At 68.1% G+C, this 57,671-nt stretch carries 43 protein-coding genes, 3 tRNA genes and 1 pseudogene (1 of these 47 running past the window's edge); 23 read left to right on the top strand and 24 right to left on the bottom strand.

All coding sequences use genetic code 11. The features are described 5' to 3' along the window. Positions 1-227 precede the first annotated feature (227 nt). Together B4E96_RS00370 and B4E96_RS00375 are read left to right on the top strand one after the other, a co-directional pair. On the top strand, positions 228-1,100 hold the full coding sequence (locus B4E96_RS00370) for an FAS1-like dehydratase domain-containing protein (protein ID WP_259797956.1): 873 nt from the start codon (positions 228-230) through the stop codon (positions 1,098-1,100). A gap of 42 nt (positions 1,101-1,142) precedes the next feature. Next, positions 1,143-2,576 (top strand): amidase, encoded by a 1,434-nt coding sequence (locus B4E96_RS00375; protein WP_286955898.1) that lies wholly within the window; start codon positions 1,143-1,145, stop codon positions 2,574-2,576. A 5-nt stretch (positions 2,577-2,581) separates the two neighbouring features. Here B4E96_RS00375 and B4E96_RS00380 read toward each other — a convergent pair whose 3' ends face one another. Then, positions 2,582-3,256 (bottom strand): TetR/AcrR family transcriptional regulator, encoded by a 675-nt coding sequence (locus B4E96_RS00380; RefSeq protein WP_286955899.1) that lies wholly within the window; start codon positions 3,254-3,256, stop codon positions 2,582-2,584. A 193-nt stretch (positions 3,257-3,449) separates the two neighbouring features. Between B4E96_RS00380 and B4E96_RS00385 the strand changes: the two genes are divergently transcribed. Beyond that, positions 3,450-6,236, top strand: coding sequence for an MMPL family transporter (locus tag B4E96_RS00385; RefSeq protein ID WP_259797944.1), 2,787 nt, complete (start codon positions 3,450-3,452; stop codon positions 6,234-6,236). Then, positions 6,214-8,664, top strand: coding sequence for a YhgE/Pip domain-containing protein (locus B4E96_RS00390; RefSeq protein WP_286955902.1), 2,451 nt, complete (start codon positions 6,214-6,216; stop codon positions 8,662-8,664). Before B4E96_RS00385 ends, B4E96_RS00390 begins: the two co-directional genes overlap by 23 nt. Positions 8,665-8,681: 17 nt before the next feature. On the opposite strand, the gene B4E96_RS00395 is transcribed toward B4E96_RS00390, so the two are convergent. After that, on the bottom strand, positions 8,682-10,688 hold the full coding sequence (locus tag B4E96_RS00395) for an FAD/NAD(P)-binding protein (protein ID WP_286955904.1): 2,007 nt from the start codon (positions 10,686-10,688) through the stop codon (positions 8,682-8,684). Then, positions 10,685-12,754: an LCP family protein gene (locus B4E96_RS00400; RefSeq protein WP_286955906.1), complete on the bottom strand. Its 2,070-nt coding sequence runs from the start codon at positions 12,752-12,754 to the stop codon at positions 10,685-10,687. Before B4E96_RS00400 ends, B4E96_RS00395 begins: the two co-directional genes overlap by 4 nt. Positions 12,755-12,996: 242 nt before the next feature. Between B4E96_RS00400 and B4E96_RS00405 the strand changes: the two genes are divergently transcribed. Together B4E96_RS00405 and B4E96_RS00410 are read left to right on the top strand one after the other, a co-directional pair. Further along, positions 12,997-13,085: transfer RNA gene (locus B4E96_RS00405), tRNA-Ser, on the top strand. 125 nt (positions 13,086-13,210) lie between these two features. Then, positions 13,211-14,683 carry a polysaccharide pyruvyl transferase family protein gene (locus B4E96_RS00410; protein ID WP_286955908.1) on the top strand — a complete coding sequence of 491 codons (1,473 nt, stop codon included), beginning with the start codon at positions 13,211-13,213 and terminating at the stop codon, positions 14,681-14,683. On the opposite strand, the gene B4E96_RS00415 is transcribed toward B4E96_RS00410, so the two are convergent. Beyond that, positions 14,652-15,095, bottom strand: a complete 444-nt coding sequence (locus B4E96_RS00415) for a hypothetical protein (protein ID WP_286955910.1) — start codon at positions 15,093-15,095, stop codon at positions 14,652-14,654. The two genes, B4E96_RS00410 and B4E96_RS00415, sit on opposite strands and share 32 nt — an antisense overlap. A gap of 151 nt (positions 15,096-15,246) precedes the next feature. Between B4E96_RS00415 and B4E96_RS00420 the strand changes: the two genes are divergently transcribed. Next, positions 15,247-16,443: an inorganic phosphate transporter gene (locus tag B4E96_RS00420; protein ID WP_286955912.1), complete on the top strand. Its 1,197-nt coding sequence runs from the start codon at positions 15,247-15,249 to the stop codon at positions 16,441-16,443. Further along, positions 16,443-16,673: a hypothetical protein gene (locus B4E96_RS00425; protein ID WP_259797925.1), complete on the top strand. Its 231-nt coding sequence runs from the start codon at positions 16,443-16,445 to the stop codon at positions 16,671-16,673. The genes B4E96_RS00420 and B4E96_RS00425 overlap by 1 nt, the downstream gene beginning before the upstream one ends. A 6-nt stretch (positions 16,674-16,679) precedes the next feature. On the opposite strand, the gene B4E96_RS00430 is transcribed toward B4E96_RS00425, so the two are convergent. Next, on the bottom strand, positions 16,680-17,456 hold the full coding sequence (locus B4E96_RS00430) for a thioesterase family protein (RefSeq protein ID WP_286955914.1): 777 nt from the start codon (positions 17,454-17,456) through the stop codon (positions 16,680-16,682). Between the two features lie 107 nt (positions 17,457-17,563). Beyond that, positions 17,564-19,396, bottom strand: a complete 1,833-nt coding sequence (locus B4E96_RS00435; protein WP_286955916.1) for a phosphoenolpyruvate carboxykinase (GTP) — start codon at positions 19,394-19,396, stop codon at positions 17,564-17,566. Positions 19,397-19,728: 332 nt separating this feature from the next. Here B4E96_RS00435 and B4E96_RS00440 point away from each other — a divergent pair. After that, positions 19,729-19,804, top strand: a tRNA-Arg gene (locus tag B4E96_RS00440). A gap of 73 nt (positions 19,805-19,877) precedes the next feature. Here B4E96_RS00440 and B4E96_RS00445 read toward each other — a convergent pair. From B4E96_RS00445 to B4E96_RS00465, 5 genes and pseudogenes are all read right to left on the bottom strand, one after another. Next, a pseudogene (locus B4E96_RS00445) lies at positions 19,878-21,510 on the bottom strand (solute symporter family protein). Next, positions 21,507-21,923 carry a DUF485 domain-containing protein gene (locus tag B4E96_RS00450; protein ID WP_259797911.1) on the bottom strand — a complete coding sequence of 139 codons (417 nt, stop codon included), beginning with the start codon at positions 21,921-21,923 and terminating at the stop codon, positions 21,507-21,509. The pseudogene B4E96_RS00445 and the gene B4E96_RS00450 overlap by 4 nt, the downstream one beginning before the upstream one ends. 188 nt (positions 21,924-22,111) lie before the next feature. Continuing rightward, positions 22,112-24,892 (bottom strand): ExeM/NucH family extracellular endonuclease, encoded by a 2,781-nt coding sequence (locus tag B4E96_RS00455; RefSeq protein WP_286955918.1) that lies wholly within the window; start codon positions 24,890-24,892, stop codon positions 22,112-22,114. A 146-nt stretch (positions 24,893-25,038) separates the two neighbouring features. Then, positions 25,039-25,341: a cupin domain-containing protein gene (locus B4E96_RS00460; RefSeq protein WP_102161076.1), complete on the bottom strand. Its 303-nt coding sequence runs from the start codon at positions 25,339-25,341 to the stop codon at positions 25,039-25,041. 66 nt (positions 25,342-25,407) lie between these two features. Beyond that, positions 25,408-28,878, bottom strand: a complete 3,471-nt coding sequence (locus B4E96_RS00465) for a bifunctional proline dehydrogenase/L-glutamate gamma-semialdehyde dehydrogenase (RefSeq protein WP_286955920.1) — start codon at positions 28,876-28,878, stop codon at positions 25,408-25,410. A gap of 146 nt (positions 28,879-29,024) precedes the next feature. On the opposite strand from B4E96_RS00465, the gene B4E96_RS00470 reads away from it, so the two are divergent. Together B4E96_RS00470 and B4E96_RS00475 are read left to right on the top strand one after the other, a co-directional pair. After that, complete coding sequence (locus tag B4E96_RS00470; RefSeq protein ID WP_286955921.1) at positions 29,025-30,689, top strand: GntR family transcriptional regulator; 1,665 nt, start codon at positions 29,025-29,027, stop codon at positions 30,687-30,689. A 35-nt stretch (positions 30,690-30,724) separates the two neighbouring features. After that, positions 30,725-32,776 (top strand): acetoacetate--CoA ligase, encoded by a 2,052-nt coding sequence (locus tag B4E96_RS00475; RefSeq protein ID WP_286955923.1) that lies wholly within the window; start codon positions 30,725-30,727, stop codon positions 32,774-32,776. A gap of 2 nt (positions 32,777-32,778) precedes the next feature. Here the strand turns inward: B4E96_RS00475 and B4E96_RS00480 are convergent, their stop codons facing one another. Then, complete coding sequence (locus tag B4E96_RS00480; protein ID WP_286955925.1) at positions 32,779-34,284, bottom strand: hypothetical protein; 1,506 nt, start codon at positions 34,282-34,284, stop codon at positions 32,779-32,781. A gap of 212 nt (positions 34,285-34,496) precedes the next feature. Here B4E96_RS00480 and B4E96_RS00485 point away from each other — a divergent pair, with 212 nt between their 5' ends. From B4E96_RS00485 to B4E96_RS00495, 3 genes are all read left to right on the top strand, one after another. Continuing rightward, positions 34,497-35,996, top strand: a complete 1,500-nt coding sequence (locus tag B4E96_RS00485) for a malate:quinone oxidoreductase (protein ID WP_286955926.1) — start codon at positions 34,497-34,499, stop codon at positions 35,994-35,996. A gap of 228 nt (positions 35,997-36,224) precedes the next feature. Continuing rightward, positions 36,225-37,814 carry a PrsW family glutamic-type intramembrane protease gene (locus tag B4E96_RS00490; RefSeq protein WP_286955928.1) on the top strand — a complete coding sequence of 530 codons (1,590 nt, stop codon included), beginning with the start codon at positions 36,225-36,227 and terminating at the stop codon, positions 37,812-37,814. Positions 37,815-37,822: 8 nt separating this feature from the next. Continuing rightward, on the top strand, positions 37,823-39,049 hold the full coding sequence (locus B4E96_RS00495; RefSeq protein WP_259854764.1) for a MarP family serine protease: 1,227 nt from the start codon (positions 37,823-37,825) through the stop codon (positions 39,047-39,049). 4 nt (positions 39,050-39,053) lie between these two features. On the opposite strand, the gene B4E96_RS00500 is transcribed toward B4E96_RS00495, so the two are convergent. The 3 genes from B4E96_RS00500 to upp all read right to left on the bottom strand — a co-directional run bounded on the left by B4E96_RS00500 (position 39,054) and on the right by upp (position 42,043). Further along, entirely contained in the window at positions 39,054-39,983 is a 930-nt protein-coding gene (locus tag B4E96_RS00500) for an endonuclease/exonuclease/phosphatase family protein (RefSeq protein WP_286955932.1), read from the bottom strand. Positions 39,984-40,127: 144 nt separating this feature from the next. Then, positions 40,128-40,844 carry a winged helix family transcriptional regulator gene (locus B4E96_RS00505; RefSeq protein WP_257995035.1) on the bottom strand — a complete coding sequence of 239 codons (717 nt, stop codon included), beginning with the start codon at positions 40,842-40,844 and terminating at the stop codon, positions 40,128-40,130. Between the two features lie 563 nt (positions 40,845-41,407). After that, on the bottom strand, positions 41,408-42,043 hold the full coding sequence (gene upp, locus B4E96_RS00510; RefSeq protein ID WP_102161094.1) for a uracil phosphoribosyltransferase: 636 nt from the start codon (positions 42,041-42,043) through the stop codon (positions 41,408-41,410). A 110-nt stretch (positions 42,044-42,153) separates the two neighbouring features. Between upp and B4E96_RS00515 the strand changes: the two genes are divergently transcribed. The 3 genes from B4E96_RS00515 to B4E96_RS00525 all read left to right on the top strand — a co-directional run bounded on the left by B4E96_RS00515 (position 42,154) and on the right by B4E96_RS00525 (position 43,297). Then, positions 42,154-42,699, top strand: coding sequence for a tRNA adenosine deaminase-associated protein (locus B4E96_RS00515; protein ID WP_102161095.1), 546 nt, complete (start codon positions 42,154-42,156; stop codon positions 42,697-42,699). 40 nt (positions 42,700-42,739) lie between these two features. Then, positions 42,740-43,171: a tRNA adenosine(34) deaminase TadA gene (gene tadA, locus B4E96_RS00520; RefSeq protein ID WP_102161756.1), complete on the top strand. Its 432-nt coding sequence runs from the start codon at positions 42,740-42,742 to the stop codon at positions 43,169-43,171. A gap of 38 nt (positions 43,172-43,209) precedes the next feature. Next, positions 43,210-43,297, top strand: a tRNA-Ser gene (locus B4E96_RS00525). Positions 43,298-43,380: 83 nt separating this feature from the next. On the opposite strand, the gene B4E96_RS00530 is transcribed toward B4E96_RS00525, so the two are convergent. The 5 genes from B4E96_RS00530 to B4E96_RS00550 all read right to left on the bottom strand — a co-directional run bounded on the left by B4E96_RS00530 (position 43,381) and on the right by B4E96_RS00550 (position 47,900). Next, on the bottom strand, positions 43,381-43,908 hold the full coding sequence (locus B4E96_RS00530; protein ID WP_286955935.1) for a dihydrofolate reductase family protein: 528 nt from the start codon (positions 43,906-43,908) through the stop codon (positions 43,381-43,383). A gap of 74 nt (positions 43,909-43,982) precedes the next feature. Next, positions 43,983-44,747, bottom strand: coding sequence for a glycosyltransferase family 2 protein (locus tag B4E96_RS00535; RefSeq protein ID WP_286955937.1), 765 nt, complete (start codon positions 44,745-44,747; stop codon positions 43,983-43,985). Further along, positions 44,744-45,730 (bottom strand): glycosyltransferase, encoded by a 987-nt coding sequence (locus tag B4E96_RS00540; RefSeq protein WP_286955940.1) that lies wholly within the window; start codon positions 45,728-45,730, stop codon positions 44,744-44,746. The genes B4E96_RS00535 and B4E96_RS00540 overlap by 4 nt, the downstream gene beginning before the upstream one ends. Further along, complete coding sequence (locus B4E96_RS00545) at positions 45,727-46,800, bottom strand: glycosyltransferase (protein WP_102161101.1); 1,074 nt, start codon at positions 46,798-46,800, stop codon at positions 45,727-45,729. The genes B4E96_RS00540 and B4E96_RS00545 overlap by 4 nt, the downstream gene beginning before the upstream one ends. Beyond that, positions 46,800-47,900 carry a glycosyltransferase gene (locus B4E96_RS00550; RefSeq protein WP_286955943.1) on the bottom strand — a complete coding sequence of 367 codons (1,101 nt, stop codon included), beginning with the start codon at positions 47,898-47,900 and terminating at the stop codon, positions 46,800-46,802. The genes B4E96_RS00545 and B4E96_RS00550 overlap by 1 nt, the downstream gene beginning before the upstream one ends. Before the next feature lie 196 nt (positions 47,901-48,096). Between B4E96_RS00550 and B4E96_RS00555 the strand changes: the two genes are divergently transcribed. Both B4E96_RS00555 and B4E96_RS00560 read left to right on the top strand, forming a co-directional pair. Further along, on the top strand, positions 48,097-49,083 hold the full coding sequence (locus tag B4E96_RS00555) for a hypothetical protein (RefSeq protein WP_286955945.1): 987 nt from the start codon (positions 48,097-48,099) through the stop codon (positions 49,081-49,083). Next, positions 49,080-50,453 (top strand): glycosyltransferase family 2 protein, encoded by a 1,374-nt coding sequence (locus tag B4E96_RS00560; RefSeq protein WP_286955946.1) that lies wholly within the window; start codon positions 49,080-49,082, stop codon positions 50,451-50,453. The genes B4E96_RS00555 and B4E96_RS00560 overlap by 4 nt, the downstream gene beginning before the upstream one ends. Here B4E96_RS00560 and B4E96_RS00565 read toward each other — a convergent pair. Both B4E96_RS00565 and B4E96_RS00570 read right to left on the bottom strand, forming a co-directional pair. Next, positions 50,385-50,858, bottom strand: coding sequence for a hypothetical protein (locus B4E96_RS00565; RefSeq protein ID WP_286955948.1), 474 nt, complete (start codon positions 50,856-50,858; stop codon positions 50,385-50,387). The genes B4E96_RS00560 and B4E96_RS00565 overlap by 69 nt on opposite strands. Before the next feature lie 60 nt (positions 50,859-50,918). Beyond that, entirely contained in the window at positions 50,919-51,128 is a 210-nt protein-coding gene (locus tag B4E96_RS00570) for a hypothetical protein (RefSeq protein ID WP_286955950.1), read from the bottom strand. A gap of 130 nt (positions 51,129-51,258) precedes the next feature. Between B4E96_RS00570 and B4E96_RS00575 the strand changes: the two genes are divergently transcribed. Continuing rightward, complete coding sequence (locus tag B4E96_RS00575) at positions 51,259-51,849, top strand: isochorismatase family protein (protein WP_259846366.1); 591 nt, start codon at positions 51,259-51,261, stop codon at positions 51,847-51,849. Between the two features lie 73 nt (positions 51,850-51,922). Here the strand turns inward: B4E96_RS00575 and B4E96_RS00580 are convergent, their stop codons facing one another. Next, entirely contained in the window at positions 51,923-53,134 is a 1,212-nt protein-coding gene (locus tag B4E96_RS00580) for a PLP-dependent aminotransferase family protein (RefSeq protein WP_259846368.1), read from the bottom strand. Positions 53,135-53,282: 148 nt separating this feature from the next. Then, positions 53,283-54,455: an alpha/beta hydrolase gene (locus B4E96_RS00585; RefSeq protein WP_286955953.1), complete on the bottom strand. Its 1,173-nt coding sequence runs from the start codon at positions 54,453-54,455 to the stop codon at positions 53,283-53,285. Between the two features lie 116 nt (positions 54,456-54,571). Here B4E96_RS00585 and hisC point away from each other — a divergent pair, with 116 nt between their 5' ends. The 3 genes in view from hisC to B4E96_RS00600 are tightly spaced (at most 16 nt apart) and all read left to right on the top strand, a layout consistent with a single transcriptional unit that may run on beyond the window. Continuing rightward, positions 54,572-55,699, top strand: a complete 1,128-nt coding sequence (gene hisC, locus B4E96_RS00590; RefSeq protein ID WP_286955955.1) for a histidinol-phosphate transaminase — start codon at positions 54,572-54,574, stop codon at positions 55,697-55,699. Next, positions 55,696-57,147 (top strand): FAD-binding oxidoreductase, encoded by a 1,452-nt coding sequence (locus B4E96_RS00595; RefSeq protein WP_286955957.1) that lies wholly within the window; start codon positions 55,696-55,698, stop codon positions 57,145-57,147. The genes hisC and B4E96_RS00595 overlap by 4 nt, the downstream gene beginning before the upstream one ends. Before the next feature lie 16 nt (positions 57,148-57,163). Continuing rightward, positions 57,164-57,671: the 5' portion of a hypothetical protein gene (locus tag B4E96_RS00600; protein ID WP_102161118.1), read on the top strand. The gene runs 107 nt beyond the window's last position; only the first 508 of its 615 coding nucleotides appear in the window; its start codon is at positions 57,164-57,166; its stop codon lies off the right edge, out of view.

Consider the following 57,671-nt stretch of genomic DNA (forward strand, 5'->3'; position numbering starts at 1 on the left):
GAAGCGACTTCTCGTCGTTTCTCTACCAGCGCTGCCTGCAGCACCACCGCAGTGACAGAACGATGTTTGACAACCACATAGTGTCCGGGCCCTGCTTGCCAGAACGTCGGCTGCAGAAAGGTCGTTCAGAACAGTCATTCTGCGGACGCACCTGCATCGGCATCACCGTGCCCGATAGGCTTCGAGCAGGAGATGCACTCCAGGTAGGCGAAGGGGGCTGAGAGCACATGGATGCACCGATCGACGTCTCGCGCCTGCGCGAGTGGGTCGGCCGCAGCCAGACCCTCGACGACATCGCCACTGAAGCGAAGTCGCGCACCCTGGCCGCTGCACTCGACTACGACGCAGACCCCTGGGGCGGGCAGCTCTTTCCGCTCGCGCACTGGGCCCACTTCAACCCAACCGAACCGCAGCACGCTCTCGACGTCGACGGGCACCCGCACCTCGGCGGCTTCCTGCCACCAGTGCCCCTGCCACGCCGCATGTGGGCCGGATCAGAACTGATCTTCCACCGGCCGATCGCCGTCGGGCAGCAGTTGCAGGACGTCCAGACCGTCACCGATGTCAGCGTCCGCACCGGCCGAACCGGTCAGCTCGTCTTCGTCACGGCCACCCATGAGATCTCGGCAGACGGCAGCCACGCCATCACCGACCGGCACACCATCGTCTTCCGCGAGGCCGCCGCACCGCAGCAGTCCACAGTACAAACGCCAGCCGAGCGCGCGGCACGAAAGCCAGCCGACACCTCGGCATGGGACTACGGCAGGATCACCCGGCCTGACGAGACGCTGCTCTTCCGGTACTCCGCGCTGACCTTCAACGCCCACCGCATCCACTACGATCGCGACTTCTGCATCAACGAAGAGGGCTACCCCGGCCTTGTCGTCCACGGCCCGCTGCTCGCCACGCTCATGCTCGACGCTTTCCTGCGCCACCGTCCAGGTGAGCAGATCGACTCCTTCTCCTTCACCGCCCGCCGGCCTGTCTTCGACGGCACCCCCGTCGCTGCCGTGGGCCGCCAGACGACCGCCTCGACCACCGAAGTCGCCATCCTCGACCCCGCAGGACACGCCTGCCTGACCGGAACCATCGACCACTGAACCACCGGCGGGCACCGTCGCCCGCTGTCGAAAGGAGCCCATATGTCTGAGCTGACCTGGCTGTCCACCCGCGAACTCGCCGCCGAAATCGCCGCTGGCCGGATTTCCGCCCGTGAGGCCCTCGCCGACCACCTCGCCCGGATCGACGAGGTCAACCCCGCCATCAATGCCATCGTGACCCTCGACGCCGAGGCCGCAGAACAGGCCGCCGCGGCGGCCGACGACGCACACGCCCGCGGGGAGAGCCTCGGCCTACTGCACGGGGTGCCGATGACGCACAAAGACACCCACGACACCGCCGGCATGCGATCGACGCACGGCAGTCCGCTGTGGGCCGACCGCGTGCCGGCAGCCGACTCCGTCATCATCGCCCGGCTCAAAGCCGCCGGCGTCATCACCACCGGCAAGTCCAACGTCCCGGAGTTCGCTGCCGGCTCTCACACCTTCAACCCGGTATTCGGCACCACCGTCAACCCCTACGACACGACGAAATCCGCTTCCGGCTCCTCCGGTGGCGTCGGTGCGGCACTGGCCGCCGGCATACAGGCCTCCGGCGACGGCTCCGACATGGGCGGATCCCTGCGCACGCCGGGATCCTTCAACAACGTCGTCGGCTTCCGACCCTCCCACGGCCGGATTCCCAAGCTCGCCCCGGACAACCCACACGCCTGGCTCAGCCAGTCCGGTTTCATGGCCCGTACCGTCAGCGACATCGCCCTGCTTATGCAGGCCGGCTGCGGGCCGGCCACCGGAGCCCCCTGGGAGATCGGCGAACCCGGCTCGGTCTTCGACCTGCCCGAATTCCGCCTCGGTACCGTCTACCAGCCGGAGCTCTCCGGCATCCGCGTGGGCTTCAGCCCCGACTTCGGCGGCCAGATCCCAGTCGAAGCAGAGGTGGCAGAGATCGTCGCAGCCGCCGCCGAGGTGTTCGCCGGCCTGGGTGCCGAGGTCGCCGAGGACGTGCCGAACCTGGAGGACGCCGACGAGGTGTTCCGCACCCAGCGGGCCTACGACTTCGCGATGGTGTTCGAGGAGATGGTCGAAGCCGGCGGACGGGAGCAGATGAAGAAGTCCCTGGTCGACAACATCCACGCGGGACTCGCGCTCACCGCCGCTGATGTGCGCTCGAAGGACGCCGCACGCGTGCGGCTCGGCGCCGAGCTGTGGAAGTACTTCGAGACCTGCGACGTGTTCGTCACCACGACCTCACAGGTCCTGCCCTTCGACGCCGAACTCGAATACCCGACGGAGATCAACGGCGAGCCGATGGCCGACTACCTGTCATGGATGCGTGCGGCCACGCTCATCTCGGCCACCGGGTGCCCGGCAGTCTCCGTGCCAGCCGGGTTCTCGGAGTCAGGCCTGCCGGTGGGCATCCAGATCGTGGCGGCCCCTGGCCGTGACGTCGAGCTCATGCGCATCGCCCACGCTTTCGAAGCCGTCACCGAACATCACCTGCGCCACCCGCAGCTCTGAACCGCTCAGCTGAAGTCGATGAGTCCGAGAATCACCTGAACAATCGGCTCGGGATCGACCGCCAGCGGTTCGTCATCAGGTACGACCTCATCGCCGGTGCATCCGCGGAAGCGCTCGGCGACGGCCTTGTTGCCGGCCGCCAGCGAGACCGCTGCGAGGATGTCGACGAATTGCGTCAGCGGCAGCGTCAGCCGACCGCCGGCGCGCTCGATCGCCACACCGATGACCGTGCTCATGTTCTCGAAGTGAGCGGCGATGAGTTCGTCATAGCGGTAGCGCAGCTCCGGGTTGCGCAGGGTGTAGAGCTCGATCTCGCGCCCAGCGAGGATCCATGCCGAGGTATTGTCGTGAAGCGCATGGAACTGCGTGACGATCGCGCGGATGAGGTCTTCCTGCTCGTCATGTGACTTCGCCGCCGTGTGCTGCAGATCCGCGTCCCGGTTCTCCACCAGCTCGGTGACGCTGTGCTGTGCGGTGTCGATCTCACGCTCCATGATCGCGAGCACGATCTCATCGCGGGAGGCGAAGTTCGAATAGAAGGCGCCGCGGGTGAAACCGCTCGCCTCGCAGATCTCCTCGATCGACGACGCCGCGACCCCGCGTGCGGCGAAGACTCGTCGCGCCCCATCGATGAGTGCCTCCCGGGTCTGTTTCCGGCGCCTGCTGACTGCCTCGCTCACAGGTCGAACTCCTTCTTTCGCGCGCCACGGGTCTGCCGACTTGTACGAACGCAGACTATACCACTACGATACACTTCTGTATCCGATACACTTGTGTGTCCTAGACAGGTCGCGGTGCGCACGGCGTAGCATAGGCGCAGGGCCACCGATTGACTCTCTGATCCGCTCATCTTTCATCTGTGAAGGGTTGCCTGTGTCGTCCTTTCTCTACGAGCTCGGCCGCACCGCGTTCCGCCGCCGCAAGACAGTGGTCGCCGTCTGGCTGGCGATCCTTGCCGTCCTCGGTGGTTTCGTCGCCGCATTCGGCGACTCCTTCAATGACGAGTTCCGTCTGCCCGGCAGTGAATCGCAGGACGCTCTCGATGCGCTTGAACTGACCTTCCCCGAGGTGGCTGGCGGCTCGGCGACGATGCTCGTCGTCAGCGCAGACGGCCAGCCGGTGGATGCCGATCCGTATCGGGCTCAGATCGAGGACGCAGTCGAGAAGATCGACGACCTGCCCCACGTCGACGGAGCGACCTCCCCCTTCGACGAGATGATCGACGGCGTCATCAACGCTGATGGGGATGCCGCCATCGTCAACGTCCAGTACGACCAGGCCTCGGATCTGCTGCCGGACTCGGCGAAGGATGATCTGCAGGCGGTCGCCGACGAACTTCAGGCCGAGCTGCCCGACGGCAGCATCGTCAGCCCCGGCGGTGACCTCTACACGGTCACGAGCGTGCACATCTCGATCATCGAGGCGATCGGCGTCGTCATCGCCTTCATCGTCCTCATCTTCACCCTCGGCTCGGCATGGGCGGCCGGCATGCCGCTTGTCACCGCGATCATCGGCGTAGGCATCGGTATGCTGCTCATCCTCGGCAGCACTGCTTTCGCCACCGTCAACTCGACGACCCCGATGCTCGCCCTCATGCTCGGCCTGGCCGTCGGCATCGACTACGCGCTGTTCATCGTCTCCCGTGCCCGGCAGACGATGTTCGACGGCTACGACCCCGAGGAGTCCGCCGCCCGCGCCGTTGCGACCGCCGGCTCGGCCGTCGTCTTCGCCGGCGTTACCGTCATCATCGCCCTCACCGGCCTGTCGGTGGCCGGCATCCCGTTCCTCACGGTCATGGGCATCGCCGCCGCCGCCACCGTCGCGATCGCCGTGGCAGTCGCGCTCACCATGACGCCGGCACTGCTCGGATTCCTCGGTTATCGGCTCGTGCCCAAGAAGCACCGGCCCGGCGGCAGCCGCCACGCGTCCACCGCCTCGGGCACGGAAGGCGAGGAGACCGAGAGCCGCCCGCGCAAGCCAGGGTTCGTCACCCGCTTCTACGACGCCTGGGTGGCGGCAGCGACGAAGATCCCGCTGCTGACCGTTATCATCGTCATCGTCGGTCTGGGCGCACTCGCCCTGCCGGCCAAGAACCTGCAGCTCGCCCTGCCCGACAACGGCGGGGCCGAAGAGGGCACCGCCCCGCGCATCTCGTACGACCTCATCTCCGAGCACTTCGGCGAGGGCTTCAACTCCCCGCTGGTCGTCACCGCGAACATCATCAGCTCGACCGACCCGCTTGGCGACCTGGACGACATGAAGGCCGACATCGAGAAGATCGACGGGGTGCACAAGGTCATCATGGCCGTGCCCAACCCCTCCGCCGACACCGGCCTCATCCAGATCATCCCCGAATACGGCCCCAGCGATGAGCGCACGACCGAAGTCGTGAAGAAGCTGCGCGACCTCAAGCCGCACTTCCAGGACGAATACGGTTTCGACACCTCGGTCACCGGCTCGAACGCCGTCGCCATCGACGTCTCCGACCAGCTCGGCGGGGCGTTGCTGCCCTTCGGCATCTTCGTCGTCGGACTCTCCCTCATCCTGCTCATGATGGTGTTCCGTTCCATCGCCGTGCCCATCAAAGCGACTCTGGGCTTCCTGCTCTCGGTCGGGGCGGCGTTCGGACTCGTCACCCTCGTGTTCGTACAGGGCCACGGAGCCGACATCTTCGGAGTCGAGAAGGTCGGCCCGGTCATCAGCTTCCTGCCGATCATCCTCATGGGCATCCTCTTCGGCCTGGCCATGGACTACGAGGTGTTCCTCGTCTCCGGCATGCGTGAGGCCTTCGCCCACGGCGCCTCGGCGAAGGACGCGATCCACCGCGGATTCCAGTCCTCAGCCCGCGTCGTCGTCGCCGCAGCGATCATCATGTTCGCCGTCTTCGCCGCCTTCGTCCCCGCCGGTGACGCGATCATCAAATCGATCGCCTTCGGCTTGGCCGTCGGCATCTTCATCGACGCGTTCGTCGTGCGCATGACCTTTGTGCCGGCCGTCATGGCGCTGCTGGGTGACAAGGCCTGGTGGCTGCCGCGCTGGCTGGAGCGGACGCTGCCGCACTTCGACGTCGAAGGCGAAGGGCTGTACCACCAGGTGCAGTACAAGGACTGGCCCGGCGACGGCAAGGACTACGCCGTCTACGGCGAAGGCCTCGGACTCGACGGATCCGGCCGGACGGTCTTCGACAAGGTCGACCTGGCTGTGCAGCCCGGTGAGGTCCTCGCCGTGTCCGGACAGGGCGCCACCGCGCTGCTGCTGACGGTCGCAGGACGCGCAACCCCCGACCGCGGCGAACTCAAGGTGCTGAACCGGGTGCTGCCCGAAGAAGCGCCGAAGGTGCGCAGCGCTATCCCGTACATGGTGCTCAACTCGGCTGAAGACGCCCTCATCACCAGTCCCGGCTACCTGCGCCGCACACGGAAGCAGATGCCGGACATCGTCCTCATCGACCGGGCCGACCAGGCCCGCGACCGCGACACCGCAGAGGCGGCCCAGGAGCTCATCTCCGCCGCCATCGCCGCCGGGTCGAGCGTGCTGCTCGGTCTCGGCAACCGGGACGCAGACTGGATGCTCCCGCCACAGACCCATTACCGACTGCTAGATCTCGATACCCACAATCGGGGGAAGGACACGGCTCATGACCTGGTTCGAACGAGCTGATACCGGACGTACGGCAAAGTGGTACTCCGTCCTCGGGCTCATCCTCGTGCCGATCGTCATTGCCGCCGGATTCGTCTTTGCGATCTGGAAGGCCACCGACCGGCTCGACAATGTCCAGGCCGCCATCGTCAACCTTGACGAGGGCGCAGAAATCGACGGTCAGACGGTACCGCTGGGCCGCCAGCTGGCGGCCGGGCTCGTCGACAGCGACGACGAGAACTTCGACTGGGTGCTCTCGGACGAAGAGGACTCGGATGACGGCTTGCGCAACGGCACGTACGCCGCTGTCATCACCATCCCCAAGGGCTTTTCCGAAGCGGTCACTTCGTCGAGCGACGATGACCCGATGATGGCCCGGCAGGCCACGATCAGCGTCAAGACCTCCCACGTCACCCCGCTGGCCGACTCCGCGATCGGACAGTCGATCGCCGAGGCCGCCCGGGCGAGCTTCAACTCCGAGTTCGCCAAGAAGTACCTCGACGGCATCTACCTCGGCTTCAACGACATCAGCAAGCAGTTCAAGACGGTGTCCGATGCTGCCAACGAGATCAACGACGGCGCCGGACAGCTCGCCGACGGCACCGGCGACGCAGCCGATGGCGCCGGCAAGCTCTCCGACGGGCTCGGCGAGCTGTCGGCCAGCAGCGGCCAGCTGCGCAGCGGTGCCGGCGACCTCGCCAGCGGCGCGCGTGACCTGTCAACAGGCGCCGGCGACCTCTCCGATGGTGCCGGGGAACTGGCCGACGGACTCGGCACGATGCGCGAGCAGACGAAGGACCTGCCCGACCAGACTCGGAAGCTCGCCGACGGTGCCGGCGACCTCTCCGACGGCGTTGACGAGTACACCCGCGGTGTCGACGACATGATCATCGGCCTGGGCGATTTCGCCGACGGGCTCGGTGACGGCAAAGACCTCGACTTCGAGGACAAGCTCGACGGGCTCGGGGAGGGTGCCCAAGACCTCAACGACGGCATCAACCGCATCAACGACGGTGTCGGCGATTACCAGAAGAAGCTGCGTGATCGCGCGGACTACCTGGACAAGCTCCAGCAGACGAAGCCACTGACGCTGCAACATCTCGTCGACGCCAAGCTGATGAAACAGGACGAAGCAGATCAGCTCAAGCAGGAGCTGTGCCCCGACGGTGACGATGACCAGTGCGAACGCACCCAGGACGCCTACGCCCGCGGAGTGCTCAAGACTGCTCAGTCCGCCCTCGAAGAGGCTGCTGATGGTCTCGATAAGAAGGGCGAGAACGGCCGCTCGATCAAGGACGGGCTCCAGGATCTCACCGACGGGGCCGATGAGCTCAACGACGGCATCCAGGACATGGTGAAGAACCTCGGTGATAAGCTGCCGAAGCTGCTCGACGACCTCAAGGGACTCGGAGGCAAAGCCGACGAGCTGCTCGACGCCTCGAAGGAGCTGCGCAACGGCGCTGGCCAGGTGGCCGACGGCACTGACAAGCTCGCTGACGGCATGGGACCCCTTGCCGACGGCGTCAAGCAGTCCGCCGACGGAGCCAACCAGCTCTCCGACGGAGCCAACCAGCTCTCCGACGGCGCTGGCACCCTGGCCGACGGCGCAGACGAGTACTCAGCCGGTGTGAACAAGTACACCGAGGGCGTCGACCAGTCGGCCACGGGAGCCAGCACGCTCTCCGACGGCCTCACCGACCTCGACGACGGGGCCGAACAGCTCGCCGACGGCACCGGAGAACTCGCCGAAGGCCTCGACGAGGGCAAGGACAAGATCCCGTCCTACACCGCACCCGAACGCGACAAGCTCTCCAACACGGTCATCGCACCGGTGGCCGAGAGCGGCAGCCTGCTCAACGACATCCCTCAGGCATCATCGATCGCGCTGCTGCTCATGATGGCGCTGTGGGTCGGGGCACTCGTGACCTACACGGTCGTGCGGGCCGTCTCCGCAACCGCCCTGACATCGCGCCGGTCATCCTTCTCAGTCATGCTCAAGGGAATGCTGCCCGGCCTCGTCATCGCCGCGATCCAGGCCGTGGTGCTGGCGATCATCGCGAACATCGTGTTGGAGCTCAACCTGTTCGACTTCGCTTCCGTGCTGCTGCTCGTGCTCTTCGCAGGGCTCGTGTTCATGACGCTGAACTATGCGCTCGTCGCATGGTTCGGTGGCACCGGCCGGTTCATCTCAGTGGTGCTCATCGTGCTGGCCGTCGCCGGCAGAGCGATCGGGGCGGTGCCGGAGTTCTTCCATACGATCACCCCGTTCCTGCCGATGACCCCGGCGATGGACGGCATCACCGCCGCAGCAACGGGCATGCCCGGACTGGGAGGGGCATGGGCCGCCCTGTTCGGCTGGCTGGTCATCGGTGTGGCCGGCAGCTTCGCCGCGGTCGTGCGCAAGCGCACACTTGGGGCCGGCCAGGTCGCCCGGCTCGCCCACATCTGAGCGGGCGGGCCGGTGCCCTAGCCGCCGAGGATCTGCTCGGCGATGCGGTGAGCGTCGCGCAGAGTGCGCGCCGACTTGTGCGGATTGGCCGCGATCGCCAGCCCGAACTGCACAGCCGAGAGCTGGATCGACAGGCAGTACCGGTGCGGGTGGTCATAGCCGCGTGCATCGCGGGTGCGCATCGTGTCCGGATCGACATCGAGACCGGACAGCGGCTGCGCAACACCCTCGCTGAGCGTGAGCTCAGCAACGGCGAGCTGTCCGCGGTCGAGCATCCCGGCCACCATCTCGTCCGCGGCATGCCGCACCTGGTTGGCAGGCGAGGCGGCGTCGACGAGTGCGCCAGCCTCGACAGGGTCCTCCACGGCCGGGGAAGAGGCGCGGAAGCAGGAGCGCTCACCGGCACGCGAGGTGGTGATGCGCACCTCGGGCCCGACGAACTCGACGAGCCCGGCCTCAGCCAGGGCGATGAGCTCGGCGAAGCGCTGCGGCGGCGGGCCGTCGCAGATGCCGGAGACGAAGCCCTCGAACCAGCCGCGCACCTCGGTGTGGAAGCTGATGTCATCGACCCGACCGTCAGCGATGAGCTCCTTGAGAAATGCCCGTGCCGCCCACAGCACCGCAAACAGCGCCTTCTGCGGCGCACGCTCAGGCCCGCGATAGGCGGCGTCGAGGTCACGGCGCAGGAAGTCGAGCATCCACGCATTCAGCTCCGCCCGCGAGGCGAAGGCCCGGTCCTCCAGCGGCCGCAGCAGCGTATGGAGGTCGAGGATCCGCTCAGGGTCGCCGATGACACTTGACTCGATATCGGACCACGCGCTGGACTCCTGCGTCTGTCGGCCCGGGCGGCCAGCGACCTCGCGGGTCTCGGCAGCTGCGCGGCGGGAGACATGCCGGTCCACCGCTTCGGCGAGGGCTTCGGTGAGCGCTGCCGGGTCGCTGACGAACGCCTCGGGTTCGGAAGCGTAGAGCGCCGCATACCAGGCATGGCGCAGGTCGGCGAGGATGAGCGGCCACAGCTGATCGTTGAACCGCAGGTCACCGCCGTCGGCCTCGGTGGCCAGCCGCTCCAGGGTGGCGGGGGTGAAGTAGCGCAGCGGGTAGTCCGACAGCGGATGGGAGGCAGTGATCGGCTTGCACCGATACGGCACGCCGCGCCGTGACGACGGAGCGAGCACCGGCTCCTGCCCGCTGGGCCGGTAGGCGAGCACCGGCGCCCCGGCATCCGTCGTGCCGGTCTGCGTGAACGTGCCCCCGCGGCCAGTGCTCAGCAGCGCCTGATGGTCGAAGTAGTTGAGGCCGAAACCGCGGAACACCACCGTCTCACCGGCCTGCAGCACATCGACATCGGCCTCAGCGGGCAGTCCCGGAGGCAGGTAGGTCAGGTGCGCCCCGGCGGCGAAGCGCTGCCAGGCCACCCGCTCCTCATTCAGCCGCGCGGGGATGTGCCCGACGCACAGCACGACGTCGTCGACCTCCAGGGTCGGGCCGTCAGCTAAGCGGATGAGCTGGGCGACCCGCTGCCCGGCCGGGCTGTCGGCGGCACCGCGCGGCTCGATGACGGCCGTGGCGACCGTCGGGTGGTGGCGGATCGACACGCCTGCCGGGGCTGTAGCGCAGATGTGGTCATAGGCATCGCGCAGATACTGGCCGTAGAGCGCACGGGGGGCGAAGGTCGAGAGCACCTCGGCATCACTCGCCGCGTGCTCGCGGCGGTACCAGGTCGCCATGTCCGGGCCGGTGGAGTGCGGCCTGATGCCGCAGCTGGGATCGGGGAAGATCGTCTGCTCGCCGATCGTCGTGTTCATGAGCAGATCCGGGTGCTGGTCCGTACGCCACACGATCCCGGCCCCGGGCGGGAACGGATCGATGAGATGGGCCTCGATCGACGCGTCACTGGCAGCGAGGGCGCACAGCCGCTCGAGAACACTGAGACCACGCGGGCCGGCACCGATGATCCCCACCCGGCGCGGCACTGCGGTGCCCTGCGCACCACTGTCCGATCCGTCTCGGCGGCGGCTCAATTCTGCTCTCCGTCGCCCTCGGGGCCGGGGTAGCCGGGCCAGCCGGAGCCCGGCTCGTAGTCTTTCGGGTAGCACTTGCCCTCGGTGTCTTCGATCCCCTCGGCGGGGGCACCCGTCTCCTCCGGCGGCGGTTCCTCGGTCTCGGTCGTGTCGGTGCCGGTCGCCTCTTCCTGCTGGCTCTTGGCCTTCGGGTTGATCTGTTCGTCGACCCAGGTGCGCAGCGCCTCATAGTCGGGGTTGAATGTGCTGGTGACATCGTTGTTGATCTGCGCGGACTTCACCTCGGTTCCCTGCATGAGCGCGGCGAGCTCAACGAAGGCGTTGAGCTCGCGCTGCGGGATGTCAGTGGCGACGTTGCGCTCAGCCGAGCCGGCGAGCTTCGGGTAGGCCAGCGCGATCTCGCGCGGATTCACCTGGTCGAGGGTGGTCTTGAGCATCCGCTGCTGGCGGCACATGCGATCGTAGTTGTCGGCACCCTCACGGGAGCGGACATACCACAGCGCTTTGTTGCCCGTCAGCACCTGCTCACCAGGGTCGATCCAGCCGAACACCCGGTTCTTCACACCGGTGTTCATGTTCGTGCCCCCGCCCATCGGGATCGGCCGCTCGACGTCGATCTTCACGCCGCCGATCGCGTCGACGACATCTTCGAAGCCCTGCATGTCGACCGAGGCCCAGTTGTCCATCGTGAGCCCGAGTGATCCCTCGACCGCCTGCATGGTGGCGTACATGCCGAGCTCCATGTCGCCGGGATCGCCGACCGCCTCGGGCTCGGATTCGGCCCACGTCCACACGGCGTTGATGAGGCTCTCCTCGGAGCCGAAGGCGTTGAAGCCCTGCGGGAACCGCTCGGCGAGCTTCGAGCCTTCCGGGAACTGCGGGAACGCGAGGTTGCGGGGCACCGAGATGAGGGTTGTCTTGCCCGACCGCGTGTCGATCGAGGCGACGAGCATGGTGTCCGGGCGGGTGCCCTCGCGGCCGTCGCCATTGTCGCGGCCGATGAGGAAGACGTTGATGCGCGGCTTGTCCTTCCACAGGTCAGCGGAGTCGAGCACGGGCCCGCCGCCGTCGCCGAAGACCTTGCGCACCGTCTCACCCTGCACGCGGGAGTAGGCCGCTCCGACGCCCAGCGGCACGCCGGTGAGCACGATGAGGCTCATGACGAGCACCGAGCCGAGCACGCGCTGCGAACGCCGCAGACGGGTGCCGCTGCGCAGCATCACATAGGAACGGATGATGACGAACGCCCAGATGAGCGCCCCGATGATGAGGAGGATTGCGATGACGTTGAGGATCGCCGGGCTGGAGACGACGCGTGCGCCGGCTTTGACCGGGCCCCGGTAGAGCACCCAGATGCCGATCGCGGCCAGGCCTGCCAGGAAGCCGAGGGTGAGGAACCAGCCGAGCCGCGAATTGCGGCTCTTGATCATGCCGAGGCCGGGGATGAGCGTGCCGAGACTCGTCCAGCCGACGATGCGGGGAAAGACGTCGTTGCGGCGCGAGTGCCGGGTCGCCTCCGGGATATCGTCGGTCTCAGCGGTGGCTGTATCCGTGCCCGAGGTGGTGGCCACGGGCTGGCGGCGGAGCCGGGGTCGGCGGGAGCGCTCTTCGGCTGCGCGGGCTTCCTGACGGGTGAGTGGCGCGTCTTCGGGAGTCGGGTCCGGGGCGGGCTCAGTGGCGGGTGTGAAGGTGCGGGGCTGTTCGCGCCGCGGTTGCTCGCGGCGCCTGGCGGCTGCGGCACCGGCGACAGCGCCGGCCCCGGCGGCTACTGCACCGGAGGCGGCACGCAGCCCGGTGAACCGGGGGCCGGTGGAAGCCCGGGCCTGCCGGCTGGCATGACGCGGGGTCGAGTTCTCGAATCCCTCGGGGGCCGGGGCAAGTGTGCTTGGGCGGGACGATGCGGTCGAACCGGAGCACGGTGCCTGAGCCTGGCTGCTGTCGCCGGGGGCTGCCGGGCGGGAGCTGCGCAGGCGGGGGCGGCTGGAGGCCTTGAACGAGGAGTCGTGCGGGGATGAGCCGTTCGGTCCACGGCGTGGTGTGGGGGCACCATTGTCATCGTGGGACACTGCTCACTCCTTGGAAACCGGCACGATCGAGGGACAGGTGATAATCACAAGCTCTTAGTGTACGAGTTCAACCTCCGAGATTCGTGAGCTACGCGTTGGTGCCAGCTTCGCAACTCACATCTGCGCGCCGGATTCCGGCTCGCGGCTCGGCTTTGCTCGGGTGCTGGCAGTTCGTTATCATTGGTGAGGTTACGCGCGCCTGCACACCGGGAGACCAGCCCGCTGCGGCGCGCATCGCACCAGGAGTCGTGGCTGAGCGGCCGAAAGCACCACCCTGCTAAGGTGGAGTCCCTTGAATTGGGGACCGTGGGTTCAAATCCCACCGGCTCCGCGTTTTCCTCGCAGCCCCGTCTGCCCGTCATCACCGGGCAGGCGGGGCTTCGGCATTGCCGGATTCACCAGCTGTTCACCTCGCCGTCTCCCGCCACGGCCCGGTATTCCGTACAGTCGCAGGCCATGACTCGCATACGGCTCTTCCACTTCGATATTCCCACCTGGGGCAACTACGGCGACAAGGCCCTGTTCCCGGTGGTACGCGATCTCTTCACCGGTTTCGCCGGCGGACAGGCATTCGAGTTCATCGGTGCCGCGCCACTGCGCCGCGAAGTCAGCGTCGAGCTCATCGAGCGGATCAACGCCAGTGCCGATGCCGTCGTCGTCGGCGGTGGGGGACTGTTCCTGCAGGACACGAACCCGAACGCGAACTCCGGCTGGCAGTGGAACATCTCCCGCGCCGCACTCGACCGGCTGGAGGTGCCGATCATCGTCTTCGCCGTGGGTGACAACCGGTTCCCCGGACAGCCGGCCTTCTCCGACCTCTTCGTCGACCACGTCAGCGCGGTGGCGGACAAAAGCGTGTTCTTCGGACTGCGCAACCACGGATCGATGGAGTCGATGGCCGACACTCTGCCAGACTCTGCGGCAGCGAAGATCGAATTCCAGCCCTGCCCGACCGCCCTCGGCAGGCTCATCTATTCCGGCAGTGCGACGCCTTCGAACGAGCGGCGGCTGGCGGTGCAGATGGTCGTCCAGCACCGGCAGCGGGCGGCCGGTTATGACGCCGAGGCGATCCACCGGGAGGTCATCACCGCTGTCAGGCAGCTCGCGGCTGACGGCTGGCAGATCGTCAGCACTCCCTTCCATCCCGACGACCGGGTGTTCGCGCAGGCGCTGGCAGAAGCCGTTCCCGAGGTGGCCGAGCACCGCCTGCACGGACCCGACGTCGACTACCGCGCGGGCTACGAGCTCTTCGCCGGCACTCCGGTCGTCCTCGGCGGGCGCGGTCACGCCCAGCTCATTCCCTTCGGCGCCGGATCGATCCCGATCTCCCTCGACCTGCACAACAAGCTGCGCTACTTCGCCGCAGATGTCGGCCACCCTGAGTTCACGCTTGCAGCTGAGCCGGAGCGTCTGGGGGAGCGGATCGTCGAATCGGTCGCGGCGGCGTGGGAGCAGCGAGATCAGCTGCAGGGGGACCTGGCGGCCGTGCAGCAGGAGTGGATGGAGATCTCGCAGCAGAACTTGGCGGGGATCTACGAAGCGGTGGCGGGCCGGTCGGTGCCGCAGGAGCCCTTCGCGCCCATCAGTGAGCAGGCCGCGCAGCGGGAGAGCTTTCATATCGCAGCGGCAGCCGAACTGGAGGAGCCGCGCATTCTCAGCGACCGTGCGCACAAGCGAACCCGGGAGGAGCTGCAGGAGACGGCCGCGGAGCTTCAGGAGACGCGGGAGCGGCTGGAGGAAGCAGAGGAGAAGTTGAGTGAGAGGGAGGCGGAGGCGCAGCGGCTGGGCGGTGAGCTGACGGACCTCCGCGCGGAGCTGAAGGCGCTGCGCTCGAGGTCATTTGCCGACGAGGCCGGGGCAGTCGCGCGGCGCGGGATCCACGGTGTGAGGTGGCGGGTCAGGCGGCTGGTGCGCCGGGTCCGGCGCTGAGTGCCGCCTCAAGGTCAGCGGCGAAGCCCTCGCGCACGGAGAAGACCAGATCCCTGCCCGAGGCAGTTCGCGCCAGCAGGTACGGCCCGCCGACGAGAAACGAGGTCGTCGCACCTGCGCGCTTGTAACCGATCCCGACGAGTGCCTTCGACACGGGAACGACCTCGGTGATGTCAGCGATATCGACCTCGACGAGGTAGAACCAGTAGCGCAGTGTCAGCACCCCGCCGCTGACACAGATCCGCAGCGCAGACGCTGAGAGCACGAAGCTGAGAATCGCCAGCAGCAGGGCACAGGTGAGGATGATCCAGCTGAACCCGGTGAGCATGAGCAGCACGAGGAAGATCGGCAGCACCCACAGCACCGCCACGACGTAGAGGCGCGGGTAGACCCGCCAGCTCAGCTGGGACACGGTTCCATCCTACGGTCGGGCAACCACCGCCTCGGGTCCGGTGCGCGGGCGTGAAGGTGACGGGCGGATGAACGCAGCGTGACTTTGCGGTTACACTCAGCATGGGTCGCGAAGACCGCTCCTCAGATCTCCTCACCCTGTTAGGTAGCGCGTGGAACTCCTCATTCTCGTCGTGCTCGTCATCGCACTGGCACTGTTCTTCGACTTCACCAACGGGTTCCACGACACCGCGAACGCGATGGCCACCCCGATCGCCACTGGCGCGATCAAGCCGAAGACCGCCGTCGCACTGGCTGCCGTGCTCAACCTCATCGGTGCGTTCCTCTCCACGGAGGTCGCCAAGACGATCTCCGGCGGTCTCATCAACGAAGGCGACGGCGGCGTCCACATCACACCCCAGCTGATCCTGGCGGGTCTCATCGGCGCGATCGTGTGGAACATGATCACCTGGATCTACGGGCTGCCGTCCTCATCATCACACGCGCTGTTCGGCGGACTCATCGGCGCGGCCGTCGTCGGTGCGGGACTGCACGCGGTGAACTTCTCCGTCGTGCTCTCCAAAGTCATCATCCCCGCCATCGCCGCCCCGCTCATCGCCGGAACCAGCGCCTATGTCTGCACCCGGCTGGCCTATTCGATCACCCGCCGGTACGCGAATGCCAACCGGCGCGGGGCCTTCAAATACGGGCAGATCTTCTCCTCCTCGCTCGTCGCACTCGCCCATGGCACCAACGACGCGCAGAAGACGATGGGTGTGATCACCCTGCTGCTCATCGCCGCGCAGATGCAGGAGCCGGGCACCGGCCCGCACTTCTGGGTCATCGCCACCTGCGCCTTCGCCATCGCCCTCGGCACCTACCTCGGCGGCTGGCGGATCATCGACACGCTCGGCACGAAGCTCACCGAGGTCCGGCCCGCCCAGGGCCTGTCAGCCGAGACCTCGACAGCTGCGGCGATCCTCGCCTCCTCGCACCTGGGCTTCGCGCTGTCGACAACGCAGGTGGCCTCCGGGTCCGTGCTCGGCTCCGGACTCGGCCGCAAGGGCGCCGACGTCAAGTGGTCGACCGCCGGCAAGATCGCCTCCGGCTGGCTGTTCACACTGCCGGCCGCCGGCGCCGTCGGAGCGCTCGCGGCGATCGTGGCCAACCTCGGATTCTGGGGTGCCATGGCCGACATCATCGTCGCGACGATCGTGGTGCTGTGGATCTACCTGCACTCGCGCAAGACCGCCCACCTCGTCCAGCTCTCGAAGCTCGACACCGTCGGCGACGCCGTGCGCATCCGCGGCCGGCGCGCCAAGCGCAAGGCGAAGAAGCAGGCCAAGCAGATGAAAGGCGGGAACCGCTGATGATCGACTGGATGTCCCTTATCATCGTCGCCGTCGCGACCCTGACGGCAGCGACCGTGACGATCACGCTGTTCTCGGTGGCTGTGCGACTGCGCGCCTACTCGATCGACCTGCGCTCAGCGGGGCGCAGCAATGCGCTCGTCTCGCTGGCCAGCCATGCGGTGTTCGGCGTCTGCGGAATAGTCGTGCTCATCGGCGTCTACCTCATCGTCCCCGCCCTGCACGGCTAGACCGGTTCAGCGCGGCCGGACGGTCAGCGACTGCACGAGCGAACCGAGCGGCCCGGCGGCGTCGTGGAGCACCGAATGGGTCAGGCCCAGGCCAGTCTCACCGAAGGTCACGCGGGTGTCGAAGCCCAGCCAGTCGCCGGCGAGCTCCGAGCGCAGGAAATGCGCGGTGAGATCGACGTTGGGGAACATCACCTCAGCCGGATCCCGGCGCACCGTCATCCCGTTGGCGGCATCGAGGTGCGTGCATGCCTGGGCGAAGTCCGAAACCTCCTCGTCGTCGAGCAGCCGCTCATCCGAACGCAGCCAGTACATTGCCCGACCCGGTGAGAACTGGCTGCGGCGGCCCTGCAGGGAGGCGATGTAGCCACCAGGCCACACGCTGCGCGGGTCGAACGGCGCCAGCTCCTCAGGCGGCGGGATCGGTTCGAAGGCGGTGCCGGCCACCGCCGAGGTGTCGGTGTCCGTCAGCAGCCAGGCGCGGGCTAACACGATGGTCCGCTCGCCGCAGGTCACCTCGGCTTCGAGCAGCTCAATGGTGCGGCCGGCACGGCGCACGGAGACGGTGAGGTCGAACGCGTCGATCGGGATGACCCCGTAGATGTCGGCCGACAGGCGCGCCATCTGCAGCGGCGCATCCTCGCGGCGGGCGGCGTGGTCGCGTTCGAAGCTGTGGATGAGCAACCCGATGATCGGGGAGATGTGCTGCTCCGCTTCATTCCATGCACCCGCCGTCGCAGCGGTCGCGCGCAGGCGCGTGTCCGAGAGCCGTTCGAAATATGCCATGGCACCAGACTAGCGGCAGCCGGCCACCGCCTCGGGAGCGGGAATGAATGCGAACCGGGCCGCACCCTGGCTCATGGGTGCGGCCCGACTCAGTCAGGGGTGCGGCGTCACTTCACGCCGAGGCGCTGGCGGAGGTTGTCGACCTCGGCCTTGAGCTCGGCCGGGACGTGATCGCCGAGCGAGTCGTACCATTCCTCGATCGAGGCGAGCTCCTCAGCCCACTCCTCGGGCTTGATGGCGAGCGCCTTGCGCAGCTGCTCCTCGGTCACGTCGAGGCCCTCGATATCGAGCGAGCCCTCGGCCGGGGTGTGGCCCAGCGGGGTCTCGACGGCCTCAGCGGTGCCGGCCACGCGCTCGAATACCCACTTGAGGACGCGGGAGTTCTCCGAGAAGCCCGGCCACAGGAACGACCCGTCGTCATCGCGGCGGAACCAGTTGACGTAGAAGATCTTCGGCAGCTTCGCACCCTCGGTGCGGCCGATCTCCAGCCAGTGGCGGAAGTAGTCGCCGACGTTGTAGCCGATGAACGGGCGCATCGCCATCGGATCGCGGCGCACGACGCCGACCTGGCCCTTGGCCGCAGCGGTCGTCTCCGAGGACAGGGTGGATCCCATGAACACGCCGTGGGTCCAGTCCCTGGTCTCGGTCACCAGCGGCATCGTCGTCTTACGGCGGCCGCCGAAGAGGATCGCCGAGATCGGCACGCCGTTGGGGTTCTCGTACTCATCGGCAAGCGTCGGGGTGTTGGTGATCGGGGTGCAGAAGCGCGAGTTCGGGTGCGCGGCCGGGGTGCCTGACTCCGGAGTCCAGTCGTTGCCCTTCCAGTCGGTCAGGTGCGACGGGGTCTCCTCGGTCATGCCCTCCCACCAGACGTCGCCGTCATCGGTGAGCGCGACATTGGTGAAGACGTTGCCGCCGGCCTCGATCGCGCGCATCGCGGTCGGGTTGGTGGTGTAGCCGGTGCCAGGTGCCACGCCGAAGAGGCCGAACTCCGGGTTGACGGCGTAGAGCTGGCCGTCGGCGCCGAAGCGCATCCAGGCGATGTCGTCGCCGAGCGTTTCGGCCTTCCAGCCCTCAAGGGTCGGTTCGATCATCGCGAGGTTGGTCTTGCCGCAGGCGCTCGGGAAGGCCGCAGCGATGTACTTGACCTCACCTTCCGGGCTGGTGAGCTTGAGGATGAGCATGTGCTCGGCCAGCCAGCCCTCTTCGCGGGCGATCGCCGAGGCGATGCGCAGCGAGTAGCACTTCTTGCCCAGCAGCGCGTTGCCGCCGTAGCCGGAGCCGAACGACCAGATGGCGCGCTCTTCGGGGAAGTGGGTGATGTACTTCGTCGTGTTGCACGGCCACGCGACGTCCTCCTGGCCGGGCTCCAGCGGCGCGCCGACGGAGTGGACGCATTCGACGAACTCGCCGCCGTGTTCCTCGATGGCCTTGAGTTCGGCGGTGCCGCAGCGGGCCATGATCTGCATGGACAGGACGACGTAGGCGGAGTCGGTGACCTCGATGCCGAACATCGGCTGGTCGGCATCCGCACGTCCCATGACGAACGGGATGACGTACATCGTCCGGCCCTTCATTGAGCCGTCGAAGACGTCGTGGAGGATGGACTTCATCTCATCGGGAGCCATCCAGTTGTTCAGCGGGCCGGCGTCGGCCTCATCGCGCGAGCAGATGTAGGTGCGCTCTTCGACGCGGGCGACATCGTCCGGGTCGGAGGCGGCGTAGAACGAGTCCTTCTGCTTGGGCAGCGGCTTGAGGGTGCCGGCTTCGATAAGCTGGTTCTGCAGTGCGCGCTTCTGATCGTCGTCTCCGGTGATCCACTCGATGCGGTCGGGAGTGGTGCGCTCGGCGATCGAGCGGACGAAGTTGAGGATCTTCTCGTTGCTGGTCGGTGCACCAGCAAGCAGGTCTTCGACTGAGCCACGGTCGAGGACGGTCATGAGGATCTCCTGATCTGTCGGGGTTTCGGAGTTCTGCTTGTGCGGACGTCGCCGCCAAGCGATGCCTCCACCGTACGAACCGTTCTTCGCAGGCACCGGAGATTCGCGGGCCTCGCGCCTGTGCATTGAATCACAAGCCGAGGACTTATGCTCAAGAGGCGTCAGATGAGAGACGGATATTCCCAGGAAAAAGACGGCTTTTGTCTAAAACTGGATTCGGCTTCAGATCGCCGCTCCCGTGGCGGTGGTTGGCGGATGTGGCAAAGAGCGAAGAGTGCGGATTTTGGCTCGCGGGCGATCGTGTGTATAGTTGTTCTGGTCATTGCGACAGTGCGCCACTAGCTCAACGGATAGAGCATCTGACTACGGATCAGAAGGTTGGGGGTTCGAATCCCTCGTGGCGCGCCAACTGAAACCGCCGCCCGGAAGCCGGGCGGCGGTTTCGCGATTCATGCTCTGACCTGCAGAGATGCCGTGTCGCTCAGTGTTCGACGGCCTTCTCTGCGCCGTAGCCGGTCATCGAGCGGACCTCCATTTCGGCTGCGAGCTTCGGATCCTCACCGCGCTTGCCGGTCAGTGATCCGATGAAGCCGAGCAGGAATCCGACAGGAATCGAGATGATGCCCGGGTTCTGCAGCGGGAAGATCGCGAAGTCGATGTTCGGCCCGAGCATCGCTGTCTCCGTGCCGGAGACCACCGGGGAGATCGCAATGAGGCCGACGGCGGTGATGAGCCCGCCGTAGATCGACTACACCGCACCGCGGGTGGTGAATCGGCGCCAGAACAGCGAGTACAGGATCGTCGGCAGGTTCGCGCTCGCCGCAACCGCGAAGGCCAGGGCGACGAGGAAGGCGATGTTCTGTCCCTGCACGCCGATGCCGCCGAAGATCGCGACACCGCCGATCGCCAGTACGGTGATGCGGGCGACCTTCACCTCGGTCTGTTGTGTGACGGTGCCGCGCTTGATGACTGAGTTGTAGATGTCGTGCGAGAACGATGCTGCTGCGGTGATCGTCAGGCCGGCGACGACGGCGAGGATCGTGGCGAAGGCGACTGCCGAGATCGTGCCGAGCAGGATCGGCCCGCCGAGTTCGAGCGCGAGCAGCGGTGCTGCCGAGTTCACTCCGCCTGGGGCGTTCTCGATCGCCTCGGAGCCGACCATGGCGGCAGCGCCGTAGCCGAGCACCAGGGTGAAGAGGTAGAAGATGCCGATGAGCCAGATCGCCCAGACTACCGAGCGGCGGGCTTCAAGTGCGGTCGGGACGGTGTAGAAGCGCATGAGCACGTGCGGCAGCGCAGCGGTGCCGAGCACCAGAGCGATCGACAGGGACACGAAGTCGATCGGCAGCGCGCCGTACTTGAGTCCTGGGGCGAGCAGCGCCTCGGGCGGGTCAGCAGTCGCCGTTGGCAACGGCATCGCCAAGCAGCTGGGAGAAGTTGAACCCGTTGATCGCCAGCACCCAGACGGTCATGATGCCAGCGCCGCCGATGAGCAGGAAAGCCTTGACGATCTGCACCCAGGTGGTGCCCTTCATGCCGCCGAACAAGACGTACATGATCATGAGCACGCCGACGACGGCGACGACGATCGACTGGCCGGTCTTGCTGTCGATGCCCAGCAGCAGGGACACGAGTCCACCGGCGCCGGCCATCTGGGCGAGCAGGTAGAAGAAGCACACCGCCAGTGTCGACATCGCCGCAGCCAGGCGCACGGGGCGCTGCTTGAGGCGGAAGGAGAGCACATCGGCCATCGTGAATTTGCCGGTGTTGCGCATGAGCTCGGCGACGAGCAGCAGTGCGACGAGCCAGGCGACGAGGAAGCCGATCGAGTAGAGGAAGCCGTCGTAGCCGGTCACCGCGATGGCACCGACGATGCCGAGGAAGGAGGCGGCTGAGAGGTAGTCCCCGGAGATCGCAAAGCCGTTCTGCGGGCCGGAGAACGATCGGCCACCGGCATAGAAGTCGGAAGCGCTCGCATTGCGCTTGGCGACACGGAAGACGATCGTCATCGTGATGGCGACGAAGACGAGGAAGATCGCGATGTTGAGGACGGGATTGTTCTCTGCGGTGGGATTGTCCTGGGCCACCGTGGTCAGTGCGGCTGCGAGCGTCATCGTTGGCCCTCCTCGTTCTCGGCGGGGGTCTCTGCGGCTTTGCCGACGGTATGGGCGCCGGGGGTGTCTGCGGGGCGTTCGGCGAAGTCGGCGGCCTGCTTCTCCAGCATCAGGCGGATCTCGTTGGCTGCCGGGTCGATGCGCTGGTTGGCGAACCGAACGTAGACCATCGTGATGATGAAGGTTGTGGCGAACTGGCCGAGGCCGAGCAAGATGCCGAGGTTGATGTTGCCGATCACCGGGGTCGCCATGAAGTCATGGGCATAGGCGCCGAGCAGGACATAGGCGAAGTACCAGAGGAAGAAGAACGCGCTCAGCGGCAGCACCAGCGAGCGGTGCTTCTTCTTCAGCGCTTGGAACTCCGGTTGGGATTCGACTTTCTCGAAGTCGATAGCTGCGGTCGGTGGAGACACTGGGACACCATTCCTTTCGCTGCCGCAGGATTGGACGCGGCTCTGCGAAACAATACGCCGATGAAACTGTGACCGACACCACATCATTCAGTCTGTTGTCAAGATGTTGTGATCTTGCACACAGAAAACGCCGGCCGGGGACCCTGCGGTCTCCAGCCGGCGTCTGCGTGGACAGGTATACGCCCTGGTCAGCCCTTGCGGCGGCGGGTCAGTGCGACCGCACCGGCACCGAGGCCGACGAGCACACCGGCCACGGCCAGGCTGCCGAGCTCCATGCCCGTGCGCGGCAGGCGGCGATCGTCAGCTGAGTACTGGCGATCCGTGCGCGGATCCTTCGACGAGTCCGGCGAGCCCTTGCGGTCCCCGTCGTCCTGGCCCTGGTCATCATCGTTCTGACCCTGGTCGTCGTCGTTGTTGCCCTGATCGTCTCCGTTGTCATCGGAGGGGTCGTCGCTTGGATCCACCGTCGGGTCGACCGTCGGATCCTGGCTCGGATCGTCGGTCGGCTCTTCACCGGCCTCCTCGTCGACGTTGAAGCCGACGATGAGCGGATCATGGTCCGAGGAGCGGAAGACCGAATCGTCGTAGAGCTTGCGGACGTTGTTGTTGTAGCGGCTGTACTCCAGCCCGACCGACTCACCGGAGTTGATGTTCCACACATCGGCACCGGTGACAGAGCCCGCGAGTTCTGCGCTGGCGAGGATGTGGTCGAGGCTGCCGACGCAGCCGCCGAACAGATAGGTCTGCTCGTCGGTGTGCTCCTCGCCGAGGTTGGTGTAACCGGCCTCGTAGAACACCTGCATCGGGTCTTCGAAGGTGTAGGAGTTGAAGTCGCCGAGCAGGAACGCCTTATCGGTTCCGGTGGCCTTCTTCTGCTCATCGGCGAACCCCACGAGCGCCTTCGCCTGCTTGACGCGGTCGGCGTTCGAGGCGCCCTGGCCGTCGCCGGAGTCCTCGTTGCCGTCACCGGAGCCGGAGCCCTTGGACTTGAAGTGGTTGACGATCGCGACGAACTCCGCCTCGGTGTCACCGGGCTTCGCGAAGGCCTGCGCGAGCGGGGCGCGGGCGTTCTTGTAGGCCGCGTTGTCGAGGACCGCCGGGGTGCCGACCGGCTCGGCCTTCGCGGTCTGGTAGATGAACGCGGTGCGGATGACATCCTCACCGACGGCCGGGACCTGTTCGGGGCTGGCCGCAGCCGCCCACTTCTCAGAACCGGCAGCGGCGTTGAGCGCGTCGACGAGCTGGTTGAGTGCGTCGTCGCGGTCCTTGCCGAAGGCCGCCGACTGCTCGATCTCCGCGAGCGCGACGATCGAGGCATCGAGGGTGTTGATGCCGTTGACGATCTTGGTCTGCTGGCGTTCGAAGTTCTCGGCGTTGGCCGCACCGCGGGCAGCGCAGCCGCTGCGCACGGTGATCGGGTTGCCCTCGCGGTCGGTGTAGTACTGGCAGCCTGAGAGCTCGTCACCGGTGGTCGGGAAGTAGTTGAGCACGTTGTAGCTGGCGATGCTCAGCTGCCCGCCCACCGCCTCGGGAGCGGCCGGACGGTTGTTGGCGAACGTCGCCGGAGCGGCCTCGTCCTCGTTGTCACCGGTGACGGTCGCGGTGGGCTGCAGACGCCAGGTGTCGTGTCCGTAGCCGAGCACCGCCGCCGAGGTGAAGGTCGCCTCAGTGCCGACGCGCACCGGGTTGTCGAGGGAGACGTAGGGCACCGGCACGTCGCTGGCCTTGCCGGTGAAGTCGCGGGTCGCGCCGTCGTCGAGGAGGTAGAAGCGATCGTTGTTCTCCGCTTCGAGCTTCTTGGCCTCATCGGTGCCGGGGCGGTGGGCGTCGGTGTGGTGGCGCAGCGGCTTCGTGCCGTTGGTCAGGCCGACCTCGCCGTAGCGGTTGGCGGTGTAGGTGTCGGCCACGGTGATCGGGCCGGCCGGGTGGACGAGCATGCCCTCGAGTGATTCGCGGGCCTCATCGCCGTCCGGCAGTGCGCCGGTGAACGGCTTGGGTGCCTCAGCCGGCTCGCTCAGCTCGGTCAGGCCGCTGCCGGTCACGGTGATCTGGGTCTGGCCGTAGTATTCGCTGACCGTGCCGGTGACCTCGACGTGCACGCCGGGCTTGACCGTGCCGACGGTGTCCTTCGAGTACACGAACAGGCCCTCTGAGGCGCCGGGCACCTGGTGGGCGTCGCCGCCGCTGCCGGCGGTCTGGATGAAGTACCCGTCGAGGCCGCCCTCGGGGTAGGCGGCGGTGACGACACCGCGGGTGCTGACGGTCTTGCCGTCGAGCGGGCTGGTCTGACCGGTGCCCTGGATCTCGGAGATCGGGGTGAGGTTGGCCGGATCCGTCGGATCGTCGGTGGGGTCGTCTGTCGGGTCGGGGTTCGGTGCGTCGCCGGAGAGTTCGCCGGGAGTCGGTGTGCCGGCGCTCCAGCTGCTGCCGGACTTCTGGATCGACTGGCCCTTCGGGGCCGTGGCCCCGGTCGGGGTCGCCTGCGCGCCCTGAGCCGCCTCGGGCAGCTGGTCGCTGGAACCTGCGGTGACGCCGCGGCCGCCGGCGGTGCCGCCGACCTGTGCGAAGTCCTGCAGCTCGCCGTCGGCATCGACGACGAAGGCAGAGGAGCCGTATGCGCCATCGGCGGCGGTGCCGGACTTGACGGAGTTGGTGATCGGCACCATCACCGCGTGCGCGCCGGAGTCCGGGGCAGTGGTGCCAGCCGGCAGGGTCACGACGTGGGCGTCGGACTGCGGGTCGCCGCCACGGGTGACCGAGCCGACGGTCCAGCCGGAGAGGTCGGTGCCGGGATCAGCGGCGATCTCGATGAAGTCGGTGTCGTCGGCACCGGCGTAGGCGATCTCGGAGATCGTCGCCGTGCCGGCCGGTGCCGCAGCCGCCGGAATGGCGATGAGCGCACCGGAGGTGCCGGCTGCGATGAGCACGGAACCGGCCACAGCCGTTGCGCGCAGGTGGAGGGAGTGCATGGAGGAATCCTTCAGTCGAAGTGCACCCCGGATGACCGGGAGTGCAGATGAGACTCTTCCACGGTACCCAGGATTCACTCAGAAATCGGGAGCCCGGTCCGAAGTTCTGCTGAACAACACGTAACCTGTCAGCAATCTCGGCAGGTTCAGCTGCCGGTGCGCTGCTTGAACTCGACCTCGACGAAGGCGCATTCGGTGTCGGACTTGTTGATGACGTTATGCTCGCTGCCGACTGGCCGGGTGTAGCTGGCACCGGGGACGAGCACGTTCTCGAACGTCTCTTCCGGTGTCACCACCGTCAGCGTGCCCGGTTCGGTCGGCACGACGACATAGTCCATCTCATGAACGTGCATCGTCGTCTCCGAGCCCGGCGGGAAACGCCATTCGGTCACGCGGGTGAACTCGTTGTCGATCTGGACGGTCGCAATCGCCTGGGTGTACTCGCTCATGCAAACAGCATAGCCGCGGGCGCATGCGATCATGCGTCCGCGGCCATGGCTGCGATCGGGCGGGACTCAGCCCATGAGGTCGTGTGCGAGCTCGTGGAAGTCGCTGCTCGGGTTGCCGAACCGGTGCAGCGTCATCGAGATCGCCTGCTCGTGGACGTAGTAGCGCTGCTCGACGCGGGCTGAGCTCACGACGTCCTGGTCGATGAGCGCGACCTCGGGACGATCGACGGTCGCCTCCCGCAGCTCCGGTTCGACCGAGCCGACGATCCGGATCCGGGCGCCGACGGTGTCGTCGTAGTTGCCGTCCGCCACGGCGGAAGCGAACGCGTCGGCGGTCTCGACTACCACCTCGGCGGAGGTGTCCGTCGCCGAGGCGGTGCTCGCCTGCAGTGCGTCGCGGGCGGCTTCGACAAGCTCGTCGGAGCAGTCGGGGTGGACCGAGACGAGCAGCGGGGCGCCGACGGTCCGGCCGGCATGGGCGGTGCGGCGCACATGGTCGCCCACGGCATCGGGAGTCACACGGATCGTGACTGGACGGGGCAGGTGGCGGAAGATGTTGGCCTCAGCCTGCAGATCGGTCGGGTCGGCCGGCTTGCCGAAGAACTCCCGGTAGACCTTCTCATCATCGCCGTAGGCCTTCGCCAGCCAGTCCGAACCGGTGCCGGCGGTCGCGTGCGCGTCGCCGGGCAGCTCGGCATCGCGCCAGTCGCCGAAGAGCATGAGGTAGTTCGGTCCGCCGGCCTTCGAGCCGAGACCCACCGAGGACAGCTTCCAGCCGCCGAAGGGCTGACGGCGCACGATCGCGCCGGTGATGCCGCGGTTGACGTAGACGTTGCCGGCCTCGACCTCGTCGAGCCACTGGGCGACCTCGGAGGTGTCGAGTGAGTGGATGCCGGCGGTCAGGCCGAAGTCGACGGCGTTCTGCAGCTCAAGGGCCTCATCGAGGTCCTTCGCGTGCATGAGGCCGAGCACCGGGCCGAAGCATTCGGTGAGGTGGAAGAACGAGCCGGGCTTGACGCCGTCCTTGACGCCGGGGCTCCACAGCCGGCCGGAGTCGTCGAGCATCTTCGGCTCGACCAGCCACGATTCGCCCTCGTCGAGCTGGGTGAAGGCACGTTCGAGCTTCTCGGAGGGCTCTTCGGTCAGCGGGCCCATCTCGGCGAAGAGGTTCGTCGGGTAGTCGACGACCATCGAGGAGGCGGCGTCGACGATCTGCCGGCGGTAGCGCTCGGAGTCGTACACCGAGCCGACGAGGATGCCCAGCGATGCCGCCGAGCACTTCTGCCCGGCATGGCCGAACGCGGAGGCCACGAGGTCGGCGACAGCGAGATCGCGGTCGGCGGCCGGGGTGATGACCAGAGCGTTCTTGCCCGAGGTCTCGGCGTTGATCTCGAGTTCGGGGTTGAAGCTCTTGAACAGCGAGGCCGTCTCCGAGGCGCCGGTGAGGATGACGCGGTCGACGTCGGGGTGGGCGAGCAGCGCCTTGCCGATGTCGCCCTCGCTCGGGGCGACGATCTGCAGCACCTCGCGCGGCACACCGGCCTGCCACAGGCATTCGACGAGCAGGGCCGAGCAGTGCGGGGTCGGTGAGGACGGCTTGTGGATGACCGAGGCGCCGGCGGCCAGTGCGGCGACGGTCGAACCGGTCGGGATCGCGACCGGGAAGTTCCACGGCGGGGTCACGACGACGAGCTCATCGGGTTCGAACCGGGCGCCGGCGATCTGCTGGAGTTCGAGGGCCTGGCCGGCGTAGTAGCGGATGAAGTCGATCGCCTCGGAGACCTCCGGGTCGGACTGCGCGAAGGTCTTGCCGGCCTCGGCGGCCATTGTGGTGAGGAACTCCCCGCGGCGGTTGGCGAAGATGTCGGCGGCAGCCAGCAGGATCTGCCCGCGGCCGGCGGCACCGAGCTCCCGCCAGCCGCTCGCAGCGGCCTTGCCCGCAGCGATCCGGGACTCCATATCGGCAACCGACTCCACCGCCTCGGGAGCGGGGCGGCCGGCCAGCCAGTCACCGGCGCGCACCGGTTCGATGAGCTGCTCGGCCCAGCGCTGATTGGCCGGCAGTGCCGGGTCGGTGTCGGGTTCGTTGACGAACTCGCCGAGGCGGTGGTCGCCGGCGTACTCCTGGGTGCGGTCCTGCGTGCGGTTCGGGCGCGGGGCCGTCTCACCGTCAGCGGCGAGGATCTCCTTGAGATCGTCGACGGCGGCGCGGAAGCGCTCCTCTTCCTGGCGGAAGGCGGCGTTGCCGTTGCGCAGCTCGAAGATCGTCGACATGAAGTTCTCCGCAGACGAGTTCTCCTCCAGGCGGCGGACGAGGTAGGAGATCGCGACGTCGAACTCAGCCGGGTGGACGGCCGGTACGTAGAGCAGCAGCTGGCCGACATCGGCGCTGATCGCCGCCGACTGCTCAGTCGCCATGCCCTGCAGCATCTCGAACTCGACCCGGTCGGCGACCCCGCGCGACAGGGACAGCTCGTGGGCGAAGGCGATGTCGAAGAGGTTGTGGCCGGCCACGCCGATGCGCAGCCCGGTCATCCGCTCGCGCTGGAACAGCCAGTGCAGCACGCGCTTGTAGTTGGCGTCGGTGGCCTCCTTCGACGGGCAGGTCGTTAACGGCCAGCCGGCGATCTCAGCATGCACCTGCTCCATCGGCAGGTTCGCGCCCTTGACGAGGCGGACCTTGATGCCGGCCCCGCCGTCGGCGACGCGCTCATCGGCGAAGGCGGCCAGGCGCTGCATGGCGGCCAGCGCATCGGGCAGGTAGGCCTGCAGCACGATGCCGGCTTCGAGGTGCTTGAGCTCCGGTTCGCTCAGCAGGCGGGTGAAGACCTCCAGGGTGATCTCCAGGTCGCCGTACTCCTCCATGTCGAGGTTGATGAACTTCGAACCGGCCGGGGCCTTGGCGGCCTCGCGGTAGAGCGGGCGCAGCCGGTCGAGGACGTACTCGACGGTGTCCTCGAAGGCCCACAGATTGATCTGCGAGGCGATCGAGGAGGCCTTGATGGAGACGTAGTCGACGTCATCGCGGGCGAGCAGCTCGTGGGTGCGCTCCAGGTGGCGGTCAGCCTCCTCATCACCGAGGACAGCCTCGCCGAGCAGGTTGATGTTGAGACGGTGCCCGTCAGCGGTGAGCGTGGCAACGGCCTTGCCGAGCTGCTCAGGCCGGGCGTCGACGATCATGTGCCCGACCATCGAGCGCAGGCGGGCCCGGGCGGCGGGCACGACGACCTGCGGAGCGATGGGGGCGAGTGCCGAACCGGCCTTGATCTGGGCGCGGTCGAGAGCCGAGATCGTCGCCGGTGCCATCGCTGCGACCTCGCGCAGCGCTTGGGCGGCGGAGTGGGAGTCCTCGGTGCGGATGACGCGGTCGACGAAGCCGACGGTGAAGTCCAGGCCCTTGGGGTCGGACAGGATCGCGGCGAGCCGTTCGGCGGCCGGGTCCTTGGCCGCAGGCGTGCCGGCCGAGATCCGCAGCCACCGGCGCACGCGGTCGACGGCGGCCTCGGTGATGGCCGTGAGATTGGTGTCCTCGATCATGGTGCCTCCTTGCCAGGCTGCCCCGGGCAGCCGAACCGAGCGATATGCCCTGCGGCGTCCTGCCGCGTGTGCGCCCAGTATGCGGTCGGCCCGCCGGCCACGTCATGCATCTCACATCGATCTGCCATACTGATGAGTCAGAAGTATTGACTGTTCCCGAGGAGGTGGTCGCCGTGGCAGGACGCGCGGTGCCCACCGAGGTGCGCCTGCACGCTGTCGAGCAGGTGCTGGCCGGGACGTCCGTCGCCGAGGCAGCTGCAGGCAGTGGAGTCTCGGCCGCCTCCGTGCGGCGCTGGGTGCGACGCTGGCAGGAATCCGATCCCTCACTGCCAGCAGACAAGCGGCTGGCCGACCGGCCGCGCAGCGGCCGGCCGGCCGTGCAGGCCACTGCTGATCAGGTGGTGGCCGCGATCCTCGCCGGTGCTGGAGCACGGATCGATGCCCGGGCCTATTCGACGCGCGGGATCGCGGAGATGACCGGGCTGAGCCAGCCGATCGTCAGCCGTGCCGTCTCCCGCTTCACACCCTTTGCACAGTCGCGCGCTGAGGAGTCCCGGTCTGCGCTGCGCCTGGAGGCCTGCGCTGTCGGGTTCCCGCTGGCCGTCATCACCGCCAGCCGGCTTTCGCGCTCAGCCCGCATCTCCACCCGCGGGCCCCGGGCTCGATCGCGGCGGGCGGCCAGTGTGACCGCCGGGATGCACGCGGCAGGGCTGGCCGCCTGGGCGCGGCGTCCAGCAGCCGAATCCCGGTTCGGGCCCGTCACCCGGGCGCTCACCGCCGCTGCCGAGGTGCCTGCCGACCGCGTTCTCATCTTCGACCCGCTCGCCGTTGTGGCGGGCGACGACAGCCGCCTCTCGCCAGCGGCATGGCGGGATGCCGAGATCGCACACATCACCGACCTGGAGGAGTTCAGCACCCGGCTGCGAGCACTGCTGGCCGACTGCGCCGACGTGCCCGGCGACCTGCTCGATGCCCTGGCCCAGCAGGTCACCCGCGGCCTGGAAGGTCTCGCCTGGATCGCCGGAACCAGGCCAGCAGATCACAAGAGTTCTGAATCGAAAGACCGGGTTTCTGGCGCTGGCGATGCTGCTGGTCTGCCGGCTCCGAATGTGTCGGCCTGGCTGCCGCGCGAACAGCCCTCCCTGACCGAGCAGCTCGCCCTCGCTCTGCGCGAGGAGATCATCGACTCCGGTTACACCGTCGGTGACCGGATCCGCCCAGTCCAGCTGGCCTCCCGCCTCGGGATCGGCAGAGCGGCTGTCGACGTGCCGCTGCGGCGCATGGTCGATGACGAGCTGCTCGACGGCTCGCATGGTGATGTGCGCATCCCAGTCATCACCTCACGCGATGTGCTCGACGTCTACGCCAGCCGGCAGGCACTGGGCATCGTGCTGCTGCGCAATCTGGCCACCCGCCCGCGCCGCGACCTTGTGCCCGTCCGGCATGCCCTCGACCGGATCCCGGCCGTCGCCCGGCTCGGACTGCGCACCGGGCTCAGCGTCGGCGATGCCGATCTGCGCTTCCAGCAGGAATTCGCCCGCGCAGCAGGACTCGCCCAGACCGCCCGCACCTTCGAAGCGCTCATCCTCCGGCTGCGGCTCTACATCTCGGTGCTGCGCGTCGACTACTCACCGGCTGCACGGCGCATCATCTACGACAACACCCGCATCGTCGAGGCCCTCGAACGCGGGGACGCAGACTCAGCGATCGACGCCTGGCGCGGCAAACTCGACAACGCCGTCAGGCACATGGCCGGAATGGTCCAGCACCGCAGCTTCGACATCGGCTTGTGGGCGCGGCTGACGGGCTGACGGCTGATGAGACGCCGGCCACATTCGCTGGCACAATGGCTACGGTGATCGCCAGCGACCCGGCAGGCAAGCCGGAGGACGGAGCAGAGATGAGCCCAGAGACCAACGGCGGTGACGCTGTGCTGTGGACGCCGCCGCGTGAGCGGGTGGAAGCCAGCCGAATGTATGACTACCAGCGGTGGCTGGCACGCACCCGCGGAGTCGAGACCCGCGGCTACCGGCAGCTGCACGACTGGTCGGTGCGTGAGCTCGATGCGTTCTGGGACAGCATCTGGGAGTACTTCGACGTCATCGGCGACCGCGGCGACGGCCCCGTGCGCACAGGGACGAAGATGCCCGACATCACCTGGTTCGCCGGAGCAACGTGCAACTACGCCGAGAACATCTTCCGCCGCGTGCACACCCGCCCGGACGTTGAGGCGCTGGTCGGGCTGCATGAGGATGAGCGCCGCGAGTCGTTGACCTGGCGCGAGCTCGCCGGACGCGTCGGGGCGCTGGCCGCCTGGCTGCGCGAACACGACGTGAAGCCAGGCGACACCGTGTGTGCGGTGCTGCCGAACATCCCGCAGGCCGTCGAGGCGATGCTCGCCTGCGCGACCGTCGGCGCTGTGTGGTCGGTCGTCGGCCCGGACTTCGGGCTCACCGGCATTGCCGATCGCTTCGCCCAGCTGGAGGCGAAGGTCCTCATCACCGTCGACGGATACCTCTTCAACGGCAAGCACCTCGACATGCGCTCGATCGTGCCCGATCTGCGTCAGGCGCTGCCGAGCATCGAACACCACATCCTCATCGACCAGCTCGGTGACGAGCTCGAAGCCCGTGAGCTGGCCGAGGGGACCACACTGCACTCGGCGATCGTCGCGGACCCGGTCGATCCGGTCTTCGAGCCCGTCGACTTCTCCCACCCACTGTGGGTGCTGTACTCCTCGGGCACGACGGGTAAGCCGAAGGGCATCGTCCACGGCCATGGCGGAGTGACGATCGAAGCGCTCAAGGCCAACGCGCTGCAGTACGACTTCACTCCAGATGATCGCTGCTATATGGCAGTGGCGACGACGTGGGTGGTGTGGAACCTGCTCGTCAACATCATGACCGTCGGAGCGACGATCATCACCTATGACGGGTCCCCCGTCGCCGGTGTGCCGGACAAGCAGTTCGAGATCCTCGAACGCGAACGCGCCACCTCATTCGGCACCGGGGCGGCGATCCTCACCCTCGTGCAGAAATCGGGGCTGTCACCGGCAGCCCGCTACAACCTCTCCGCTCTGCGCAAGATCCTCTCGACCGGATCTCCGCTGCCGGAGAGCACCTGGGACTGGATCTACCAGCACGTCCACGACGACATCCACCTGGGATCCGACTCCGGCGGCACCGACATCGCCTCCGGGTTCATCGGCTCGAACCCGTATGACCCGGTGGTCCGCGGGCACCTGCAGGGCGCCTACCTCGGTGTCGATGCGCAGGCCTTCGACTCCCATGGCCAGCCGGTCACCGGCGAGCTCGGCGAGTTCGTCGTCACCCAGCCGATGCCCTCGATGCCGGTGTTCTTCTGGAACGACCCGGACGGCAGCCGCTACCGCGAAGCCTACTTCGACGCGTTCCCCGGAGTGTGGCGCCACGGCGACTGGGTCACCCACTTCGACGACGGCAGCTTCATCATCCACGGCCGCTCGGACTCGACGATCAACCGCGGTGGCATCCGGATGGGCTCAGCCGACATCTGCCAGGTCGTCGATGCCGTCGACGGTGTGCAGTCTTCGATGGTCATCGGTGCCGAGCTCGGAGATGGGGACTACTACATGCCGCTGTTCGTCGTCCCGGCGACCGGACGGGCACTGACCGATGAGCTGCGCGGCACGATCGTGACAGCCATCCGCGAGCAGATCTCCCCGCGCTATGTGCCCGACGAGATCATCGAAGCTCCGGCTGTGCCGACGACCCGCACCGGCAAGGTGATGGAAGTGCCGATCAAGCGGATCTTCCAGGGCGCTGCTCCTGAGTCGATCAACCGGGCGACTGCGGCCGAACCGCAGGTGCTCGACTGGTATATCGAACGAGCCTCTGCCTTCGCCCGCGATCGCCGCTGAGATCAGTCCTCGCGTTTCAGCCCGCGAGCGACGGTGAGTGCTGCGATGCCGCAGCCGAGCAGGAGCAGCGCCGAGCCGAGTGCTGCGCCGGTGCCGACCGGGCCGGTGCGCGGCAGCTCATCTGAGGTGGGCGCCTCTGCCTGCGGCCGCGTCGTCGGTGGCGGCAGGGGTGCCGCGGTGCGGTGTTCGGGACTGTCCTCAGGCGGCGTCGTCGGTGCCGGTGGGGGAGGAGTCGTGGAGCTCGGCGGCTGCGTTTCTGCCGGCTGCGTCTGCGTCGGCGGTGCCTGCGTCTCAGGAGGCTCCTGGGTTTCAGGTGGAGCGGTCGTCTCAGGTGCCGGCGTCGTCTCCTGCGGGGGTTCCTGCGTCGGAGGCGGTTCGGTGGCAGGCGGTGATTCGATCGGCGGGACGGTGACGATCGGCGGTGTCATGGGTGGAATCGGGGGAGCGGGTTCGATGGTGTGCTCGGCGCTGGCCGATGCCGTCGTCGGCTCACCGGCGGTCACGATGCTCTGCACGCGTGCAGCCGGTTCGCCTGTCTGCGGGTCGATCGGGTCGTAGACGATGACATCGGTGGCCGGCAGTCCGGTCGCGGTGACCGTGACGGCCACCGGTTCGGTGCTCCCGCGGTCGGGCCGGACACTGAAGATCAGTGGTTCGGCAGCCGAACGCAGCTCGGTCTCCTCGACTGCTCCGCCGGAGACCTCGACCGTCAGCGGAATGTCATCAAGCGTCTCGCCTGAGGCGGACACCACGCTGACCCGAGCCTGAAGCGGACGGTAGAAGGGACTGCTGCCGGCCTCGGCCGGTTCACCTGCCGGGTCGGTCGCCGGCTGCGGGGTCGCCGGTCCGTCGAGAGCCAGCTCATCGCCTTCCCCTAGGCTCAGCTCCACCCGGTAGGGTCCCGCCAGGTCAGCGGCGTCCTTCGTGATGTGCGCATACGCCTCGGCCGCCTCTGCGAACTCCGCGCCGAGCTCACCTGGTTCGGCGGGCGCGATCGCATGATCGTGCTCGAGGTTCTCATCGAGCCGGGCGATGGCCGCCAGCGCCGCCTGGATCCCGGCATCATCAGCCGAGCTGCGTGTTGAGAGCGCCCACGCCGTCTCCGCAGACGCCAAAGTCTGCCCGTTCGCTTGCGTGAAGTACTGCGGATACGGCGACTTCAACCCGGCGTCGATGCAGTAGGCCGCCGCGTGGGACAGCGAACTGCCCGGCAGGGAGAAGTATGCGCCGTACCAGGTGCGCCCGGCAGGAGCGTGATGCCACAGACCAGGTCCATACATGCCGGCATTCGTGCTGCGGTAGCGCTTCGGCTGCGGGCCGCCGTCGAGTCCGACGTCCGGGCGCAGGTCCGGCGGACCTGACAGGGCAGGCGGCACTTCACCTCCGGCCAGGCCGGCAGCCAGCACAGGTGGCGCGGCGGCCACCGGGCCGATGGCAGCCAGAACGGACACGGTCGTCACTGCGGCGGCCCGGCGCAGCTGCCGGGCGGGAATGCTCACTCGTCTCATGCGCCCAGTCCAGCGGTCGCCTGCCCACGACAGAACACCTCGGGCACGGCTGTGGACACACGCCCACCATCCACAGCCGCCGCAGCGCGCGAGAGCAGGGCCTCCCCGAGTTCGGAGGCAGCGTGGACGGGGAGTAAACTGCGTGATGATCCTCCTTTTATCAGCGGCGTGCCCGCACTGGGCGGCCTGACCTTACGATCCGAGGGATTTCATTGACTTACACGAAGGAAAGCGCCGACGTCGTCCTCATCGGCGGCGGCATCATGAGCGCCACCCTGGCGGCGCTGCTGGCCGAACTCCAGCCGGAGTGGGATGTCCGCGTCTACGAGCGCCTCGACTACGTCGCCCGCGAAAGCTCGGACCCGTGGAACAACGCCGGCACCGGCCACGCCGCGCTGTGCGAGCTCAACTACTCGCCGGCCGATGCCAACGGCAACGTCGACATCACCAAGGCGATCAACATCAACGAGCAGTACCACGTCTCGCGCCAGTTCTGGTCGCACCTCGTCGACGAGGGCGTGCTCACCGATCCTTCGACCTTCATCAACCAGGTCCCGCACATCTCCTACGGCCGCGGCGAGAAGGGCCGGGACTACATCCGCACCCGCTACGAGACGATGGTGCGCAACCCGCTGTTCAAGGAGATGGAGTACACCGACGACCCGGCCGCGCAGGCCGAGTGGCTGCCGCTGATGTTCGAGAACCGCGGACCCGGCCAGGTCAACGGCCTGTCGAAGGTCGCCACTGGCACCGACGTCGACTTCGGCTCGCTGTCGCGCCAGCTGCTCACCCACGCTGGTACGAAGAACGCCCAGATCCTGACCGGCCACGAGGTCTCCGACCTCAACCGCACCGCCGAGGGCTGGCGCGTGCACGTGAAGAACACGACCGCCGGTGAGACCTTCGCCGTCGACGCGAAGTTCGTCTTCATCGGCGCCGGCGGCGGTGCCCTGCACCTGCTGCAGCGCTCCGGCATCGCCGAGGGCCACGGCTACGGCGGCTTCCCGGTCTCCGGCCTGTTCCTGCGGACCTCGAACCCCGAGCTCGTCGCCCGCCACCACGCCAAGGTCTACGGCCAGGCCGCCTTCGGCGCCCCGCCGATGTCGGTTCCGCACCTCGACACCCGCGTCGTGCAGGGCAAGGAATACCTCATGTTCGGCCCATACGCCGGCTTCACCCCGAAGTTCCTCAAGAAGGGCCGGTTCCCCGACCTGCCGTTCTCAGTGCGCGGCAACAACCTGCCGGTCATGCTCAACGTCGCTAAGGACAACTTCGACCTCGTCAGCTACCTGCTCGGCGAGCTCGCCTCGACGAAGAAGAAGCGCTACGAGGCGCTCGCCGACTTCACCCCTGAGGTCAACCCGGCCGACTGGGAGTTCATCACCGCCGGCCAGCGGGTTCAGGTCATGAAGAAGGACAAGGACAAGGGCGGCGTGCTCGGCTTCGGCACCGAGCTCATCTCCGCGGCAGACGGCTCGCTGGCTGCCCTGCTCGGTGCCTCACCGGGCGCCTCGACGGCCGCGCCGATCATGTTCAACCTGCTCAAGAAATGCTTCCCGCGCCAATACGACGGCTGGGAGGCACGCCTGAAGGACATGGTGCCCTCGCTCGGCCGCCAGCTGCACGAGGACGAGGCGCTGCTCGACGAACTGTCCGAGTACACCGCCCGCACCCTGCAGATCACCCCGCGCGAGAACCGCGACCTGGACTGAAGTTCAAGCTGATGGAGGCCGCCGGGCATCGTGTCCGGCGGCCTTCGCCGTGCCCGAGGCGGTGGTTCAGTTCCAGCACAGATCGCCTGTGGCTTCAGTTGAGGCGGATGTGGCAGAGTGTGCCGCATCTGCCACACGAGGTGACCGGCGGTGTCCGTGTGCGTGCGTAGACTGAGGTGACACCGCCACCATTGACCACTTGCGATACGGACTGAGAGGGCGCAGCACATGTCTGACCCGCGTTACCCCGGCCCCCAGGGTCAGCCTCACCAGCGACCCCCGCACGGCCAGCCCTTCCCGCAGCAGGGCCACCCCTACCCGCAGCAGGGCCAGCCCTTCCCGCAGCAGGGGCCGCCGCAGCAGGGCCCGGCGCACGACCGGTTCCGCCCCCAGCCGCAGCCCGGCCCGCACGGGTCCGGTCCGGCACATCAGCAGCCGGGACCGCACGGCCATCCGCACGGCCGGCCCTTCCCGCCCCAGCAGCCTGCGCCGCACGGTCAGCCGATCGGCCCCGGCGGCTACGGCCAGCCGGAGCAGCGCGCCTACGCGCAGCCGCGGTTCTCCCCGACGGTGACCCAGGAGATGCGCATGCGCGCGCAGCTCCAGCCGCGCATCGGCGGGCCTGCCGAACAGCCGTGGGTCACGCAGGCGATCCAGCGCCAGCCCCAGCTGGCCAACCCGACCGAGGGCGCTGATCTCGCCCGCACCATCGTGAGCATCGGGCTTGTCGGACTGCTCGGCATCGGGCTGCTCCTCATCCTCGGGTTCAGCGCCGTCCTGCTGCCGGCCGGACCGATCGTCATCCTGCTGGCGGCGATCCCGCTGCTGTTCATCATGCTCATGGTGTGGTGGTTCGACCGCTGGAAGCCGCAGCCCATCCTGCTGCTCGTCGCCTGCCTGCTGTGGGGTGCCGTCGCCTCGATCATCATGACGCTCGTCGCCCAGGTCATCGGCATCACCGCCCTGGCCCTGGCCGGCATCGACGCATCCGGCGACGTGCTCGGCGCAGTCGTCTTCGCGCCGCTGTTCGAGGAGTCGACGAAGGGCGTCTTCCTCGTCGTCATCGTCCTCGCCGCCCGCAAGTACTTCGAAGGACCCCTCGACGGCTGGGTCTACGGTTCCCTCATCGGTGCCGGCTTCGCCTTCACCGAGAACCTGCTCTACCTCTCCTCATCCTTCGAAGAGGCCGCCCTCGGAGGCCTCGCGATGACTTTCGTCATGCGCGGGGTGATGAGCCCGCTGCTGCACTCGACCTTCGTCATCTGCCACGGCCTGTCCATCGGCTTCGCCGCCCGCCGCGGCCAGTGGTGGCTCGTCGTGCTCATGTGGTTCCCCGGCCTCATCGCCGGCATGTTCCTCCACGCACTGTGGAACGGCACCGCCACCATCGTCGGCTCGCTGGGCCTCCTCAGCCTCGTGATCATGGTCGGCCTCTCAACCATCATGTCCGGCTTCTGGCTCGGCAGCGGACTGCTGCTGCGCCGCAACGAGTCGATCCACACCCGCCAGTCGCTCGGCGACTACGCCAACGCCGGCTGGCTGACCCACGGTGAGGTCGACATGCTCGGCACCTGGAAGGGCCGCCGCGCCGGCAAGCGCTGGGCCAACCAGTACCCCGGCGCCCTGCCGGAGATGCGCCGCCTCATCCGCAAGTCCGCCGACCTCGCCAGCATCCGCACCCGCGTGCTCGCCGGCGTCGGCGGGGAGAAGGAGCGGGAGGTCGAGAAGTACGAGCTCGACCAGTTCGTCAAGATCCGCACGAACATGATGCGCCGCGTCCAGCAGCCCCAGGGCTTCAACCCGGCAATGCGCAGGTAACCCCACTCGTGGCCGCTGTCGACGTCGTCATCGTCCTGCTCGCCATCGGCGCGCTGCTGCTCGGCTGGAGCCGCGGTTTCCTCGTCGGTGCCTCGACGCTCGTCGGCTTCATCCTCGGTCTCGTGCTCGGCCGGCTGCTCGCCGGCCCAGTCGCCGAGCTGCTGGTGAGCACGGACATCGTTCACGACCGCAATCACCCCGCCGCCGAGGTGCTGTTTCCGCTGCTCCTGGCCGTCGCCTGCTCGGTCGGTCTCGGTCTGCTCGGTGCGTACCTGCGCACGAAGCTCACGAGCCCCAGCGGCCGCGGTCTCGACGCCACAGGCGGGGCGCTTTCGAGCATCATCGCCACCCTGCTCGTCATCTGGCTGGCCGCCGGCTGGATCCGCACCACCCCGTTCCTGCAGCCCAACCGGTGGGTCGCCGATTCAGCGATCGTCGCCGCGATGGACCGGATGCTGCCGATCACCTCGACCGAGGCGCTCGGCACACTCGGCACCGCCTTAGCCGACAACGGATTCCCGCAGGTCTTCGAAGGCCAGCGCGAACGCATCCGCGGGGTCGGCGAACCGAACCCGGCGATGGTCGACGTCGGCCGGCAAGTCGACGGATCCGTCGTCAAAGTCGTGACCTCACACACCGAATGCGGCCGCCTGCAGGAGGGCACCGGCTGGGTCTACGGCGACGGGCTCGTCGCCACGAACGCCCACGTCGTCGCCGGCGCACAGTCGCTGACCGTGCAGATCGCCGGCACTGGCGAACCGTACAACGCCGAAGTCGTCGCCTTCGACCCCGGCACCGATGCGGCAGTCCTGCGGGTGCCCGACCTGCCGGCACCGGCGCTGGAACTCGGCTCCGACCTCGGCGCCGGGGCAGACTCGGTGCTCGTCGGATTCCCGGAGAACGGGCCGTACACAATCTCGCCGGCGCGCGTGCGCGAGCAACTCTCGGCCCGCGGCCTCGACATCTACAACGAGGACAGCGTCACCCGCGACATCTACTCGGTGCGCGGGATCGTGCGTTCAGGCAACTCCGGCGGCCCGCTGCTCGACGCCGAGGGCCGGGTCGTGGGGATGGTGTTCGCCCGCTCGGCGACTGAGGCGGAGACCGGCTATGCGCTCACCCTCGATGAGATCGATGGGATCCTGCGCCGCGGCCAGCAGGCAACTGCCCCGGTGAGTACCGATCGGTGCGCCGAGCAGGTCCCGCAGCATCAGCAGCAGACGCAGACCGGCTGAGCGCTCAGCTCGCTGGGACGTCGAGGTAGCTGATGATCGCCCGGTGATCGCTCGTACCGCGATTGAGCACACGATCACCGACCGGGTCGAGACCGCGCACAAGCACATGATCCAGGCGCACGACCGGGAACACGCTCGGCCAGGTGAACCCGAACCCGCCGCCGACAGCCTCACGGGCGTCGACGAGTTCGGAGCTGAGCTCCTTGAAGTAGCGGTCGGAGTTCGCGGAGTTGAAGTCACCGGCGACGATGACCCGCTGGGCGTCATCAGACTTGATCCGCTCGGCCAGCTCGTTCAGCGCCGAATTGCGCAGGGACTCCTGGCCCGGGCGCACCGAGGGCATGTGCACCGAGTACAGGCGCACGTTGCCCTTGTCGGTCTTGAGGGTGGTGGCGATCGCGCGCGGCCACTGCATGCCGAGGTCGATCTCCTCGGGCTTCGTCATCGGCCAGCGCGACCAGAGCCCGATCGTGTCGGTGACCGCGGTGTGCTCGAAGGCGGAGTCGAGCTGCTTCTTGATGATCTTGCCCGACAGCGACTCGATCTCCTGGATGGCCACGACATCCGGGTCGTGGTTGATGAGGTTCTGCGCGGTGGCTGTGGGCTGCGGCATCCGCGCGCCGACGTTCTGGCTGGCGACGACGATATCGGCATAATCCGGGGTGTCGGCCGGGCGCAGGTACGGGTAGAACATACCGCCCCATACGAGCGCGGGGATGAGCACGCCGAGGATGCCGAAGACGGAGAACCGGATGAGTGCGGCGATGAGCAGCAGGACGAGCAGCACCCACGCCCACGGCAGCAGGGATTCGACGATGAGCGCGATCCCGCGGGTCGTCGGGATGAGGGTATGCATCGCGAGCAGGGCGGCCAGCAGCAGCCCCACCACGAAGACGACAATGCCCTTGCCGGGCGAAGACTGACGTTTCTGCATCGGTTGAACTATAGGCCGTCAAGCTGATTGAACGCTTAAGGACACCCTGGTGAGACGGCCCGGGCAGGGGACTCACAGCAAGGTCTCACAGCACCCTCGGCAAGGCCCCCATGCCGGGCCTTCTCACCGGCGCCGAGGCGGTGGTCACCGGGAGGCGGTCGCCTTCCAGACGGTGACGTCGGGGTGGGCATCGTAGCGGTAACCGGCCCCGCGGATCGTGCGCACGATCGAGGAGAAGGCGCCGAGCCGATTGCGCAGCCGGCGGATGTGCACGTCGACGGTGCGCTCGTCGGGCCGCTCGGGGCTCTCGCCCCACAGCGCGGTGATGAGATCGCCGCGTGAGAGCGTCGAACCGGCGGCCGAGACGAGCGTGGCGAGCAGGTCGAACTCCTTGGTCGTCACTGCCGCCAGCTGTCCGTCGACGGTGACTTCCCGGCGCGGGATGTCGATGCGCACCCGGGTTTCGGCCTGCGGGGCGAGCTCTTCGCGCAGCTGGGGTGGGCGCACGCGGGCCGGTACGCGGGAGCGCACTGGGCCGTGCCGTCCGGCCGGGTTGCCGGTGGCTGCCGGCGAGCCGGTCGCCACTGCCCGCACGGCGTCGAGATCGCGGTCCGGTCCGTCGGGGGCCAGGGCGATGACGGTCTGCGCTTCGGCCTGCGGGGAGAGCTCGCGGATGTGCTCCTGCAGCGACTGGGCGATGGCGGTGAGGTTGGTGCCGTCTTCGGCTGCCTTGTCCTCATCGAGGCCGATGTAGACGATGATGCCGCGGGCCGGCTTATGGGCCGGGGCTTCGCTGGTCTGGCGGCTGCGGCCGTCCGGGCCGAAGACGCGGGGCGCAGTGGCGGGATCAACGGAGGTCAATCGGGCTCCCTGGCGGCGTGTGGCCGCGGCGCTGCGCGGGTGGAAGGGAAGGGCTGAAACAGTCATGGTCGAAGTCCTTGGGCGTGAGCAGTGGAATCAGGCGCGTCGTGCTTCACGTCCGCGGCCCATGCCTGTCGTCACCGCAGGCCGCGGACGCAGCGCATCATGACGATGGCGCTGCGCGCGAGGCGGTGACAGGGTGAACGGTGCATGGCTGTCATTATTCTTCACAGATTTCGCGCAACGCAATCGGCGGGTGCGGATCTGAGACTTATATGACGTTTTATGACAATCTCTGGCCAGTTATGTGCCGACAGTGAGCCGCTGTCCTCGTGTTTCCGGCCGGCCTGCGGGCGGGCCAAGATCAGCGTGAGGCCACCTCAGGGGCGCAGCCCGCTGACCAGGATGAACGCGCCAATGAGCGTTTCGTGCTGAATCGACGCATCTGGATTCAGCACGAAACGCACATGATCAGCCCGGATCGTGTGCGTTTCGTGTAGAAACCACGCCTCCGGATTCAGCACTGAACGCGCATCGGAGCTGAAGAGGCCCCTCGCACCGGCTCAGACGACGCCGTACATGCGGTCGCCGGCATCGCCGAGACCGGGCACGATGTAGCCCTTCTCGTTGAGCTTCTCGTCCAGGGCCGCGGTGTGGACGGTGACATTTGCGATGCCCTCGTAGCGCTCCTCGATGTGGCGCACGCCTTCCGGGGCGCTGACGAGGCAGATCGCAGTGACGTCGGAGACGCCGCGCTCGAGCAGGAAGTCGATCGCCATCGCCAGGGTGCCGCCGGTGGCCAGCATCGGGTCGATGACGAAGACCTGCCGGTCGCGCAGGTCGCTGGGCAGCCGGTTGGCGTAGGCGTGGGCTTCGAGGGTCTCCTCATCGCGGACGAGCCCGAGGAACCCGACCTCAGCGGTCGGCAGCATCTTGAGCATCCCATCGAGCATGCCGAGACCGGCGCGCAGGATCGGCACGACCACGGGCCTGGGGGAGGAGAGCTTGGTGCCGGTCATCGGGCAGACGGGAGTGTTGATCTCCTTGTCGACGACCCGGATGTTGCGGGTGGCCTCGTAGGCCAGCAGTGCAACGAGCTCTTCGGTCAGTCCGCGGAAGCGACCGGGATCGGTGCGCTCGTCGCGCAGCACGGTGAGCTTATGGGCGATGAGCGGGTGATCTGCGATATGGAGCTCCATGCCCCTGAATCTACCGGATCGAGACGGCCTGCGGTCACCCGGTGAGATGTGGATCTTCTGCATCTGGGCAGAGGCTGGTCTGCCGAGCCGGCATCGGACAGAATGGAGACATGGCTTATTTCACCGAGATCCTCGCCGAGGGCGCGGACGGATACCGGCCCCTCGACCTCGACATGCGTGATGCGGCAACGCTGGACGATCTCATCGACATGATGCGTAGCGCCGGTGAGGACGGCGAGGCGATCGCCGTCATTGAGCATGAAGACGAGTGGTTCGGACTCGTCCGGCTGCTCGCCGATGACGAGGTGCGGGTGTTCATCTCCGATATCGCTGCCGCTGAGGAGAGCCCGTACGCCGACATCTTCGCCGACTACCTCGACTCCGGCCCGTCGACACTCGACGACTCCGAGCACTTCGACGCCGGCCCCGAGCATGACGGCGATGACGATGATGCCGAGGACGAGGCCGAAGTCGGCATGTTCGAACCCGAAGCCGACGCCGTCTGGGGCGGAGACGCAGACATCTACGCAGATCGCGATGTCACCGCCGATGAGCTGATGGAGCAGGTCAGCCGCTACCAGTCCGACCCGGCGCGTGTCGTCGCCCACATCGGAGAGAAGGCCGGCTTCGCCGATGCCCTCGGCTCAGCCGGCTGACCGCGGCGGCATCGCCCACCCGGCGGTCTACCGGGAATGGATGGGCGCTGCCCTCGACGCCGCCGCCCGCACCGATGCCAGCGCCGATGTCCCGATCGGCGCCGTTGTCATCGACGCTGCCCGCACGATCATCGGCACCGGCTTCAACGAGCGCGAAGCGCTGCACGACCCGACTGCCCACGCTGAGGTGCAGGCGCTGCGCGAAGCCGGCCGACACCTCGGGAGCTGGCGGCTGACCGGCGCCACCCTCGTCGTGACTTTGGAGCCGTGCGTCATGTGCGCCGGTGCCGCGGTTGCTGCCCGCGTCGAGCGGATCGTCTTCGGCGCCTATGACGACAAGGCCGGTGCCTGCGGTTCGGTGTGGGATGTCGCCCGGGACCGGGCGAGCCTGCACGTGCCCGAGGTGGTGGGCGGCGTGTGTGCCGATGAGTGCGCCGCCGGGCTGGTCGAGTTCTTCGCCTCCCGCCGCTGATTTGGTGACGCCCGGGCACCCGTTGTAGAGTATTCCGCGGTAGCGTGTCCGAGCGGCCGAAGGTGCAACACTCGAAATGTTGTGTACGGCAACCCCGTACCGTGGGTTCAAATCCCACCGCTACCGCGCATGACACATGAGCCCTGACCAGCGAGAACATCGCAGGTCAGGGCTCATGTCATTCCCGCCCGGGGCAGGCGGAACGCCGCTCAGTTCGGGCGCATGATGAGGTGCTGAGCGCCGGTGTCGAAGGTCTCATGCGAGACGATCGAGAAGCTCTGCCCATCAAGCCCATCGGTCCACTTCTGCTCACCTGACACGACGACCGGATCGATGAGCAGATTGAGCTCATCGACCAGCCCAGCTGTCAGCAGCCCGCGCAACGTGGCGAGGCTGCCGGACATCCCGATCCAGTTCGGTGTGCGCTCCTTGAGCGCCTTGACCTCGGCCATGCTGGAGAGCACCTGCGTGTTCTCCCACGGCGAGGACTCCAGCGTCGTCGAGAGCACGTACTTGGGGATCCGGTTGATGAACTCGGCGAAGGGGTCCTCGGCCTGCGGCCAGTACGCAGCCCACGCATCGTGGAGCACCCGGCCCATGAGGTAGCCGTCGCAGCGCATGATGTGCGCATCGACGGCCTTGCCCATCGCGGTGTCGAAGTACGGCCCATGCCAGCGGTCGGGGCGCTCGGCTGACCCGTCGAGTGTCGTGAAGAGATTGACGGCTAGCTGTCCCATCTGGGTCCTCTCTGCTCAGCCTGTTAACCGGCGGCTCTGCCGGTGGTGGCCTGCGGTGTTCAGTGTACGGGGATCTAGAGCCAGTCCTGCATCGGCCAGTATCCCCAGCGGGAGTGGAAGAGCGCGGCATTGGCGCGGATCGCCTCCCGGTTGCCTGCCGCAGCGTGGCTGGGCGGATGCCACTGGTGGAAGGCATCAGCGCCGCCGGTCCACAGCATCGGGATCCGGTGGGCACGCAGCTGCATGCCGAAGTCGGTGTCCTCCCCACCGTATCCGCGGTAGTCCTCACTGAACCCGCCGAAGGCCTCCCGGCAGTCCCGCCACAGCCGGGCGGTGAGGGCGAAGGACAGTGACCAGAACAGCTGGTACTCATCTTCAGCGGCCGCCTGCATGACCCCGTCTGCCGGGGCCGGCCGGCCCGGGTGCGGATTGCGGTATCCGGTGAGGGCGTCGAGCGTCTCCGCGGTGACCGGCTGGTCCTCACGCAGGTAGGTGACCGGCCCGCAGGCCACCGCGTCCGGGCGCTCGGCCAGTGCTGCGGTATAGCGGTCGATGAGACGTGGGCCGGGCAGGCAGTCGGCGTCGAGGAACACGATGACTTCAGCCCCGGCATCGGCTGCGTAGTCGCCTGCCATGTTGCGGGCGCGAGCGAGCTCCAGCCGGCCGGGCGCGGTGGCATTGAGCACCGTCGAGCCGTCCAGCTCGAAGAGACTCTCGCCGATCGCCACAGTCGTGTGGTCGGCCGCCGGTGCCCAGCGGGCAAGTGCCGCGCGCTGCAGGCGCACCCGCTCGGCCCGGTCGGCGGAGGCCAGGGTGACGACGTGGACGGCCGGCCTCACGGGGCGCCTTCCACCGGTGGATGGTGCGCCGCCCGGCTGCGGTCGGCAACTGCGAGGATCTCACGTGCCGCCCGGCCCGCCGCCCCGGCCGTCTGCCAGCGGCTCCACCCCGGCTGCCGGGACCCGGCAGCGGCCACGATCTCAGGCCACACCTCGGGCGCGGGCAGCTCCGTGACGACCTCGGCCAGCCCGGCATCGGCGAGCACAGCAGCGGTCGCGGCCTGCTCGTCATAGGGCCGCTGCTGGGGCACGATGACCGCCGGGCGGTTCGCACAGGCGATGTCGGCGATCGCGTTCTGCCCGCCAGCGGAGATGACGACCGAGGCACCGGCCAGGTCGGCATACGGGTCCTCGCGCCACGACTCGGGTCCCAGCAGCCGGCAGCCGGGCCCAAGGTGGTGCTGGACCTGCTGCCAGTAACCGGCCGGAGCATCGGCCCCGCCGCGGCCGAGCAGGATGACCGGCCCGTGCGGATCCGCGGTCGGTCTGCGGCCGGCGAACCGGGAGATCCCGCCGACAGCGGCGACCTTTCCGGCATGTGTGCGCAGGTGCTCGGGCAGCTCCACCCAGTCGGGCCAGGCGGCGATGATCGACTCGCACATCTGGTAGCCGAGTCGGTGGGCGGCATCTTTCCGGACGCCGGGCATCGCCAGGGTGGTGACGGGGACGCCGAGCAGCCTGAGGAACACGGCGACCTCGACGGACACGTCGACGTGGACGGCCCGCGGCTGGGCCTCTGCCACCCAGGCGGCCAGAGCCGCCATCCGGGCGCGCAGGCCCGGGTGGTCGCGCGGCACCCAGTGCAGCGCTCCACCGGCGGTGACATCGGCCCCGCGCTCCTCGGCCGGGGCGTCGAGCGGCAGCCCGATGTCCGCGCGCGGATGCGAGGACAGGATGACCGTCTCCTCGGGGATCTCAGCGGCGATCGCCTGGCAGCGGAAGAGATGGCCGGTGCCGTGATGGTGAGCGTAGAAGCCGATCATGAGATGAGCTCGGCGGCGACGCGTCCGGTGCCGATGACCTCGCTGTACAGCCGCAGGTAGGCGGCGACCATGTGCCGGCAGTCGAACCGGGTGACCGCCATCCGGCGGGCGCGGGCGCGGTCGAAGCGTCGAGCCCGGCCGATCGCTGCGGCGAGATCGTCGACATCGCCGGGACGGGCGAGCAGTTCGGGGGCGTCGGCGAGCACCTCGGGAATCCCGCCGCGGGCGAACGCGGCCACCGGGGTGCCGCAGGACAGCGACTCGATCGTCACGAGCCCGAAAGGCTCATCCCAGCAGGGGGTGACGACCGTGACCGCAGCCGCCCCGACCTCGGCGGCGATCTGCGCGTCGTCGAGATGCCCGACCCACAGAGCGTCATCGCCTAGGCGCGGCTCGATTTCGGTGGTGAAGTAGCGCGGTTCGGCGCAGCGGCCGATGATGCGCAGCGGCACACCGGCAGCCCTGCAGGCATCGATGGCAAGGTGCAGGCCCTTCTCCGGGGTGATGCGGCCGAACCACACGGCATGATCCCCGCCCGGGCCAGCGGCGAAGGTGCGGGTGTCGACGCCGTTGTGGACGACGGTGGCCGGTTCGGGCAGCTGCCACTGCCCGGCGGTGAAGGCGCTGACCGCAGCGAACGAACCGGCGCTGCTGCCAGCCCGGCTGATCGCCTCATCCAGGGGCGCCCCCGGCGGCACGTGCAGGGTGGTGAGCATCGGCACCCGGCCGGAGGCACCGGAGAAGAACGCCGGGCTGACCGAGTTGTTGTGGATGAGGTCGTAGGGTCCGTCCTGCAGGCGCTCGAACAGCTGCCGGTAGGCGGTGTGCTCGATGTCCTGGGCGCCAGGTGGGTAGGCGTCGTCGCGGGCGATGTGCTCATGCCCCGTCCAGTCGATGCCCGGCAGCTCGAACTCCTGCCGGTGCCCGCGCGAACCAGCCGAGGCGTACAGGTCGACCTGCACGCCCGCCTCGCGCAGCCCGGCGGTCAGCCGGTCACAGAACACCTCGAGTCCCCCGCCGAAGGGCGGGGCGATGGGCATGCGGGCAGGCCCGACGACGGCGACGCGCATCAGCTGCCGTCCTCGGTGAGGAACATCGCCGGAGCCGCCACCGCCGCACCAGCACTCATCGGGGCCATGGCCTGCGCATACGCGTCCGCGTAGGCCTGCTGGGCTGCCGGCGCCCGGCCGGCGACATCCCCGCGGGCGATGCGCCCGCGCCTGATCGCCCACACCGCGACCTCGGCCGCCGAGGTGCCGCTACCGGTGCGATAGGTGCGCACCGCCTCGGGCGCGTCCGCCTGACCGGCATAGTGTCCGCAGTCCGGGGCGATGACGCTCAGACCCAGGTCGCGGCACATCTCCAGCCAACCCGAATGCGTCCCATGCGCATACGGCAGCACCGATACAGCGCACCCCGAGAGCACCCGGTAGAGCACAGCATCCGGGAGTCGAGCTGTCAGATGCAGGTCGAGGCCCGGTGCGGCACCGGAGGCGGCGGCAGCCTGCAGGGCAGTCACCGTCGGGTGCGCGGCACTCGACCGGTGCGCCCACACCTCCAGCCACGCCCCGGACCGGTGCAGACCTGAAGCCAGCGACAGGTAGAACGCCGGGTCGGTGACGACGTTGGGGCGCAGATCCTTGAGGAACACGGCCGCCGAGCGGCCGCGCCGGCCGCTGGCGGTCATGATCTGGGCGGCTTGGGCGGCTGGGACGATCGGCGGGTGGGCAATGACCTCGGCAGCCACGCCGTAGTCGGCGGCCAGTTCGGCTGCCGCGCCCGAGGTGAGGGTGAAGACTGCAGCGGCAGCGGCGGTGAGTGCGCGCAGCCGGTCGCGATGCGCACGCTGATCCCTCAGGTGCGGGTTGGCCAGATCGTGGACGGTGACGACGAGCGCTGCGTGGGCATCAGCGCAGGCGCCGATGAAGTCGCGGATCTGTGCGAGACTGCGATGCTCGAACCCGAAGTGGACGTGGACGATGTCGAACTCGCCGGCGTGCGTCCGGATCCAGTCGGCCTCCAGCCCGGGGTGCGGATGCCAGCGTTCGCCGACAGGCAGCTGAGCGGGCCTGACGGGTTCGGCAGTCGGCGGCCAGGTGGCATCGACGAATGGGTGCTGGGCAGGGATGGAGAGAACTCGGGGTCGAGCGTCGAGCTCCGGAGTCTTCATCGCCGGACCGGCCTTTCCAATGGAGTCAGCTGCATGCGTGCAGCGCGGTCGCCGCAGCAAGCAACTCGTGCACCTGCGTAAGCGAGGACAAGAAAGCTTGTCGGTGCCGGTGCAGGGTAAGGTGACTTGATAGTATCACCGTGCGGCGCCGATCCGGTTCCGCATACATGATTCCGGGTCAGAGTCGAGGTGAACAGTGGACGCACATGCCGTTGAGCACATTCTCACCGGCCCGCCTGCCCACGGAGTGATCCGATTCGGGCGACATCTGCACCAGGCTTTGGGACAGGGGTTCGTTCGTGAGGCTCTCAACCCGGCGCAGCTGCCGGCCCCGGCTGCCGACGCCGAGCTCGTCCACATCAGCTTCACCGACCACCTCTGCGGCCCCGATCCGCAAACCGCTGTCGACACAGTGCTGCGCCTGGCCGCCGGTCGGCTGCTGAGCCTGACTCTGCACGACATCCCGCAGCCTGGCGAGGGTGCTGATCGCTGCGCCCGCCGGCAGGCGGCCTACCTCAGGCTCGTGCGCGCCGCTGACGTCGTGGTGACGAATTCTGAGTCTGAAGCCCGCCGGCTGGAATCCGCCGGGGCCATCCACGTTGTGCCCCTGCCGATCGAAGCAGCGCGTCCGCTGGCTGCAGCTCCCGGCCCACCGACGGCCGGATCTTCAGACGGGGGCATCCCGGTCATCGGCATCTTCGGGTTCGTCTACCCCGGCAAGGGCTGCGAGGACGTCATCGACGCGGCTCCGGCCGGGACCCGCATCCTGCTGCTCGGAGACGTCGCTGACGGCCACGCCGGCTACCTTGCCGGGCTGCGCTCGCGGGCGGCAGAGCGCGGCATCGACCTGCAGTGCACCGGCTACATCCCCGACACCGAACTCCCAGCCGCCCTCGATGCGGTCACCGTGCCGGTCTGCGCCCACCGCCACGTCTCCGCCTCCGGCTCCCTCAACACCTGGATCGCCCATAACCGGGTGCCGGTGACCACCATCTCGGACTACACGACCGAAGTCGCCGCGCGCTGGCCGGGCCGGCTGCGCCTCTGCACGCCCAGCACCCTTGCCGAGGCACTCGCCGCCGCCTGCCGCACACCCGCGTCGACATGGGCTGACACACCCCCTCCGGATTGGGGCTGGGCTGAGGTCGCCGCCGCCTACCGCCGTATCTGGAGCACCGTATGACAGCCCCGTCCGTGTCCGTCATCATCCCCTACTACGAGAATCCGACAGGGCTGAGCGCGGTGCTCGCCGGGATCAGCGCGCAGGAATACACAGGCGACATCGAGATCATTGTTGCCGACGACGGCTCGGCCACCGCGCCCGAGGTGCCGGCCGGCGTGCGACTCGTCCGCCAGGACGACCGGGGCTTCCGTGCCGCAGCCGCCCGCAACCTCGGTGCCGCGCACGCCAGCGGGACGATCCTCGTCTTTCTCGACGGCGATACGATCCCGCAGCCTGGCTGCATCGCCGCCCTGGCAGAGGCGCTCGTCGCTGAGCCGTGGACGCTGGCCGTCGGCAGCCGCCGCATGCTCGACACCGACACTACTCCGCCGACCGACCTCGGCGAACCTGCCTGGCTCACCCGCGCCTGGACGGACACGTCGGACCTGCAGCGCATCGACGACACCGGCTTCCGGTTCATCATCTCCGCCGTCCTCGCCCTCACCCGCGAGCTGTTCGAGACGATCGGCGGGTTCGACGCCGGCTTCATCGGCTACGGCGGCGAGGACTGGGAACTCGCCTGGCAGGCCCGCCTGGCCGGCGCAGACTACCGGCACCTCCCGCACGCCCTTGCCCACCACCTCGGCGGCGACTGGGCCCACCGCTGGGGTGCAGACACCGCCGGCAAGCGCGCGGAGAAGAACGCCGAGTCGATGGCACTGGCCGCCAGCATCACGCATCCGATCATGCGCCCTGCCGGCATCGTCTTCGCAGTCCCCGACATCCTCGTCCACCTGCCGAGCAGCGGCGACACGGGCTGCGACGTCGCCGCTATCACCGCGCTGTTGGCCGCCGGCGACGTGCACGTCGTGGTCACCGCGGGCCAGGACGCTGCTGCAACCGGCCCCGAGATGCCGGGCGTCTTCGCCGCCGACCCGCGGGTCCACAATGTGGTTCCGGAATGGAGCCGGGCCCGCCCACGCTTCGATGTCTGTGCACACCGGGCTTTCTGCCCCGGACCGGGCGAGCTGCAGGCAGCGTGCGAAGCAGCCGCCATGGCCGAGCGCTGCGCGACGGTGACCGATAGCACCGGTCAGCTCTACGCTGAGATCCGGCCGGCCCGCGCGGTGGCACTGGCGGCCCGCGGCCCGTGCGGTTCCGTGCCGACGAGCGAGCCGCAGTCCGGATCCGAACCCGGGCTGCGGCTCGTGCGGCAATGGGCCCTCCCTCCGGCCCTGCTGGCGCTCGAGGACACGTGGCGTCAGGCTGCCGAAGAGGAGCTGAAAGGGTGCCAGGCGGGAATCAGCTTAGGTGAGCCGGGGTCAGCTGACGGCTTCGTCGTAGGCGCTGACGAGGTCAGTGGTGAGGCCGACGGACTTCTCAGTCGTTGAGTCGTGCAGGGCGGAGCCGGTGACGAGCCCGTTCTTGACCACGGCTGAGACTGTGTGCTGCTCTGTGCCCGGAGCCATCGGGCTCGTGGTGACGGTCTCGGCTGCCTGGCCGGCGCCGGGGATGTCGACGACGTCAACAGACATCTCCATCTCGATGCGCTCTCCAGCCACTGTCATCGTCATGTTCGAGCAGGTGGAGTTCGTGTCGATCATGTTCTGCAGTGCCGCAGCGGCATCATCGTCCGTCTCATATGAGGCGATCGCCGCCGTGTAGCCATTGTCGTCGCTCAGCGCCGACTTGTTCGGGACATCGGCAGAGGGCTTGGTCACGAGCTCGATGAGGACGTCTTGGCAGGCGGCTGGTTCGACGTCGGCCTGTTTGAACTGCTCGATTGCGCTCTGCACCTCCGGCGGCTCCGCATCGATGGTCGCAAAGCTCTTCCCGTCGTACGTCAGCTCGTTGAGCTATGTGGCAAGCTCGTCTTCGTTCAGCTGCTTGAGGGCATCGTCTGCGGGCGCGGAGGTCTCCTCAGCGGGCTGCGCAGTGCCGCCCCCGGCCTGTTCGGCGGACTTGTCCGCTGCGCCGGAACCGCCGGAGCAGGCAGAGAGGACGAGGGCTATGCCGGCTGATGCAGCAAAACCGGCGGCCAGCCGAAAGGGGGACGGGTGTTCCATGCGGTGCTCCTGGCGTGAGGCGGGTGCTGTGATCCTCAGCTTAAAGGGCGGAACCGGGAGGGGACAACGAGGTTCTGTTGCAGTCCTGCGACAGCCGGTTTCCGCTGCTGCCTGCCATACACTGAAGGATATGATTTCCGAACTCAACCGCGAGAGCACCGCCCTGGTCCTCGTCGACATCCAGAACGACTTTTGCGAAGGCGGCGCCCTCGGGGTCGAGGGTGGGACGGAAGTGGCCCGCCGGGTCGCCGACTTCGTCACCGCGCATCGGGACGACTACGCCCGCATCGTCGCCACCGCTGACTGGCACATCGATCCCGGCGATCACTTCTCCGACCACCCCGACTTCATCAGCACCTGGCCGGTCCACTGCGTGGCCGGCACTGACGGTGCTGCTTTCCACCCCGAGCTCAGGCCGGCCATCGACAGCGTCGATGCGGTCTTCCGCAAAGGTGAGTACGCGGCGGCCTATTCGGGATTCGAAGGCCATCTCACCGATGACGACTCGGTCATGCTCGCCGACTGGCTGCGGGCAGAGGGGATCCGCTCGATCGCCGTGTGCGGCATCGCCACCGATCACTGCGTGCGCGCCACCGTGCTCGACGGCCGCGATGAGGACTTCGCCGTCCGGGTGCTCGTCGATCTTGTCGCCGGCGTCGATGAGAACCGGTCTGCCGAAGCGCTGCAGGAGATGAACGCCGCCGGCGCCGAACTCTCCTGAGACGTCAGGTCCAGAAGCGGTCAGTCCCAGCAGACGTCAGCCCGGGAGACCGCCAGCCGCAGGAAGGGTCAGCTCAGCCCCTCGCGCGCTCCAGCACACCGGCCAGCCGCCTGACACCCTCGTCCATCCGCTCGGCCGGGGTACGCGAGAACGACAGCCGCAGGTGGTCATCGGTGACCCGGTCGACGAAGAACGGGGCTCCGGGCACATAGGCGACTCCCGCCTCAACGGCGGCCGAGGCGAGTGCCTTCGCATCGATGCCGGGAACCTCCACCCAGGTGAAGAACCCGCCAGCGGGCTGCGTCCACGTCGCTGCGCCTTCCAGGTGCGTGGCGAGTGCGGCCAGCAGGGCAGAGCACCGCTGCGCGTAGGCGCGGCGGATGGCTGGCAGCCCGGCGGTGAAGTGGCCTTCGCGGATGTAGGCGTCGAGCATGCACTGCGCGAGGGCGGAGGCGCACTGGTCGGTCGTCGTCTTGACCTCGGCCATCGCCGCGATGATCGCCTCCGGCCCGCACGCCCAGCCCAGCCGGGTGCCGGGCGTGAAGGTCTTGGAGAACGTGCCGATCTGCACCGTGACGTCCGGGCCGAGCTGATAGAGCGAAGGCAGGTACGAGCCGTCGAAGGCGAGATCGCGGTAGGCGACATCCTCAACGAGCAGAATGCCGGCCTCCCGGGCCGCAGCGACGAGCGCAGCACGGCGCGCAGTCGAGAGAAGCAGACCCGAAGGGTTCTGAAAGTCGGGGATGACATAGGCGAACGCCGGTTCCGCGCCCTGTTTGCGGGCGGTCTCACACGCCTCGGCGAGGGATTCGGGAACGAGGCCTTCAGCGTCGTTGCGCATCGCCACCGGCACCGTCTCATTGGTGGTGAACACCGTGCAGGCCCCCAGATACGTCGGCGCCTCGACGAGGACAGCAGCGCCCGGATCGGCCAGCGCCTTCGTCACCAGGGTGAGCGCGTCGACCCCGCCGGAGGTGACGATGAGCTCGCCGTCGGCCGGTGTATGCTCCTGCGTCTGGCTGACGAGGGTGCGCAGGGACTCGCGCAGCGGGGCCAGCCCGCGGTTCGAAGCGTACTGCAGCGCCACCTCGGGCGCGGTGGAGACGGCCTTGGCCGCCAGCTCGCTCAGCAGCTGCGCATCGAACAGGCCGGGGTCGGGGAACCCGCCGGTGAAGTCGATGAGATCCCCGCCCTGGGCTGCGAGCGCGAGGATCGCCGAGAGCTCACCGGGTCCGCCCTGGGCGCGGCGGGCTAGAACATGGGACAGGTCACCGTGCTGTGTCATGCCGACACTCTAGAGCGCTTCCGTGCCGGTAACGACACCGTCCCATCTGCCGGGCAGGGCACAGGACTGGCGGGCAGGACAGAGGACTGGCGGGCGTGGCCGGATCCTGGCGGGGACCCGGTGCGCAGGCCCCAGCCAGCCGGCCGGTTCAGCCGAGGGTGCCGTAGAGGAACCGGGCGACTCCGTCATAGGCCTGGCGGCGCGGGGTCTCGGCGGACATGAAGACGTCGTGCATCGCATTCGGGATCTTCTCGATCGTCACGGAACGGCCCAGCGACAGCGCCCGGCGGGCGATGACATCGACGTCGAGGATGATGTCGGCGGCCGCCATCGACGGGGAGAAGGAGCCGCCGCGCAGGGTCGCAGCCGAGATCTGCACAAGCGCTGGGATCGTGAGGTCGAGACCGGCGGCGACCTGTTCATGGCCGGCGAAGATCGCCTGCAGCCACGCCGGGTAGATCGGGAACCCGCCCGGCGGCTTGAGCCTGAGGTCATACGGCAGCCGGCCGAGGGAAGCGCTGGCGAGGGTGTAGAAGTTCGGCATCCGCACGTTCAGCGGCTTCGCCGACATCGAGCGCAGACTCATCCACGCGTTCATGAGCTTGCGGGCGGCGGCATCGTACTGGAACTCCAGCCACGGCGAGTTCAGCAGCAGCGCGCTCGGCTCCTCCGGATGCCGTGCCGCCCACAGCGACAGAATCAGCCCGCCGGTCGAATGGCCGTGCAACAGGACCCTGCAGCCGGGATTCTCCTCTCGTGCCACTGCCAGTGCTGCGGCGATCTCCTCATCGTAGTCGCTGAGATCCTCGATATAGCCGGCATGGGTCTCATGCCCGGTGAGCACCCGGCCGGGCAGATCGTCCTCGACCTCCTGAACGGCCGCTGCCGCCAGCGCTTGAGCGGCCGCCTCGTCGTTCAGGGCGGCATCCGCGCCCGAGGTGTCGGGCGCCCAGCGCTCGGGGCCGCCGGCTGCGTCGATGAGCAGGCTGCGGCCGTAGCGGCGCAGGTCGATGGCGTAGAAGGCGATGCCCAGCGACGCATAGTAGTCGGCCAGCCGGTGGTGGAAGAAATAGTCCGACCAGCCGTGCAGGTAGATCACCGCGGTGTCGGCGGGGATCGCCGGGTGCCCGGTGCCGGCGGGCTGCAGGGACGGCTGCGCCTTCCGCAGCGCGTCCGGAGCCGGGTCGGCAGCGGGTGCCGGGGCCGGATCGGGGAGCGTTGGGGCGATGATGACGGCGTTCTGCCCGTCACCGACCTCAATCGGCAGCATGCGGAACCGGGGTCCGAGGATGTCCTCACGCCACTGCCGCTGTGCTGCCATCTGCCCAGTGTCTCAGATCAGCCCGCATGTCCCACCCAGCCGGCTCCCACCTCGGCGGCGGTCGCGGAACCCGGGCAACGCCTCGGGCACGGGGCAGGATATGGCACCATGACGCTATGAGTGAAAAGTTCCGCCTGCGCCCTGCCCTCAAGACCACGCCGGCCTACGTGCCGGGCAAGCCGCCGAAGGCCACCGAGGGTCTCAAGACCTTCAAACTGTCCTCCAACGAGCACCACATGGATCCGCTGCCGGCCGTCGCCGAGGCGATCGCCGCCGGTGGCCGCGCCCCAGCCAGCTATGCAGACCCCTCGGTCGCTGAGCTCACCGCCGCGCTCGCCGACCACCTCGGCGTCAGCGCTGATGCCGTGCTGTTCTCCGCCGGGGCCTCCGAGATGCTCAAGGCCCTCTTCCACATCGCCGTCGACCCCGGTGACGAGGTCGTCTACCCATGGCCGTCCTTCGAGATGTACCCGCAGCTGGCCAACCTGTGCGGGGCGACCCACCAGCGCGTCAGCGTCGATGCCGACGGCCGCCACGATCTGCCGGCGATGGCCGCTGCGATCTCCGAGCGCACCCGGCTCGTGATCCTGTGCACCCCGAACAACCCGACCGGCCCGGCGCTGCGCCAGGACGAGTTCGACGCCTTCATGGCCCAGGTGCCCTCCGATGTCATCGTCGTCCTCGACGAGGCCTACATCGACTTCTGCGACGCCGAAGACGCCGCAGACGGGCTGGCAGCGCTCGGCCAGCACCCGAACCTCGTGCTGCTGCGCACCTTCTCGAAGTCCTACGGACTGGCCGGGCTGCGGGTCGGCTATGCGGTGGCTGATCCCGAGCTCATCATGGAGCTGCGCAAGTCGATCCTGCCGTTCTCCGTCAGCGCCTCCGCCCAGCAGGCTGCGCTCGTGTCGCTCAAGCACAGCCAGGATATGGAGGTCCGCGCCAAGGAGGTCGCTCGGCTACGTGATGACCTGGCTGCCGGGCTGCGCGGTCTCGGCTACGAGGTCTTCGAGGCCCACGGCAATTTCGTGTGGCTCAACCTCGCGGAGCGCTCCGACGACTTCGAGGCCGCCTGCCTGGAGGCCGGGCTGGCCGTGCGCAACCTCAAGGACGGGGTGCGGATCTCCGTGGGCCCGGCCGAGGCGATGCAGCGGGTGCTGCAGGTCGCCGGTGACTTCGCCGCCGACGGCGGCGCGGTCACCGACGCCGGTGCCCCGGACAAGGCAGAGGGAGCACCGAAGTGACCGCCGCCCACGAGACCGCTGAGCAGGCGGTGGACAAGGCAGGCGCCGATGTGCCGCTCGATGAGCTGGCCGCCGAACTGAGCGCCGGCGCGTTCGTGACCGACCGCGACGTCATCGGCACCTACTCGAAAGACTGGGCGCTGTTCTCCCATGTCGGTGAGGCCGCAGCGCTCGTGCGCGCCGCCTCGGTCGAGGATGTGCAGGCGACTCTGCGGTTCGCCACCGCCCACCGCATCCCGGTCGTCCCGCAGGGTGCCCGCACCGGGCTGTCCGGCGGGGCGAACGCCGTCGAGGGCTGTCTGCTGCTGTCGGTGGCGAAGATGAACGAGATCGTCGAGATCAATACCGTCGAACAGACCTGCACCGTCCAGCCTGGCGTCATCAACCAGGACCTCAAGAAGGCCCTGACCCAGTACGGGCTGGCCTACCCGCCGGATCCCGGTTCGGTGGCGATCTCCTCGATCGGCGGCAACGTCGCGACCAACGCCGGTGGCCTGTGCTGCGTGAAATACGGCGTCACCCGCGACTACGTCCGCAGCCTCACCGTCGTGCTCGCCGACGGGCAGATCACCCGCGTCGGCCGGCCCACCCGGAAGGGCGTGGCCGGACTCGAGCTCTCCCAGCTGTTCATCGGCTCCGAGGGCACGCTCGGCGTCATCGTCGAGATCACCCTCGACCTCATCCCGGCCCTGCCCGACCCGCTCACGGCGATCGCGCTGTTCCCCGAGGCAGCCGATGCCGCGAGCACAGTCTGCGATTTCATGGCCACCGGCGCCCGGCCCTCGATGCTCGAGTACCTCGACGGCACCTCGATCGACATGATCAACGACTACGGCGACTTCGGCCTGCCCTCGGGCATGGGCGCGATGCTGCTCGTGCAGTCCAACGGCGACGGCAGCCTCGAACACGCCACTGAGGAGATGGAGACCTTCACCCGGGTCGCCAACGCCTGCAACGCCGCCGAGGTCGTCTTCAGCGAAGACCCGGCTGACTCCGAACTCCTCGTCGCCGCCCGGCGCGCCGTCGGGCCGGCCGGTGAGAAGTATGCCAACGCTCATGGTGGCGGCGAGCTCATCGACGACGTGTGCATCCCGCGCGGGAAGATGCGCGAGTTCTTCACCCGCCTCGACGGCATCCGCGCTGAGCACCCGCATGTGCTCATCTCCAATGCCGGGCACGCAGGCGACGGCAACATGCACCCGTGTGTGTTCTTCGACGCAGGTGTCGAAGAGGCCACCGAGCAGGCGCTTGCCGCGTTCGACGCGATCATGGCACTCGGCCTCGAGCTCGGCGGCACCATCACCGGTGAGCACGGGGTGGGCTATCTGAAGAAGGAGTGGCTGGCCCGCGAACTCGATCCGGTGACCCGCGCCATGCACCTGAAGATCAAGGATGCCCTCGACCCGCTCGGCATCCTCAACCCCGGCAAGATGCTCGGCGTACTGTGAGCTGAGGATGCAGGCGGTGACGCTGACGGCCGGCCTGGCCCTGGGATTCGCCTTCGGCCAGGCCGCCCGCCGCCTCGCCTGCCTGCCTGAGTCCTCCGCGTCCGAGGCGGTGCTGCCCGGTGATGACCTGCTGCCTGCCGCGCCGGTCCAGGTGGATCGGGTCGTGGCGATCGCTGCCGCTCCCGAGGCGGTGTGGCCGCGGATCGCTCAGCTCGGTCAGCACAGGGCCGGGTTCTACACACTGCCGGTGATCGACCAGGCGATCGGCTGCGATTCTGAGGCTGCTAAGCGCATCCACCCGGAATGGCAGGACGTGCACGCAGGCGACGCCTTCCCGGTGGCCCCATTCATCACCCTGCGGGTAGCGGCGGTGAGTCCGGGGGAGTGCCTCGTCGTCACCACCTGCGGTGGGACGATCGCCACGCTTGCGCGCGAGTTCTGCGCTGTCAATTCCTCGTGGGCGGTGGTGCTGCGCCCTGACGCAGTGGCCACCCGCCTGCACGTGCGCGCTCGCTGGCAGCCGC

This window comes from Brevibacterium sp. UBA7493 (genome assembly GCF_002479565.1).
GTDB lineage: Bacteria > Actinomycetota > Actinomycetes > Actinomycetales > Brevibacteriaceae > Brevibacterium > Brevibacterium luteolum.

What these genes read in the sequence shown, in the direction of transcription:
- B4E96_RS00460 (WP_102161076.1), bottom strand. Translation starts at nt 25,341, where the DNA reads ATGAGCGAGTACACCCAGGCGATTGCGACCGTCCAGATCGACAACGAG.
- B4E96_RS00545 (WP_102161101.1), bottom strand. Translation starts at nt 46,800, where the DNA reads ATGCGCGTCGCCGTCGTCGGGCCTGCCCGCATGCCCATCGCCCCGCCC.
- B4E96_RS00480 (WP_286955925.1), bottom strand. Translation starts at nt 34,284, where the DNA reads ATGAGACGAGTGAGCATTCCCGCCCGGCAGCTGCGCCGGGCCGCCGCA.
- B4E96_RS00475 (WP_286955923.1), top strand. Translation starts at nt 30,725, where the DNA reads ATGGCTACGGTGATCGCCAGCGACCCGGCAGGCAAGCCGGAGGACGGA.
- B4E96_RS00490 (WP_286955928.1), top strand. Translation starts at nt 36,225, where the DNA reads ATGTCTGACCCGCGTTACCCCGGCCCCCAGGGTCAGCCTCACCAGCGA.
- B4E96_RS00580 (WP_259846368.1), bottom strand. Translation starts at nt 53,134, where the DNA reads ATGACACAGCACGGTGACCTGTCCCATGTTCTAGCCCGCCGCGCCCAG.
- B4E96_RS00550 (WP_286955943.1), bottom strand. Translation starts at nt 47,900, where the DNA reads ATGAAGACTCCGGAGCTCGACGCTCGACCCCGAGTTCTCTCCATCCCT.
- B4E96_RS00585 (WP_286955953.1), bottom strand. Translation starts at nt 54,455, where the DNA reads ATGGCAGCACAGCGGCAGTGGCGTGAGGACATCCTCGGACCCCGGTTC.
- B4E96_RS00575 (WP_259846366.1), top strand. Translation starts at nt 51,259, where the DNA reads ATGATTTCCGAACTCAACCGCGAGAGCACCGCCCTGGTCCTCGTCGAC.
- B4E96_RS00515 (WP_102161095.1), top strand. Translation starts at nt 42,154, where the DNA reads ATGGCTTATTTCACCGAGATCCTCGCCGAGGGCGCGGACGGATACCGG.
- upp (WP_102161094.1), bottom strand. Translation starts at nt 42,043, where the DNA reads ATGGAGCTCCATATCGCAGATCACCCGCTCATCGCCCATAAGCTCACC.
- B4E96_RS00410 (WP_286955908.1), top strand. Translation starts at nt 13,211, where the DNA reads ATGACTCGCATACGGCTCTTCCACTTCGATATTCCCACCTGGGGCAAC.
- B4E96_RS00455 (WP_286955918.1), bottom strand. Translation starts at nt 24,892, where the DNA reads ATGCACTCCCTCCACCTGCGCGCAACGGCTGTGGCCGGTTCCGTGCTC.
- B4E96_RS00465 (WP_286955920.1), bottom strand. Translation starts at nt 28,878, where the DNA reads ATGATCGAGGACACCAATCTCACGGCCATCACCGAGGCCGCCGTCGAC.
- B4E96_RS00570 (WP_286955950.1), bottom strand. Translation starts at nt 51,128, where the DNA reads ATGGAACACCCGTCCCCCTTTCGGCTGGCCGCCGGTTTTGCTGCATCA.
- B4E96_RS00390 (WP_286955902.1), top strand. Translation starts at nt 6,214, where the DNA reads ATGACCTGGTTCGAACGAGCTGATACCGGACGTACGGCAAAGTGGTAC.
- B4E96_RS00430 (WP_286955914.1), bottom strand. Translation starts at nt 17,456, where the DNA reads ATGGCATATTTCGAACGGCTCTCGGACACGCGCCTGCGCGCGACCGCT.
- B4E96_RS00540 (WP_286955940.1), bottom strand. Translation starts at nt 45,730, where the DNA reads ATGATCGGCTTCTACGCTCACCATCACGGCACCGGCCATCTCTTCCGC.
- B4E96_RS00370 (WP_259797956.1), top strand. Translation starts at nt 228, where the DNA reads ATGGATGCACCGATCGACGTCTCGCGCCTGCGCGAGTGGGTCGGCCGC.
- B4E96_RS00435 (WP_286955916.1), bottom strand. Translation starts at nt 19,396, where the DNA reads ATGACCGTCCTCGACCGTGGCTCAGTCGAAGACCTGCTTGCTGGTGCA.
- B4E96_RS00425 (WP_259797925.1), top strand. Translation starts at nt 16,443, where the DNA reads ATGATCGACTGGATGTCCCTTATCATCGTCGCCGTCGCGACCCTGACG.
- B4E96_RS00560 (WP_286955946.1), top strand. Translation starts at nt 49,080, where the DNA reads ATGACAGCCCCGTCCGTGTCCGTCATCATCCCCTACTACGAGAATCCG.
- B4E96_RS00530 (WP_286955935.1), bottom strand. Translation starts at nt 43,908, where the DNA reads ATGGGACAGCTAGCCGTCAATCTCTTCACGACACTCGACGGGTCAGCC.
- hisC (WP_286955955.1), top strand. Translation starts at nt 54,572, where the DNA reads ATGAGTGAAAAGTTCCGCCTGCGCCCTGCCCTCAAGACCACGCCGGCC.
- B4E96_RS00375 (WP_286955898.1), top strand. Translation starts at nt 1,143, where the DNA reads ATGTCTGAGCTGACCTGGCTGTCCACCCGCGAACTCGCCGCCGAAATC.
- tadA (WP_102161756.1), top strand. Translation starts at nt 42,740, where the DNA reads ATGGGCGCTGCCCTCGACGCCGCCGCCCGCACCGATGCCAGCGCCGAT.
- B4E96_RS00500 (WP_286955932.1), bottom strand. Translation starts at nt 39,983, where the DNA reads ATGCAGAAACGTCAGTCTTCGCCCGGCAAGGGCATTGTCGTCTTCGTG.